This window comes from Microbacterium sp., from assembly GCF_031178525.1.
Classification (GTDB): Bacteria; Actinomycetota; Actinomycetes; order Actinomycetales; family Microbacteriaceae; genus Microbacterium.
Genome location: NZ_JAPSJA010000002.1, coordinates 1 through 43048, shown reverse-complemented (window position 1 = coordinate 43048; position 43048 = coordinate 1). Strand labels below are relative to the sequence as shown.

Below are 43048 nucleotides of genomic sequence, written 5' to 3'. Positions count from 1 at the left end.
GCGACCGTGACGAGGTACGCGAGCGCGTCCTTGATCTCCTGCCGCTCGTAGAACTTCGTGCCGCCCATGATCTTGTAGGGCACCGCGGCGCGGATGAAGATCTCCTCCAGCGCTCGTGACTGCGAGTTCGTGCGGTAGAACACCGCCATCTGCCCGTAGTCGACGCCCGTGCGGCGCAGCTGCTCGATCTCGTCGGCGACGAACTGGGCCTCGTCGTGCTGCGAGTAGCCGGTGAAGCCGATGACCTTCTCGCCGTCGCCCTGGTCGCTCCAGAGCCGCTTGTCCTTGCGGTCGAAGTTGTTGCGGATGACCGAGTTCGCGGCCGTCAGGATGTTCTGCGTCGACCGGTAGTTCTGCTCGAGCAGCACGACCCTGGCTCCGGGGTAGTCCCGCTCGAACTCCGTGATGTTGCGGATGTCGGCGCCCCGGAACGCGTAGATCGACTGGTCCGAGTCGCCCACGACCGTGAGCGAGGCGCCCTCGGCCTCGTCCATCAGCGCGAGCATGCCGCCGCCCACGTCGGTCGACGACGAGACGGGGCGCGTCAGCTCGTGGATCAGCGCATACTGCGCGTGATTCGTGTCCTGGTACTCGTCGACGAGGATGTGCCGGAACCGCTTGCGATAGACGTCGGCGACCTGCGGGAACGCGCGGAACAGGTACACGGTCTGAGCGATCAGATCGTCGAAGTCGAACGCGTTGGCCCGCTGCAGCCGGCGCTGGTAGTCGCGGAACAGCTCGGTGAACACCCGCTCGACGGGGTCGTTCATGTTGGCGTCGCGCGCGTACGAGTCGGCGTCCTGCAGCTCGTTCTTGAGCTTGGAGATCTTCGACTGCACCGCCGCGGGCGTGAGACCGAGGGCGTCGGCCTCGTGCTCCTTGACCAGGCGCTTGATGAGCGCGCGCGAGTCGCCGGAGTCGTAGATCGTGAAGGCCTTCGTGAACCCGAACTGATCGGCCTCGCGACGCAGGATGCGCACGCACGCCGAGTGGAAGGTCGAGATCCACATGCCACGCGCGCTGTCGCCGACGAGCTGCTCGACGCGCTCGCGCATCTCGCCCGCGGCCTTGTTCGTGAACGTGATCGCGAGGATCTGGCTGGGCCACGCCTCGCGCGTGCGCAGCAGCGACGCGATCCGATGCGTCAGCACGCGCGTCTTGCCCGATCCGGCGCCCGCGACGATCAGCAGCGCCGGGCCGCGGTACTCCACCGCCTCGCGCTGCTGCGGGTTGAGCCCCTCGAGGAGGTCGTCGAACGCGCCCGGCACGGGGCCGCGCGGCCCGGATCCGGCGGGGACGATGACAGGCGTGGAGGAGTCGCTCATTGCGCCTCCGAGTCTACGGCGGCCCTCTGACACCGGGCTGAGCCGCAGGGCTCGAGCCGGGTCACTGCGGTCGCAGCGCCGCCGAGCGCGCGACCGCCCGCACGAGGGCTTCTGGCTGCGCGAGCAGCTCGCGGTGCGCGGGCGTCTCGACGAGCCGCGCAAGCAGGGCCTCGCATCGCGCCACGGCGCCGCGCCAATACCTGCCGATGTGGTGCTGGCTGAGGGGAACGCGCCGCTCTCCCGATGCGGTCGTGAGCGTCGCAGCCCGGTCGTCGACGCGCACGCCGGGATCGTCCTGCATCAGCAGCACGAGCGCGCTCGTCGCCAGCGCGGCGGCGGCGCCGGGCCACCGGAATCGTGTCGTGGGGAGGTCGAGCCTCACGCGCTCGATGGAAGCCCAGTCGAAGGTCTCGAGCACGCGCTCGTCGTCGCAGTGCCGCAACGCGTCGGGGCTCAGGCGCAGATGCCGCCGGGAGGGGTCGCCGATCACGAGACCGGAGGACACCGCGTGCAGGGGACCGAACCGCGTGACCACTCGTCAAGAGTAGTGATCGCCGCGACGACGGCCCCGCCTGCTCACTCGCGGAAGAACGCGACTCCGAGATCCGGATGATCCACGAACACGCCGTCCACGCCCGAGCGCCGGACGACGTCCCACTCGGCCTCGTAGTCCCCGAACGCGGGCTTGCCGCCGGCCCCGCGGAACTCCTTCACGAGGAACGCGTTCTCGGGTCGACACGTCCACGTGTACACCTGCAGGCCGCGCGCGTGCGCGTCGGCCACGACGGGCGAGGGACCCGTCGCTCGCCCGCGGCGATCCGGCGCCAGGATCATCCGCTTGTCCACGCTGATGCCGTCCACCACGCCGACGAGCCCGTCGAGGCCGCGCGGCTTGGCGGTCACGGGGTACGAGGGCGCGGCGTCACCGTGCGCGGCGACGAGATCGAACGGCTTCCCCTTCGCCTCCAGCAGGTAGATGTAGGTGGCGGGCAGGCCGCGCTCGCGCAGGCGATGCAGGATCGTCGATTCGAACGACTCGACGACGAGCGGCAGATCGCCGGTGTCCCATCCCGTCGCCTTCAGATCGCGCAGGATCATCGGCGCGAGATCGAGCCCGACCGAGGCGAAGTAGGTGGCGTGCTTGATCTCGAGCACGACGCCGATCTCGCGCCCCTGCGCGAGCGACCCCGCGCGCACGAGGTCGAGCACGTCGGTCAGGCGCAGCATGGGCTGCGCATCGTCGAACGTCGCGCTGCGGGGCCGGAGGTCCGGGATCCGCTCGCGCGTCGTGAGCGTGGACAGCTCGTCCCAGGTGAAGTCCTCCGTGAACCAGCCGGCGAGCTTCACGCCGTCGACGATCTTCGTCGTGCGGCGGTCGGCGAACTCGGGGCGGTCGGCCACGTTCGTCGTACCGGAGATCTCGTTCTCGTGACGCACGACGAGCACGCCGTCTCGCGACGCCACGATGTCGGGTTCGACCGCGTCGACGCCGAGCTCGAGCGCCAGGTCGTAGGACGAGCGCGAGTGCTCTGGGCGGTATCCGGGCGCACCGCGGTGCCCGATCACGAGCGGCAGGCGGCGAGGCACGGGCTCCAGCCTAGGGAGTTCGCCCGCGGCGTACGGAGCGGCGCGGAAATCCCAGCACAGGCATAAGAAACCGTGGGTAGTGTGGATCAACAGCCCTGACAGTGCTGTCCCGCAACCCTTTGGAGTTGACCGAACATGGCCAAGCTGGGATTCAACGATCCTGCGTTCCAGACCTCGACGCGCCCGCCGCAGGCCCCGCAGTCGTACGCGGCGCAGACCTACCCGGGCGGTCCCGCCGCCGGACAGCGGTCGCCGGGCCTCGTCCCGCCGCCCGCCGCGAACCTCGAGAACCTCTACTCCGCGCCCTCGGCCGACGCCGTCGACACGGGCCGGATGACGATCGAGGACACGATCCACAAGACGCTCGCGACGTTCGCGGTGCTGCTGGTCGCCGCCGCGGCCGGCTGGTTCGTCACGACCATGAACCCCGGCATGGGCCTGGGCATCGCGGTCGTCGGCGCGATCGCGGGCTTCGTGCTCGGCCTCGTGAACTCCTTCAAGCGCATGCCGGGTGCGGGCCTCGTGCTCGCCTACTCGGCCGCACAGGGCCTGTTCGTCGGCGCGTTCTCGCTGTGGATGGAGATGGTCTTCCCCGGCATCGTGCTGCAGGCGACCCTCGCGACGCTCGCGGTCGTGGGCGTCACGCTCGCGCTGTTCGCCAGCGGCAAGGTGCGCACGTCGCCCCGCATGACCAAGATCGTCCTGATCGCCTCGCTCGGCTACCTCGTCTTCAGCCTGCTGAACGTCGGCTTCATGGTCTTCGGCGGCCCCTTCAGCGAGCTCGCCTGGGGCATGCGCTCCGTCGAGATCATGGGCATGCCCCTCGGTGTGATCATCGGCATCCTGGCCGTTCTGATGGCCGCGTACATGCTCGTCATGGACTTCGAGTTCGTGCAGAACGGCGCCCGCAACGGCGCGCCGCGCAAGCTCGGCTGGAAGGCCTCGTTCGGCATCGTCGCGACCGTCATCTGGATCTACGTCGAGATCCTGCGCATCATCGCGATCCTGCGCGGCAACGACTGACCTCTCGCGTCACGCTTACGAAGGGCTCGTCCTCCGGGACGGGCCCTTCGTCGTTCCCGCCGCGTCGCCCCTATCGCCGCGCGCTCGATCCCGCTACCGTCCTGATCGGGTCGGCACGGCGAAGGAGCACGGATGCCTCGGGTCAGAGCACACAACTTCTCGGTCTCGCTCGACGGGTTCGGCACGGGACAGGGGCTGTCGCTCGATGCGCCTTTCGGGCACGCGGGCATGCGGCTGCACGAATGGTTCTTCCCGACTGAGACCTTCCAGGCGCGAGCGGTCGGGCGCGAGCGGATGGATGTCGACCCGTCGACCGCGCCGGATGACGCATTCGCCTCCCAGCAGGGCCGCGGCATCGGCGTCGAGATCATGGGCGCCGGCAAGTACGGCCCGCCCGGCTGGCAGGACGACCCCGACTGGCGGGGCTGGTGGGGTGAGGAGCCGCCGTTCCATACGCCCGTGATCGTGCTGACGCACCGTCCGCGCGATCCGCTGCCCGTGGGCGAGACCACCTTCCACTTCCTGGACGCTCCGCCGATCGAGGCGCTCGCTGCCGCGCGTGACCTCGCGGGCGGGCGCGACATCCACATCGGCGGCGGACCCACGATGCTTCGCGATTTCCTCGCCGAGGGGCTGGTGGACCATGCGCACATCGCGGTGGTTCCGATCCTGCTCGGTCGCGGCGTGCGACTCTGGGACGGCCTCGAGGCACTCGAGGCGCGGTACGACATCGCCTCGGTCACGACCCCGAGCGGCACCACGCATCTCACCCTCGATCGGAAGGTGGCGTGATGGACGAGTGGACGCCGCCCGTCGCGGCCGGCAAGGTCATCTGGCACTTCTCGATGACGCTCGACGGGTTCGTTGCGGGGCCGGATCATGACCTGTCGTGGATGGAGGGCATCACGGGCCGTGACGGCCTCGTCGAGGCGTACATCGAGACGCTGGGCGCCGTGATCGGCGGGCGGCGGGGCTGGGACGCATTCCCCGGCGCGCGCCCGTACGGCACGTGGGACGGGCCGGTGTTCGTCCTCACCCACCATCCGCAGGACGCCCCGCCCGCCGACGGCGTGACCTTCCTCGATGTCGACGTCGCCGAGGCCGTGGAGATCGCGCGCGAGGCGGCCGGCGGCAGGAACATCGAGGTGCACTCGCCGACGATCGGTGCCGAGCTGCTCGCGCGCGGCCTGCTCGACCAGCTCGACCTCCACATCGCGCCCGTGCTGCTGGGCGACGGCATCCGCCTGTACGACGCGGTCGGCCGCGATCCCATCCGGCTGCGCAATCTTCTCGGCGACGATCCGCACCGCGAGGTCGACCTGCGGTACGAGGTCGTGCGCTAGCCGCCACGGCGGCCGCCGGTCAGTCCAGCGGCCCGCCCTCCGCGACGACGCGGTCGATCAGGGTGCGCACGACGCGGGTGTCCTGGCGCAGTCCGTCGTGCTCGTACTCGTTCGTCACCCACAGGTGCGTGTTCGGCACCTCTCGGGCCGTCTGCTGCGCGTGGCCGAAGTCGACGTACATGTCGTCGAAGTACATCGCCGCCGCGATCGGCACCTCGTTGCGGCGCAGCTGAGCCGCGTCGTAGAGGGCCGGATGGTCCTCGCGCTCGGCGAGTGCGTGCGCGGCGTCCCGGAAGGGTCTCAGCGAGGCGATCTCGTCATACATCCACGGGAAGAACATCTCGCCCGTGAACGGGACGGGCACGGTGTCCGGCTCGAAGCCGCCGAGCCCGGCCCGCACGCGCTCGGCCGCCCACGCGGTCGCGCCGGGACCGGCCGCGTAGATCTCCTCCTGCAGCAGCGCATACAGCGGGCCGCCCCAGTACTGCGTGTGCGCGTCCACCTCGGCGAGGAAGTGGTCGCTGAGGCGACCGGGAGCGGAGAACGCCTCGTCGAACAGCCAATGGAGCTGCTCGAACCCCGGCTGCATGCCGAACGCGATGCCGAGGGTCTGCAGGCGACGGGCGCTCAGCCGGTCGCCGCTGGGCAGGCGCACGTCCGTGCTCTGCACCACGTCGACGACCCGGGCGATCACCTCGGCGTCCTGCGGATACCGGCGGTAGAACTCCGCGGTCTTGTCGGCGACGCGCGGAAGCGTGCGGCGGTAGACGTCGAGCGCTTCCGGCTCGAACGTGGTCAGCCCACCCGTGACGTAGGCGGCGGACACGGCTTCGGGGTGGAACGACAGGTAGGTCAGCGTCAGGAAGCCCCCGTAGCTCTGCCCGAGTGTCTGCCAGCGCACGCCGTCGAAGACCGTCCGGCGCAGGTGCTCGAGATCGGCGATGATCTGCTCGGCGCGGAACTTCCGGATGTACTCCGCTGCCTCCGCGGCCGACATGCCCGCGATCGATGCCGCCTCGACGCGGGTCGACCGTCCCGTGCCGCGCTGGTCCAGCAGCAGCACGCGGTGTGTGCGCAGCACCTCGTCGATCCAGTCGGGCCCGGGCACCGGCCGCGGCCCCTTGCCTCCCGGACCGCCCTGCAGGAACACCAGGATGGGCGCGTCCTGCCGCTGCACGTGCGCCACCTCGCGCGCGAAGACCTCGATCGTCCGGCCGTCCTCGGGCTCTGTCCAGTCGAGCGGCACGGTCACGGTGTGATCCCGGATGACGCGGTCACGCACCCGATACGAGAAGACGGTCATGGAACCATCCTCCCCGTTCGTGAGCGAGCCGGACTTCGGCTTTCGGTTTCCCCTGTCTAGAAGCACCGAAGCTGCGGAATCCCTTGTCAGACCATTGCACCACTGTCAATATGGTCATATGCCCCCTCGTGATACCAAGGCCCCCCTGGACGACACCTCGAAGGCGATCATCGAGCAGCTGCAGGTCGACGGACGCCGCTCCTACGCCGAGGTGGGCAAAGCGGTGGGGCTGTCGGAGGCGGCCGTGCGGCAACGCGTGCAGCGCCTGATGGATTCCGGCGTGATGCAGATCGTCGCGGTGACGGATCCGCTCCAGATGGGGTTCCTGCGGCAGGCGATGATCGGGGTGCGCGTCTCCGGCGACACCCGCACGATCGCGGATCAGATCGCCGAGATCCCCGACGTCATCTACGTGGTGCTCACGGCCGGCAGCTTCGACCTGCTCGTCGAGGTCGTGGCCGAGGACGACGAGAAGCTGCTCGACGTGCTCAACGACCGCATCCGCTCGCTCGACGGCGTCGCGTCGACCGAGACGTTCGTCTACCTGAAGCTGCGCAAGCAGCTGTACGACTGGGGAACCCGCTGACGCATCCGAGGAGGACGCCATGACCGACACGCAGCAGCAGCAGACCTTCGAGACGGCCCGCCACGACACGGCCCGGTACGACACGGCGCGGTACGACACGGAGGCGCTCAATGCCAAGGCCGCCGACCACCTGTGGATGCATTTCGGCCGTCAGTCAGCGCTCGCTGCCGGCGAGGTTCCGATGATCGTGAAGGGCGACGGCCACTACATCTGGGACAGCCGCGGCAAGCGCTACTTCGACGGCCTGTCGGGCCTGTTCGTGGTCGGTGCGGGCCATGGCCGTCGCGAGCTCGCCGAGGTGGCCGCGAAGCAGGCCGCCGAGCTGGCCTACTTCCCGATCTGGGGCTACACGCATCCCGGCGCGATCGAGCTGGCCGACCGCCTCGCGGACTACGCGCCGGGCGACCTGAACCGCGTCTTCTTCTCCACGGGGGGCGGCGAGGCGGTCGAGACCGCGTTCAAGCTCGCCAAGCACTACTGGAAGCTGCAGGGCCGTCCCACCAAGCACAAGGTCATCTCGCGCGCGGTGGCGTACCACGGCACCCCGCAGGGCGCGCTCGCCATCACCGGCATCCCGGCCATGAAGGAGATGTACGAGCCGCTCACGCCGGGTGCGTTCCGCGTGCCGAACACGAACTTCTACCGCGCCGAGGAGATGGGCTTCACGGGCACCGAGGAGGAGTTCGGGCTCTGGGCCGCGAACCGGATCGAGGAGATGATCCTGTTCGAGGGCCCCGAGACCGTCGCGGCGGTGTTCCTGGAGCCCGTGCAGAACGCGGGGGGCTGCTTCCCGCCGCCGAAGGGGTACTTCGAGCGCGTGCGCCAGATCTGCGACACCTACGACGTGCTGCTCGTGAGCGACGAGGTGATCTGCGCGTTCGGCCGGATCGGCCACATGTTCGCATGCGACGCGTACGGCTACGTGCCCGACATGATCACGTGCGCCAAGGCCATCACGAGCGGCTACTCACCCCTCGGCGCGACGATCGTGAGCGATCGCATCTACGAGCCGTTCGCGACCGGCACCACGACGTTCCTGCACGGTTACACCTTCGGCGGGCACCCGGTCTCGACGGCGGTCGCCATGGCCAACCTCGACATCTTCGAGCGCGAGGGGCTGAACGACAATGTCCGGGCGAACTCGGCGGCCTTCCGAGCCTCGCTCGAGACCCTGCGGGATCTGCCCATCGTCGGCGACGTCCGCGGCGACGGCTACTTCTTCGGCATCGAGCTGGTGAAGGACAAGGGCACCAAGGCGACGTTCGACGCCGACGAGTGCGAGCGACTCCTGCGCGGGTTCCTCTCGCGCGCCCTGTTCGACGCCGGTCTCTACTGCCGCGCGGACGACCGCGGCGACCCCGTCATCCAGCTCGCACCGCCGCTCACGTGCGGCCCCGCCGAGTTCGCGGAGATCACCGACATCCTGCGGGGCGTGCTGTCGGAGGCTTCGGCGAAGCTCTGAGCCCAACGACGCGAGGAGATCCGGCGTTCGGCGGCGAATCCCATGGGATTCATCCTCGAAAAGCCGGATCTCCTCGTAAGTCGGCAGGATCGGGCGAGCCGATCGGGCGCCGGGACCGCGATCAGCGCGCGGAGCGCAGGCTCACGTGCCCCGCGGCGATGTCCACCAGAACCTGGTGATCGGACGAGCTCGCCGACTCGAGGCGGTTGTCGATCGCGCCGGCGGAGATGTCCTCCTGCACGTCGTACTCCCCCTCCGGCAGGGTGAGGTCGAGCGAACCCGCGCTCACGCCGATGTCCACGAGTTCCGGTTGCGTCCCCGTCAGCTCGGCCTCGAGCCGGCCCGCCGCGAGCATGAGCTGCGCCTCGCCGACCTCGGCCAGCTCGATGCGCGCCGCGCCGGCGTTGATGTCGGCGGCGAGCGAGTCGGCCGAGCCGCGGACGTCGAGACTGCCGGCGCCGAGCTCCAGGTCGAGCGCGCCGAATGAACCGTCGCTCTCGAGCGCCCCGGCGGAGACGGCGAGCCGGGCGTCGACGCCTTCGAGCGACGTCGGCAGCGTCAGCACGACGCGCTCCTCCTCGCGGCCCCAGCCCCAGCCCGGGCCGTCCCAGCGGCCCCAGCCGTCAAGCAGCCCGTCGCGGCTCGACACGCGCAGCTCGTCGCCGTCCTGGCGGAGGGTCCACTCGCTGTGCGCATCGGTGATCTCGAGCGTCGCCTCCTCGACGTCGGCGAACTCGATCCGGAACTGCGCGGCGTCGGCCTGCACGTCGAGCGACGAGACGCCGGCCACATCGGCGGTGAGGGTGTCGGTCACGCGCGTGGCCGCCACGACGGTCGACCGGATCGCGCCGGCGATCGTGCCCAGGAGGATGAGGGCGCCGATAACGATCAGGATGATCGCGACGGGCTTGCCGGGCCCGCCGCTGCGGGGCGCCGTGGCCGGCGTGGGGGCCGGCGGCGGCGGGGGCGTGACGGTGGTGTTCATCGTGCCGTTCCTGTCTGCGGCGATCCGCCGCTGCTCTCGATGTGGGCGAGCGCCGCGAGCACGCGGCGGTTGCCGGATTCGTCGGGCTCGAGGCCCAGCTTCTGGAAGATCGCGGTGATGTGCTTCTCGACGCTCGCCTCGGAGAGGAAGAGCATCGCGGCGATCGCCTGGTTCGACTTGCCCTCGGCGATCAGCGCGAGCACGGTGCGCTCGCGCTCGGTCAGGCGGGACATGCGGTCGTCCTCGCGGCGGCGGCTGAGCAGCTGCGCGACGACCTCGGGGTCGAGCACCGTCGCGCCCTGCCCGATCCGCGTGACGGACGCGAGGAACTCCGCGACGTCCGCGACGCGGTCCTTGAGCAGGTACCCGAGGGCGCCGCCCTGGCCTCCCGGAGCGCCGCTCCGCGGCGCTCCCTGACTGGCTATGAGCTCGCTCGCGTAGCGCTCCTCGACGTACTGCGACAGCACCAGCACGGGAAGCTCCGGTCGCCGTGCCCGCAGCTCCACCGCGGCCCGGATGCCCTCGTCCGTGAACGTGGGCGGCAGGCGGACGTCGAGGATGCAGAGCTCCGGATCCGTCTCGTCCACCGCGGCCTGGAGGCCCGAGGCGTCGGGCAGGGCCGCGACGACCGTGTGGCCGCTGCCGTCGAGCAGGCGCACGAGACCCTCGCGCAGCAGGACGGAGTCCTCGCAGATCAGGACGCGCATGGCACGCTCACCTCCAGAGCGGTGGGGCCGCCGAGCGGGCTGTCGAGCCGCACGGCGCCCCGAGCGGCGAGCACGCGGTTCGAGATGCCGTCCAGGCCGCCGCCCGGCAGCACGCGGGCGCCACCCAGGCCGTTGTCCTCGACGCGGGCCCACAGGGTGCCGTCGTCACGCACGCGCACCGTGACGCGGCACTCGCTGGCCCGTGAGTGCTTCGCGGCGTTCGTCAGCGACTCCGCGATCGCGAAGTAGACGGCGGCCTCGGCGTCGCGGCTGCAGCGGCCGTTCAGGCGCACGTCGAGCCGCACGGGGATGTGGGATCGCCCGGCGAGCGCAGACAGCGCGGCGTCGAGCCCGCGGTCGTCCAGCACCGAGGCGTGGATCCCGCGCGCCAGCTGACGCAGCTCGGTGATCGCCGCCTTCGTGGAGGTGTGGGCCTCCTCGATCAGCGCGCGCGCGCCATCCGGATCCTCCTCGAGCTTCTGCTGGGCGAGCCCGAGTGTCATGCCGACCGACACGAGCCGGGGCTGTACGCCGTCGTGGAGGTCGCGCTCGATGCGCGTGCGCTCCACCTCGGACGCCCGGATCGCTCCGGCACGCTGCACGTCGGACACGCGGGCCTGCTCGACCAGCTGCGCCTCGCGCGTCGGGATGACGATCACGCGGGCGAGCACGCCGTGCAGCAGCGCGATGCCGACCAGCGCCGCCGCGGAGGCCAGGAAGGTCAGGATGCCGACGAGCGGCGCCCAGCCCGTGATGACGTCGAAGCCGAGGAAGCCGGCGACGCCATCCGGCGCGTACAGGGGCGCGAACGCGAGGGCGACCGAGGACACGAGCGTCTGGAACAGCCAGAGCGTGATCCAGCCGAGGATCGTCGCGATCGCCAGGTTCGCGATCGCCCGCCACATGGGGGCGTCGATGAACTGATGCCACACCATCGCGAGGAAGCCGCCGAACGTGCGACGGGACATCCGGCGCGGGCGCAGAGCCGGCAGGCCGGCGTCGTACAGGCCGTCGATGCGCGCGGTCTCGAGCCAGCCGATCGCGAACAGCAGGTACACGAGGCCGAGCAGGAAGACGACGCCGATGGCCAGCACGGGCAGCAGGCCGACGCCCAGGCCGAGCAGCAGCCCGATGGCACCCGCCAGGATGGGGCCGACGACGCCGAGGGCCGCGAGCTGCGCGAGGGCGCCCGCGAGCCGCAGCGGCGATGAGTGGGCCGGCAGCCGGCGTCGGGCGGGAGCGCCCGGGGCCGGCACGGCCGGTGAGGGGGGAACCTGAGTGGTCATGTCCTAAAGCTAGGACGGCGCCGCCGCCCGCCCCACCGAGGGATCCGGACATCCCGTTTCGGGTTATCCGGAATCCCCGCCGGGGGATGTCAGTCGCGCGCCTGCTCGAGCAGGTGGTCGGGCACGCGCGTGGGGGACGCCGCGAAGCTCTTCCCGTTCGGCCGCGTGACGACGACGCGCTTCGGGGCGGTGCGGCCGTGCGTCGCGAAGATCATCAGGCCGACGAACGTCAGGCCGCCCACGAGGTTGCCGACGACGGTCGGGATCTCGTTCCAGATCAGGTAGTCCATGATCGTGAAGTCGGCCCCGAGCAGCAGGCCCACGGGGAACAGGAACATGTTCACGACCGAGTGCTCGAAGCCCATGTAGAAGAACAGCATGATCGGCAGCCACATCGCGAGCACCTTGCCCGTGACGGAGGTCGAGATCATCGCCGCGACGACGCCCATCGACACCATCCAGTTGCAGAGCATGCCGCGGATGAACAGCGTCAGCATGCCGCCGAAGCCGTGCTCGGCGTACCCGAGCGTGCGGCCGTGGCCGATCTCGCCGATCGCCTGCCCCACGGCGCTCGGCTCGGTCGTGAAGCCGTATGTGAAGTAGATCGCCATGAGCACGGCGACCGTGAACGCGCCGGCGAAGTTGCCGAGGAACACCAGCCCCCAGTTGCGGCCGATGCCGCCGAGCGTGATGCCGGGGCGACGGTCGAACAGCGCGAGGGGCGCGAGCGTGAAGACGCCCGTCAGCAGGTCGTAGCCGAGCAGGTACAGCAGCACGAAGCCCACCGGGAACAGCAGAGCGCCGATCAGCGGCTCGCCCGTGTTGGTCGACACCGTCACGGCGAACGCGGCGGCGATCGTCAGCGTGGCGCCGCCCATGAACCCGCGGATGAGCGTGTCGCGGGTGGACATCAGGACCTTCGACTCGCCGGCCTCGATCATGGCGGTGATCAGTTCGGCGGGCTTCACGTATGACATGCGGGCTCCTCGGGGTCGGATTGCTCCCAGAGTCGCGTGCGGTCGTTTCGCCCACGGGCCCTTGCGCGTTACGGCTGGTGACGCTTCCCTCACCCGGCCGCGCGGTGCGATGTGAGATCAGCCCGCAGGGCCGACGCGCCGGTAGCCCGTGAAGGCGATGGCCCGCGCCGCGCCGGAGTGGCATCATGCCGCCATGGACAAGCCCCCGGTGTCGGCCGTGGATCACGCCGCGCACACCCCGTACTCCGCTCCCGGCGCGCACGCGTCCCTGCTCGACGCACTGCCGACGGATCCCGCGGCCCTGTCGGCCGTCGCGCGGAACGTGATCGTGCACTACCGCGCGTCGGGCGAGGAGCTGCCGGCCGTGACGCGCGGCGACATCTGTCTGCGGTGGATCGAGGACATCCTGTCGACGGACCAGGCGCGCCATCCCGAGCCGCTCGACCGTCCGCGCGAGGCGTCGGCGCGCGTGCAGGGCTGCTGCCGCGACCACACGCTCCTGTGCGTCGCGGCCCTGCGGCAGCACGGGATCCCGGCACGCAGCCGCGTGGGCTTCGCGGGCTACTTCACGCCCGGCTGGCACCACGACCACGTGATCGTGGAGGCGTGGCTGGACGGGCGCTGGCGGCGCTTCGATCCGGAGGTCGCGGGTCCGCTGGAGGGCCTGCCGGATCCGATGGACATCGCGCTCGGCCGCCCCCGCGGGTTCCTCACGGCCGCGCAGGCGTGGGTGCGCTTCCGGGAGGGGGAGCTGGATGCCGACACGTTCGGCGTCGCACCGGAGGTGCCGATGCTGCGCGGCGACCGCTTCCTGCTCGAGGAGGTCATCTACGAGGTCGCGCACCGCTTCGGCGATGAGCTGCTGCTGTGGGACGGATGGGGCCGCATCGAGCCGCCAGGGGCGGGCGTGAGCGAGGCCGAGGCGGCGTGGGCGGACGACGTCGCCGCCCTGCTCCTCGCCGCGGACGCGGGCGACGCCGACGCGGAGACCCGGCTGCTCGAGCGCTACCGCGCGGACGACGGCCTGAACCCGCGCGACGCGGTCATCCAGGCCTCCCCGTTCGGCGACGAGCCGATCCTCGTACGGCTCGCCCGCTCGGCGTGAGCGGCCGTCACGGCAGGGGGCGGATGCGGAAGACGGGGAAGTCCGGTGCGGCCGCGCGCAGCTGCGCGTCGGTCGCATCCTTGTCGAGGTCCTCGAAGAAGCGCCCGACCTCCCACGCCCACGCGACGAGGTAGGCACGCAGGATGGGCGGCTTGTCGGCGTCGAGGACCTCCTCCGCGACGAAGCGCTCGACGCGGCGCGCGGAGCGCAGCTCACCCGCCCCCGCCACGCGGAGGTTGCGCACCCACTGCGTGTGCCCGCGCGGCGCCACCAGGTAGCGGTCGCCCGCGACGCGCAGAGGATTGACCGGCGTCGTGCGCCATTCACCGCTCGAACGGCCGCGAACCGCGAGCACACGGCTTCCCGCGAGGGGCAGCCCGATCCGCGTCAGGAAGCCCACGAGCCCGTTGAACACCGCGTCGGCCGCCGTGGGCCTCACGTACCTCGCCACGCGATCAACCTAGCGGTCGTTCTGCTCTCGGCGGAACCGGATGCGCCCGCCGGGGGCGGGTGCCTACCGTGAGGGGCATGGCCGAGCTGCTTCCTCTCCCCGACAGGCGCGAAGCCGCGAGCCGCGGCCCGTCCCCCGATCCGGATCCGCTGTGGCGCCACCTCGTGGGCGAGCGGCTGCGGCGGCTGCGCCGCGAGCGGGGCGAGACGCTGTCGGAGGTCGCACGCCGCGCCGGGATCTCGGTGCAGTACCTGTCGGAGATGGAGCGTGGGCGCAAGGAGGCCTCCAGCGAGATGATCGCCGCGGTGCTCGGAGCGCTCGGCGAGAGCCTTCTCGACCTGACTGCCGGCATCGCGGACGATCTGCGTACGAAAACGGCTCCCGCGCCCGCCATGCCCGGCGGTGCGCAGGTCCTCGCGCTCGCCGCCTGACCGCTCTGCCGTGGGCGGATCCGCCCTGGGTGGAACCTGCCCCACGGGTCGCCCGAGCCGCGCACGCTGAGGTCATGGCAGACGAACCGAAGCTTCCGCAGTTCACCCCCGAGGCGCGACGTGAGCTGTACCACCGCCGCGTGCTGATGCTCGACGGCGCGCTCGATGACGACAACGGCACGCTGCTCGCCACCCAGCTGCTGTCGCTCGCGGCGGAGGATCCCGTGGCCGACATCGCGCTGTGGATCCACTCCCCCGGTGGGTCCGTTCCCGCGATGCTGGCGATCCGCGACATCATGCGCCTGGTGCCGTGCGACGTGTCCACGGTCGCGATCGGGATGGCGGCGAGCGCGGGACAGTTCCTGCTGTCGGCGGGCACGCCGGGCAAGCGGCGTGCGCTCCCCCACGCGCGCATCCTGCTGCACCAGGGCTCGGCGGGCATCGGCGGCACCGCCGTCGACGTCGAGCTGCAGGCCGACGACCTGCGGCACATGCGCGACACGGTGCTGGGACTCATCGCCGAGGACACGGGCCAGCCCGTGGAGCGCGTGTTCGAGGACTCTCTGCACGATCACTGGTACACGACGCAGGAGGCGCTCGATTACGGATTCATAGACGGCGTCGTGCGCGGCTTCGACGAGCTGATGCCGCGTCAGCGCACGCGGATCGGCCTGAGCGCGGACCAGACGGAGGCGGCGGCGTGACCTCCTACACGATCCCCAACGTGGTCAAGCGCGATGCGCGCGGCGACCGGATCATGGACGTCTACTCCGAGCTGCTCACGGAGCGGGTCGTCTACCTCGGCACGGGCATCGACGCGGGTGTCGCGAACGCGCTGATCGCGCAGCTGCTGCACCTCGAGGCTGATGCGCCGGAGCGCGAGATCCAGCTCTACATCAACTCCGAGGGCGGGGATCCGCAGGCCGCACTCGCCGTGCACGACACGATGCGGTACATCCGCCCGCCCGTCGCCACGACCTGCATCGGGCAGGCCGTGGGCGCGAGCGCGGTGCTGCTGGCGGCGGGCGCCCCTGGGCGGCGCGCCATCCTGCCGCATGCGCGGGTCGTGCTGCATCAGCCGGGAGCGCAGAGCCGGGGGGCGATCCCCGACCTGATCCTGCACGCCGACGAGCTCGTGCGCGTGCGCGGCGATCTCGAGACCATCCTCTCGGCGCACACCGGGCGCTCCCGTGAGCAGCTGCGCCACGACACCGACCGCGACCGCGTGTTCACCGCGGAGGCCGCGGTCGAGTACGGCCTCGTCGACAGAGTCATCGCCGAGCGCGGCTGAGCGGGCGCGGCCGCCGGGTTCGGCCTCGACCGGCCCGCTGTGCCGAGCATGCCCCACGCCTATGCCGGCCTGCTGCCCCGAGCATGTCCCACTTCGTGCCGGACTGAGGCTCGGAGTACGACAGCGAGTGGGCACGCTCACGCCGCAAGCGACGGCAGCGGGGACGCAGCGAGCGGCAGGCCCGACGCCGGAGGCCGCCCCGTGGGGCGGCCTCCGGCGTCGTTTCACTCCCACTCGATGGTGCCCGGGGGCTTCGAGGTGACATCGAGCACGACGCGGTTGATCTCCCGGACCTCGTTCGTGATCCGGTTCGAGATCTTCGACAGCACGTCGTAGGGAAGGCGCGTCCAGTCGGCCGTCATGGCGTCCTCGCTCGAGACGGGGCGCAGCACGACGGGGTGGCCGTAGGTGCGGCCGTCGCCCTGCACACCCACCGAGCGCACGTCGGCGAGCAGCACGACGGGGCACTGCCAGATCTCGTTGTCGAGACCCGCCTTGGTGAGCTCCTCGCGCGCGATCGCGTCCGCCTCGCGCAGGATGTCGAGTCGCTCACGCGTGACCTCGCCGATGATGCGGATGCCGAGGCCCGGTCCGGGGAACGGCTGGCGGCCGACGATCGCCTCGGGGATCCCGAGCTCGCGGCCGATCGCGCGCACCTCGTCCTTGAACAGCGTGCGCAGCGGCTCGACGAGCTCGAAGTCGAGGTCCTCGGGGAGGCCGCCGACGTTGTGGTGGCTCTTGATGTTCGCGGTGCCCGCACCGCCACCCGACTCGACGACGTCGGGATAGAGCGTGCCCTGCACGAGGAACTTGACCTTCCCGCCCGACTCCTTGGCCTCGGCGACGAGGTCGAGCTGCACCTTCTCGAACGCGCGGATGAACTCGCGGCCGATGATCTTGCGCTTCTCCTCGGGGTCGGTGACGCCGGCGAGGTGACCCAGGAACACGTCCTCGGCGTCGACCGTGATCAGGCGCACGCCCGTCGAGGCGACGTAGTCCTTCTCGACCTGCTCCCGCTCGCCCTTGCGCAGCAGCCCGTGGTCGACGAACACCGCCGTGAGCTGGTCCCCGACGGCCTTGTGGACGAGCGCGGTCGAGACGGCCGAGTCCACGCCGCCGGACAGCGCCGAGATCACGCGCGCGTCGCCGATCTGCGCCTTGATGCGCTCGACCTGCTCGGCGATCACGTTGCCCGCGTTCCAGTCGGCGGGAAGCCCCACGGCCTTGTGCAGGAAGTTCTCGATGACCGCCTGGCCGTGGTCGCTGTGCTTGACCTCGGGGTGCCACTGCACGCCGTAGAAGTTCTTCTCGGCGTTGCCGAAAGCGGCGACCGGGGTGGCGGCGGTGGACGCCAGCACCTCGAAGCCCTCGGGCGCCTGCGACACCTGGTCGCCGTGGCTCATCCAGACGTTCTGCGCGGCCGGCAGCCCCCCGAGCAGGACGCCGCCGTCGCCGACGAGCGCCGCGTCGGTGGCACCGTACTCGCGCAGGCCCGTGTTGGCGACCTCGCCGCCGAGCGACTGCGCCATGACCTGGAAGCCGTAGCAGATGCCCAGCGTGGGCACGCCGAGCTCGAACACCTTCTCATCGAGCCTGGGCGCACCCGGCTCGTACACCGACGACGGACCGCCCGACAGGATGATCGCGACCGGGTCGTGCGCCGCGATCTCCTCGGCGCTCGCGGTGTGCGGGATCAGCTCGCTGAAGACCCCGGCTTCCCGGACGCGGCGCGCGATCAGCTGCGCGTACTGGGCGCCGAAGTCGACGACGAGGACGGGACGCTGGACGGTGTCCTGCGAGACGTCTGCGGCTTCCGTCACGGGGTGACCTCCTGGGCCTGCGCGGCCTTCTTCTCGGCGGCCGCTGTCTCGCGCTCGGCCAGGTAGCGCTTCACGTCGCGCGCGACGACGAACTCCATGAAGAAGGAGAGGAACGGGATCACGCCACCGCCGGCGAGCAGGATGAACCGCCAGAACGGCCAGCGCATCAGGCTCCACACCCGGAAGCACGCGAACAGGTACACGACGTAGAACCAGCCGTGCACGATCAGGATGCCGAGCGACAGGTTGACGCCGTCCCCGGTCGACACGAGCTCGTCACCCTGCGGCACGACCTCGCGGAAGGCGAACAGTCCCTGCGAGTCGAGGAAGAACAGCTCGACGGCGAGGGGCGTGTACTTCAGCACCATCTCGGCGCACAGCAGCAGCAGGCCGACACCGGTGATGACGGAGCAGATCTGGTAGAACCGCAGCGCCCCACGGATCTGCGGGAACGTGGCGAGCTTGGGCTGCGGCATGGATCCCAGTTTACGGGTGGTCGCTGGGCGTCCGATCCGCCGCGGGGTGCTCCCGCGCGACCGCGCCTTCAGTACCATTCGAGACAGGGGGAAGAGGAGGTTTGCTCGTGGCACCCGACACCGAGCACAAGGGCCCCGGCGCCGATCCCGCGCGTATCCCGCCCCGCTGGTTCATCACGACCGCATGGCGCGTGCACCGCGGGCTGTACCGGATGACCGGAGGTCGTTTCGGGCTGCGTCGGCCCACGCCGCGGGTGTTCGGCATGATGCGCCTGCACACGATCGGCCGGCGCTCCGGCGCGCAGCGGATGGCGATCCTCGCGTACTTCGAGGACGGCCCGAACCTCGTCACGATGGCGATGAACGGCTGGGGCGATCCGCCGCCCGCGTGGTGGCTGAATCTGCAGGCGAACCCCGTCGCCTCCGTCGACCTGCCCGGCGGCGAGCATCGCAGCGTGATCGCCCGCGAGGCGAGGGGCGCCGAACGCGACCGGCTGTGGGAGGCGTTCCGCGCGATGGACAGCTACGACGGCGACCTGAACGACCTCGCGGCGCTGCGCTCACGCGAGACGCCGGTGATCGTCCTCGAGCCGCTGGTCTAAGGCGCCGGCGCGAGGGGCTGCGGCTAGTCCTCGTCGGGATCGACGGGACCATCGCGCTCTTCGAGCTCCCGCTCCCAGGCGTCCTTCGCGAGGCGGTACCAGAGGTAGAACGCGAAGCCCGCGAAGACCGCCCACTCGACCGCGTAGAAGATGTTGAGCCAGTTGATGGGGCTCGCGAGCTCGGGGGCAGGCGACGAGATCGCATCCAGCCCCGCGTCGCCGAGCGCACCGGTCGGGTCCGCCGATGTCAGGTACGGGCGGTAGACGTCGATCGCCGCGATCGGCGATCCGTCGCGCTCGTGCCAGCGGCTCAGCAGGGCGGCCGGCGACATCCGCGTCAACTCGAGCGGATCCGCACCCGGCGGGAGCGCGGGGCCCTCATCCGAGATGATGCGGCCCGTCAGCACGAGGGGATCCGCTTGGGCCCCCTCTCGCAGGACGGTGGAGGCCAGGCGGTTCAGCGTCTCGACGGCGGCGTCGGCGCGCTCCCGCGTGGGCGCCCAGCCGACCGCCACGGCGAGGGCCGTGGGGCGCTCCGCATCGACGCGGAACTGACCCGTGACCCAGAACCCCTGCGCACCGTCGTTGTAGCGGGAGGACACGACGATGAAATCGCCGGGAATCCAGCCGCCGGCGACCTCGACGCGCTGTCCGACGAGCGGCTCCTCGAGGTACTGCCCCGGTTCGACGACGTCCTCGATGGGCCGGATCTCCTCCGTCGCACCCTCGGGCACGGGATCCGTGTCGATCGCGCTCGAGAGCTGCCACTGCCCCAGCCACGCGAACACGCCCGCGACCAGGAGGGCGAACGCGAGCATGAGCAGCCAGCGCGGCCGCAGCATGACCTCCCGCAGGGTGGGCGGGAAGTCGAGCCCCTCGGGTGCCGGCTCAGTGGTCATACGGGGCGACGACGACCTCGACCCGCTGGAACTCCTTGAGGTCGGAGTAGCCGGTCGTTGCCATCGACTTGCGCAGCGCGCCGATCAGGTTCGCCGTGCCGTCGGCCAGCTGCGCCGGGCCGTACAGCACCTGCTCGAGCGTTCCGACCTGCGGCACGCGCACGCGGCGCCCGCGCGGCAGCTTGGCGTGGTGAGCCTCGGGACCCCAGTGGTAGCCGGCGCCGGGGGCGTCCGTCGCGCGTGCGAGCGCGACGCCCAGCATGACGGCGTCGGCGCCCATCGCGAGCGCCTTGACGATGTCACCGGATGTGCCGACGCCGCCGTCTGCGATCACGTGCACGTAGCGGCCGCCCGACTCGTCGAGGTAGTCGCGGCGCGCGCCGGCGACATCCGCCACGGCGCTCGCCATCGGCGCGTGGATGCCGAGCGTCGCGCGGGTGGTCGACGCGGCGCCGCCGCCGAAGCCGACGAGCACGCCCGCCGCTCCCGTGCGCATCAGATGCAGTGCGGCGGTGTACGTCGATGCGCCGCCCACGATGACCGGCACGTCCAGGTCGTAGATGAACTTCTTCAGGTTGAGCGGCTCGGCCTCGCTCGAGACGTGCTCGGCGGACACCGTGGTGCCGCGGATGACGAACAGGTCCACACCGGCCGCGACGACCGTCTGGTAGAGCTCCTGCGTGCGCTGCGGCGTGAGCGAGCCGGCGACCGTGACGCCCGCCGCGCGGATCTCGTTGATGCGCGCCGTGACGAGCTCGGGCTTGATGGGCTCGGAGTACAGCTGCTGCATGCGGCTCGTCGCGACCTCGTCGGGGAGCGACGCGATCTCCGCGAACAGCGGCGCGGGGTCCTCGTACCGCGTCCACAGGCCCTCGAGGTCGAGCACGCCCAGGCCGCCCAGCTGACCGAGCATGATGGCGGTCTGCGGGCTGACCACGGAGTCCATCGGCGCCCCGAGCACCGGGATGTCGAAGTGGAAGGCGTCGATCGACCAGTCGGTCGTGACGTCCTCCGGGTTGCGGGTTCGGCGGGAGGGCACCACCGCGATGTCGTCGAACGAATACGCCCGTCGTGCCCGCTTGCCGCGGCCCAGCTCGATCTCCGTCGTCACCGTCACAGCCTACCGGGCGCCCCGCAACGCGTTGCGGGGCGACGCCCGGACGGGCTCAGGCGGCGTAGCGCGCGGCCGAGCGGGCCTTCGCCTTCGCGGCCTCGACGTCGCGGTCTTTGGGCGGCGCGTTCGTCACAAGTGAGTCCAGCAGGTGCTGCGTGATGTGCGCGATCTCGTGCACGGCGTGATCGAAGGCCTCCTGGTTGACCTTCGACGGCTTCGTCGTTCCCGCGATCTTGCGCACGTACTGCAGCGCCGCAGCGTTCACCTCCTCGGAGGTCGCCGCGGGCTCGAAGTTGTGGAGAGTGTGGATGTTCCGGCACATGCCGGTCACGCTAGCCCTGTCGCCCGGCCCTCGGAAGACCTGCGGGTCAGCGCCGGTAGTTGGGCGCCTCGACCACGATCTGCACGTCGTGCGGGTGCGACTCCTTGAGCCCCGCCGAGGTGATGCGCACGAACTTGCCGCGGGCCTTGAGCTCGTCGATCGAGCGCGCGCCGACATAGAACATCGACTGGCGCAGGCCGCCCGTGAGCTGGTGGATGACCGCCGACAGCGGGCCGCGGTAGGGCACCTGCCCCTCGATGCCCTCGGGGATCAGCTTGTCGTCACCCTGCACATCCGCCTGGAAATAGCGGTCCTTGGAGTAGGACGTCTGCTTGCCGCGCGTCTGCATCGCACCCAGCGACCCCATGCCGCGGTAGAGCTTGAACTGCTTGCCGCCCTGGAACACGATGTCGCCCGGCGCCTCCTCGGTGCCGGCGAGCAGCGAACCGAGCATCACGGTGTCGGCACCCGCGACCAGCGCCTTGGCGATGTCGCCCGAGTACTGCAGACCGCCGTCCGCGATGACCGGCACGCCGGCCGGACGCGCGGCGAGCGACGCCTCGTAGATCGCGGTGACCTGCGGCACGCCCACACCCGCGACGACGCGCGTGGTGCAGATGGATCCGGGGCCGACGCCGACCTTGACCGCGTCGACGCCCGCGTCGATCAGCGCCTGGGCGCCCTCGCGGGTCGCGACGTTGCCGCCGATCACGTCGATGTGCGCGAACGTCGGATCGGCCTTCAGGCGCTTCACGATGTCGATCACGCCCTGCGACTGGCCGTTGGCGGTGTCGACGACGATCACGTCGACACCCTTGTCGCGCAGCGCCTCCGCGCGCTCCCACGCGTCGCCGAAGAAGCCGATGGCGGCGCCCACGCGCAGGCGGCCGAGCGCGTCCTTCGTCGCGTTGGGGTACTTCTCGCTCTTGTCGAAGTCCTTGATGGTGATGAGGCCGGTGAGCTTGCCCTCGTCGTCCACGAGCGGCAGCTTCTCGACGCGGTGCTTCGCGAACAGCGCGACGACCTCCTCGGGCGAGATGCCCACGTGGCCGGTCACGAGCCCCTCGGCGGTCATGACGTCCTTCGCGAGCGTGGTCGTGCGCTCGAACTCCGAGACGAAGCGCATGTCGCGGTTCGTGACGATGCCGACCAGGCGGCCGGACTCGTCGACGACGGGAAGGCCGGAGATCCGGTACTTCCGGCAGAGCGTGTCCACCTCCTCGATCGTCGCGTCGGGGTGCGTGGTGATCGGGTCGGTGATCATTCCCGACTCGCTGCGCTTGACGCGGTCGACCGCGCTCGCCTGATCCTGGATCGAGAGGTTGCGATGCAGGATGCCGATGCCGCCCTGACGGGCCATGGCGATCGCCATCCTCGACTCGGTCACGGTGTCCATCGCGCTCGAGAGCAGCGGGGCCGCGACGCGGATGTTGCGCGTGAGGCGCGACGACGTGTCGGCCTCGCTGGGGATGACGTCCGTGTGGCCGGGAAGAAGCAGCACGTCGTCGTAGGTGAGTCCGACGAAGCCGAACGGATCGTGGTCAGTCAAGACGATTCTCCCGCCTGAGCGATGTGGATGAGCTCGTATCGCGGAAGGGGCCTGGTATGCCATCCTCCCCCGTATAGGAATACTAAGGCTCGCGGGGCTGGAGATATTCCGGATGCAGATCGCTCGAAGAAGAGGGATCCGCTATGTGCAGAGTGCTCATGACCACGGGATGGGACACGCCCGAAACGATCCCGTCATATTAGGGTCTTACGTTTGAACGACCCGTTCACGCACCCCGGTGCGGCGCTACCCCACCCGCCGCCCGCGGACCGGAGGATCAATGAACCCCAGAACCGCCTCCCTGAGGCGTACCCGATCCGGCGCGCTCGTCGCTCTCGCGACGTTCCTCGCCGCCTTCATCGCCGCGCTGCTGCTGCCCGCGGCCGCGCATGCGGCGGAGGATGACCCCTACTCCATCAACGGCAACGTCCGGCTCGAAGGCGAGCCCCTCGAGGGCGTCGAGCTCACGATCGACGGCGCCGGCGGCGTCCAGGAGGTCGTGACCGACGAGGACGGCCGCTGGGGCGTGAAGGTACCCGAGAACGACTCCGTCTACGTCGTCACGCTCGACGAGTCGTCCCTGCCGGACGGCATCGCGGTCGTCGACGAGACCGGCGAGGACGACACTCCGAACGTCAAGGAGGTGACGGTCGGCCCCGGCGGCATCACGGCCGCGAACTTCTTCATCGGCGAGGCGGAGCGCAACGTCACGGGCTTCTTCGACCAGCTGCTGCAGCGCATCTTCCAGGGCATCAACTTCGGCCTCATGCTCGGGCTGGCGGCGGTGGGACTGTCGCTCGTGTTCGGCACGACCGGCATCTCCAACTTCGCGCACGCCGAGATGGTGACGTTCGGCGCCGTCGCGGCGCTGTTCCTCGTCGGCCCCGCGAGCCTCGCCCTGCCGGTGTGGCTCGGCATCCCTGTGGCGATCGTGCTGAGCGCGCTGCTGGGATTGCTGCTCGACATGATCATCTGGCGCCCCCTGCGTCGCAGGGGCACGGGCGTCGTGCAGCTGATGATCCTGTCGATCGGCCTCTCGCTCGCGATGCGGTACATCTTCCAGTACTTCATCGGCGGTGACACGGCGCAGCTGCCGGCGATGGTGCCCTCGGTCACCATCCCGCTGTTCGGCGCCGTGAGCACCACGCTCAACGACCTGATCTCGATGGGCATCTCGATCGTCGTGATCGTCGCCTTCGCGCTCTGGCTCACGCGCAGCCGACTCGGCAAGGCGACCCGCGCGATCAGCGACAACCCGTCGCTCGCGGCGGCGTCGGGCATCGACGTCGACCACGTCGTGCGGATCGTGTGGATCATCTCGGGCGCGCTGGCGGGCCTCGCGGGCATCCTGTACGCGTACTACCGCCCCGGCATCCGCTGGGACATGGGCGCGCAGATCCTGCTGCTCGTGTTCGCCGCGGTCACGCTCGGCGGACTGGGCACCGCGTTCGGCGCGCTCGTCGGAGCGATCATCATCGGCATCCTCACCGAGGCGTCGAGCCTGTGGATCCCGGCCGACCTGCGATACGCGGGCGCGCTCGTGGTCCTCATCATCATCCTTCTGGTCCGGCCGCAGGGCATCCTCGGCCGCCGCGAGCGAATCGGTTAGGCGGCGCTCATGAACTGGTTGCAGATCTTCGAGAACACCCTGTCCTCGATCCTCAGCCCCGCGACACTGGGCTATGCGATCGCGGCGCTCGGCCTCGCGATGCACTTCGGCTACGGCGGCCTGATCAACATGGGCGTCGCGGGCTTCATGGCGCTCGGCGCCTACGGCTACGCCATCTCGGTCCTGACGTTCGGCCTCCCCTGGTGGCTCGCCGCGCTCATCGGCCTCGCGGCCGCCGCCGTGTTCGCGCTCATCCTCGGCATCCCGACGCTGCGTCTGCGCGGCGACTACCTCGCCATCGCGACGATCGCGGCCGCCGAGGTGCTGCGTCTGCTGTTCCTCACGACGCAGTTCGCGGACGTGACCGGATCCGCCGACGGCCTGTCGGGCTATCACGGCAGCTTCCGCGAGATGAACCCGATCCCGCCGGGCACCTACGGCTTCGGCCCGTGGACCTACAACGAGACCGGCTGGTGGGTGCGCATCATGGGCCTGCTGACCCTCGCGTTCGCCGTGCTGGTGATGTGGATGCTGACGCGCAGCCCGTGGGGTCGCGTGATGAAGGGCATCCGCGAGGACGAGGACGCGATCCGCTCGCTCGGCAAGAACGTCTTCTCCTACAAGATGCAGTCGCTCGTGCTCGGCGGCGTGATCATGGCCGCGGGCGGCGTCGTGTACGCCCTCCCCTCGGCCGTGAGCCCCGGCGTGTACGTCACGTCGCTGACGTTCTTCGTGTGGACGGCGCTGCTGCTCGGCGGTGCGGCCACCGTGTTCGGTCCGCTGCTCGGATCGCTCGTGTTCTGGGCGATCCAGACGTTCCTGTCGAACGTCCTTCCCGCGCTGGTCGATGCAGGCGTCCTGCCCTTCATGTCGACCGTGCAGGCGGGTACGCTGCGCTTCATCCTCGTCGGTGTCGCGCTCATGCTGCTCGTCGTCTTCATGCCGCAGGGCCTCCTGGGCGACAAGAAGGAGCTGACCTTTGTCCGCTGACAGCACGTCCCAGAACCCGAACCCGATGACGGCGCCCGTGCAGCGCCCCAAGACCACGGGGCTGCACGTCGGCGACGCCCGGCCCGGCGTGTCGAAGGTCGATCCGATCATCGTCGCCGACAACGTGACCCGCACGTTCGGCGGCCTCACGGCCGTCGACGTCGAGCACCTCGAGATCCCGCGCAACGCGATCACGGCCCTGATCGGACCGAACGGCGCCGGCAAGACCACGCTGTTCAACCTGCTGACGGGCTTCGACAAGCCCAACACGGGCACGTGGTCGTACGACGGCAAGGACCTTGCGCGGGTGCCGGCGCACAAGGTCGCCCGCATGGGCCTGGTGCGCACGTTCCAGCTCACCAAGGCCCTCGGCCGCCTGAGCGTCATGGACAACATGAAGCTCGGCCAGACGGGTCAGCGCGGTGAGCGGTTCTGGCACAGCCTGATCCCCGCCCTGTGGCGCTCGCAGGATCGCGAGATCGAGGACCGCGCGGACGAGCTGCTCGTGAAGTTCAAGCTCGACGCGAAGCGGGACGACCTCGCGGCGGGCCTCTCGGGCGGCCAGAAGAAGCTGCTCGAGATGGCGCGGGCCCTCATGACCAGCCCGAACCTGGTCATGCTGGACGAGCCGATGGCGGGTGTGAACCCGGCCCTGACGCAGTCGCTGCTCGACCACATCCTGGACCTGAAGGACGAGGGCATGACCGTGCTGTTCGTCGAGCACGACATGCACATGGTGCGCCACATTGCCGACTGGGTCGTCGTGATGGCGGAGGGCAAGGTCGTCGCCGAAGGCGCACCCGACGAGGTCATGAAGAACCCCGCGGTGATCGACGCCTACCTCGGTGCGCACCAGGAGCTCGACCTCGGCGTCGTGACCGGGCGCATCCCGGTCATCCACGCCGACCCCACGACCGACGCGGCGGCCTCGGCCGCGGTCGACGTCACGGCGCTCGAGTCGGAGGCCTCCGCCGAGCTCGACAAGGAGGACACCAAGTGAGCGAGCAGACCGCCGCCGCACCGCGGGGCGCCACGACCGCCGACACCCCCGTCGTGTTCGTCGACGACGTGCACGCCGGCTACCTGCCCGGCATCAACATCCTGAACGGCTGCTCGCTGACGGCCCACCAGGGCGAGCTGATCGGCATCATCGGCCCGAACGGCGCCGGCAAGTCGACGCTGCTGAAGGCGATCTTCGGGCAGGTGAAGGTCCGCGGCGGGAGCATCACGCTCGGCGGCGAGGACATCACGGGCCTCAAGGCGGACAAGCTCGTCGCCAAGGGCGTCGGGTTCATCCCGCAGACGAACAACGTGTTCCCCTCGCTCACGATCGAGGAGAACCTGCAGATGGGCACGTACCAGAAGCCGCGCCTGTTCGCCGAGCGGGTCGACTTCGTGATGGGCATCTTCCCCGACCTCGCCAAGGGCGGCGGCCTGAAGAAGCGCGCCGGCGGCCTGTCGGGCGGTGAGCGGCAGATGGTGGCCATGGGCCGCGCGCTCATGATGGATCCGAAGGTGCTGCTGCTCGACGAGCCCTCGGCCGGTCTGTCCCCCGTGCGACAGGACGAGGCCTTCCTGCGCGTCTCGGAAATCAACAAGGCGGGCGTGACGTGCATCATGGTGGAGCAAAACGCCCGCCGCTGCCTGCAGATCTGCGACCGCGGCTATGTGCTCGACCAGGGCCGCGACGCCTACACGGGCACGGGTCGCGAGCTGCTGAACGACCCCAAGGTCACCGAGCTCTACCTCGGCACGCTCGGCGCGTAACCCCTCCGGAAGCCCCGGTCCGCGGACCGGGGCTTCCGCGTGTCCGGGCACCACTGCTCGCGCCGGGTTCTCAGGAGATGTCGCGTTCTCCGGGCGAGAAGCGGATCCGCCCCCGAGAAGCCGGCAACGGCGAGCGCCTGGTCATCCGGATCGATGGGAACTATCACGTCGACCGGCAGCGCCTCGCGGACAACCGGCGCCCCGGGCCGTGGACATGAAAGCGCCCCGCCTCCCGAGGGAGACGGGGCGCTTCGGTGCACCGGGAGGGATCAGCCCTCGTACGGCGCGTAGGTGTTGTCGGGGCCGTACTCGTAGACGTTGATCATGCCCTCCGTCGGGTCGCCGACCTCATCGAACGTGATCGGGCTCGAGACGCCGTCGTAGTCGGCCTGGCCGCCCTCGAGGATGATGTCGGCGCACTCCGCGAACGTCGTGCACTTCGTGCCGCCCTCGATGCCGCCGGAGACCTCCTGCAGCTTGCCCGAGATCGCCTCGGGGTCGGTCGAGCCGCTGGCCAACGCGGCGAGCGCGAGCAGGTTCACGGCGTCGAACGACTCGGGCGCGTACGTGTAGTCCTTCAGCGCGTCGACGCCGGCCTCGGCGACGTAGGCGTCCAGGCCGTCCACGAACTCCTGCACATCCTCCGGCGTGGGGCCGGGGTACGTGCCGCGGGCGCCCTCGAGCAGGCCCTCCGGGAAGTCCGTGTAGGCGGACATGTTGCCGTCGACCAGGAACAGGTCCTCAGCGGCGAAGCCCTGCTCGATCAGCGACGGCAGCAGCGTCTCCGCCTCGTCGAAGCTGATCACCGTGATGGCCTCGGGGTCCTGAGCCAGCACCTCGGAGATCTGCGCGTCGAACGACGTGTCACCGGTGTTGAACGTCGGGTCGGCGACGACCTCGCCGCCGGCACCCTCGAACGCCTCGGTGATGTACTTCGCCAGGCCCGTGCCGTACGCGTCGTTCAGCACGATGAGGCCGAGGGTCTGGTAGCCCTCCGAGGCGAGGAAGTTGCCGTGCACGGCACCCTGCAGCACATCCGACGGAGCCGTGCGGAAGTAGAGGCAGTTGTCGTCGTACGTCGTGAACGCGTCGGACGTGTTGGCGGGCGAGAACTGGATCACGCCGGCGCCGACCACCTGGTCGATGAACTGCAGCGACGTGCCCGACGAGGCCGCACCGACGATCGCCGACACGTCCTCGCTCAGCAGACGCGGGATCTCGGTCTCGTACGCCTTGTTGTCGGTGTCACCCGAGTCGCCGTGCACGACCTCGACCGTGAGGCCCGAGGTCTCGGTGTACTCGTTGATGAGCGACATGGCGTAGTTGACGCCCTGGATCTCGGGCGGGCCGAGGAAGGCGAGCGTGCCGGTCACGGGCAGCGCCGTGCCGATCTTCAGCGAGAGCTCGCCGCCGACCTCGCCGACGGGCTCGGTGGCGGGCTCACAGGTGGGGCCGGCGGCCGCCTGCGACTCTTCAGGCTCCTCGCTCGGAGCGGCGGAGTTCGCGCCACCGCCGCCGGCCGCACAGCCGGCAAGGGTCAGAGCTGCGACGCCTGTGAGGGCCAGGGCGCCGATCAGCTTCCGGGATCGAACCATCGTGGTTCCGTCCTTTCATCAGGACCCGCGTTGGGGGACTGGTTGCCGACGCCCCCAGGGAGAGCGACGACGGCCGCGGGTAATGGACGGAAATCTACTCGGGATTTGTTTCGGCCGTGTTTTCCTATGCCCTTCTGAGCAGACTGCGCGGCGATTCGCGATCGAATCGTTACCGGTCTGGGCATCCTGCATCGCAACCTGACTTCCCAGGCACGATCCGGCGAGGGTTCTTCGCGCCGGCGCGCCTCCGAGGCCGCGCGATCCGCACGACGCGTTCTGCGCCTGCGCGATCCGGTTCCCGTGAGTCAGACCCCGACGCTCACCGGCACGGGCGCGACGCGCGATCGGCGCGTGTGGCGCACCTGATCGACGGTGAACAGGATGCACGCGATCCACACGATGCCGAACCCGATCCACCGGGAGGCCGGCATCGGCTCGTGCAGGATCGCGACGCCCACGATGAACTGCAGGATGGGGCCGGCGAACTGCAGCATGCCCATGGTCGCGAGCGGCACGCGGCTCGATCCGGCGGCGAACAGCAGCAGCGGCACCGCGGTCACCGCGCCCGCCGAGAGCAGCAGGATCGTGTGCAACGGGCCGGCGGTGCCGAGCGTGATGCCGGTCGTCGCGCCGACGATCGCCAGCTGCACGATCGCAAGCGGCGTGAGCCACAGCGTCTCGAGCGCGAGGCCGCTCGTCGCGTCGACCGTGCCGCCGACCTGCTTCTTCACGAGGCCGTAGACGCCGAAGGTCGCCGTCAGCATGAGCGCATACCAGGGCACGGCGCCGTACGCGACGATGATCACGATCACGGCCACGGCGGCGACGCCGATCGCCACCCACTGCAGGACGCGCAGCCGCTCGTGCAGCACGAGCACGGCGAGCAGCACGGTCGTGATCGGGTTGATGAAGTAGCCGAGGCTCGCCTCCAGCACCTGGTCGCTCTGCGCCGCGATGACGAAGACCTGCCAGTTTCCGTAGATGAGCACGCCCGCCAGACCCATCAGGAGGGCGAGACGCGGGCGACGCAGGATGGCGATCATCCGGCCCCAGCCGCGTGTCACGGTGAGCAGGATCGCGCAGAACACGAGCGACAGCACGACGCGCCACGCGACGACCTCCCACGACCCGGTCGGGGCGAGCGCGACGAAGTACAGCGGAAGGATGCCCCACAGGACGAACGCGCCGAGCGCGTAGAGGGTTCCTGCGCCCTCTCCCTGGGCGGGGCGGATGGGGGGAGCCTGGGTCACCGAGTCAGCCTACGCCCGCGCCGAGCGCCCGCAGCCCCGGTGACCTGCCATCCATCGCGGGTTTCCTGCCATGCATGCGGAAAGGCCCGGATCCGAGGATCCGGGCCTTTCGAGAAGTGCAGCGCGTCAGCGCACCACGACGGCGAGCACGTCGCGCGCCGAGAGCACGAGGAACTCGTCGGCGCCGAACTTCACCTCGGTGCCGCCGTACTTGCTGTAGAGCACGCGGTCGCCGACGGCCACGTCGAGCGGAACGCGGTTGCCGTTGTCGTCGATGCGACCCGGGCCCACCGCGACGACCTCGCCCTCCTGGGGCTTCTCCTTCGCGGTGTCGGGGATGACGAGACCACTCGCGGTGGTCTGCTCGGCCTCGACCTGCTTGATGACGATGCGGTCCTCGAGCGGCTTGATGGAAACCGACACGGTGTACCTCTTCTTTCGTGTGCTTCGTACGGGAAGACTCTTCGCACTCTCACCCGGAGAGTGCTAACAGCAGTGTAGGAGGCTCTCTGGCACTCATGCAACGCGAGTGCCAATAGTTCGACACGTACGCTTGTCGGATGGATTCGGCCGAGCTCGACGCGCTGCTCACCCGCGAGGGGCTCGAGCTGCTCGAGTCGCTGGGCGCCGTCGCGTCGACGGCCGATGTGGCGCGCACCGTTTCGCGCCTGCGTGCGGCGGGGCACTCCCCCGAGCTCGTGTCGGCCGCCGTCGGACAGGCGAGCCTCCGCGCGCGCGCCGTGCCGAAGTTCGGCGAGTTCGCCTCGCGCATGCTGTTCACGCGCGCGGGCCTCGAGCAGGCGACGCGGATGAGCGTCTCCGCCCACCACGCGCACCGGATGCGGACGGCCGGGATCGGCCGGGTCGCGGATCTCGGGTGCGGCATCGGCGGCGACTCTCTCGCCTTCGCGGCGGTCGGCCTCGGCGTGCTCGCGGTCGATGCGGACCCGGTGACCGCCACGCTCGCGGCTTACAACCTCGCCCCTTTCCGCTCGCCGGACGGCCCGGCCGTGGAGGTGCGCGCGGGGCAGGCGCAGGAGGTCGCTCTCGACGACGTCGACGCCGTCTGGCTCGACCCCGCCCGCCGCACGGCCGGACATCGCGAGACCGCGCGTGTGGCGGCATCCGATTACTCTCCGCCGCTCGACTGGGTGTTCGACCTGGCCGCCCGCATGCCCGCGGGCATCAAGCTCGGCCCCGGTCACGACCGCGAGGCTCTGCCCATCGGCGACGCCGGAAGCAGTCGGCAGGTCGAGACCCAGTGGATCAGCGTGGACGGCTCGACCCTGGAGCTCGTGGTCTGGACGGGATCGCTCGCGCGGCCGGACGTGGGGCGCTCCGCCCTCGTGCTGCGTGGCGACGCGGCCCACGAGCTCACGGCGCCCGCCGACACCGCCGACGAACCGGAGCGCGCGCTGGGGGCGTTCGTACACGAGCCGGAGGGTGCGGTCATCCGCGCCCGGTTGATCGGCGACGTGGCGCGCGCGCTCGACGCGGGCCCGATCGCCCGGGGAATCGCCTACCTGACCGGCGACGCCGCGACGACGAGCCCGTTCGTGTCGTCGTTCCGCGTGCGCGAGGTGCTCCCCGCCGACCCGAAGCCGCTGGCGAAGGCGCTGCGCGCCCGCGGCATCGGCACGCTCGAGATCAAGAAGCGCGGCGTCGACGTCGATCCGGCTGCGCTCCGCAGACGGCTCGCGCTCAAGGGGCCCGAGTCCGCGACCCTGCTGCTCACCCGCGCGAACGGCAAGCGCCTGGCGGTCCTCGCCGACCGCGTCCCGCGGGCGTGAAGCCGCCGGCGCGGTGCGCTGTCAGCGCGCCGCGACCTCCGCGGCCGCACGCAGCCCCATCGCGACCCAGAACAGGCTGCAGGCCACCGCGCCGGCACCGAGGCCCAGAGCCCACCATGCGAGGTCGCGTCGCGCCCGCCGGGAGATCAGCGCGACGAGTGCGAGGAGGATCGCCAGCGCCGCGAGCGGCAGCGCCCATGCGCTGAACCAGGAGGCACTCAGCGCGATCATCGCGACGCCGAGCGCCGCGGTCGCGAGCCGGCCCCGCGAGCGGCGCGCCCGTGGCGTGGGCACGGACACCGCTCCCGCGTCGCGGGCGATCACGCGCGCGGGCCGCGCCGCCCGCGCCGGGGCGTGGGCCTCCGCCGGGGGCAGCACCGCGGGATCGGTCATCTCGACCCGCCTCGCACGCTCAGCGCATCCTCCGACGCGGCGGCGACCTGGATCTGCGTCACGGGCAGGGTGGAGTCGGCTCCGAACTCGAGCGTCGACGGCGTGCGGCCCTCGGCGATCAGCTCCGCGGCGAGCGCGGCGATCATGGCGCCGTTGTCGGTGCACAGACTCAGCGGCGGGATCCGCACGGTGACACCGGCGGCCTCCGCGCGGGCGAGCGTCACGTCGCGCAGGCGCCGGTTCGCGATCACTCCGCCGCCGAGCAGCAGGCGCGGCACACCGTGCTGCGCGCAGGCGTCGAGCGCCTTGGTGACGAGCACGTCCACCACGGCCTCGCGGAACGACGCCGCGACATCCGCGACGGGCACGGGCTCGCCCGCCGGCTCGCGCTGCTCGATCCACCTCGCCACGGCGGTCTTCAGCCCCGAGAACGAGAAGTCGTAGCGGTGCTTGGCCATGTCGCTCGCGCGCGACAGTCCGCGCGGGAAGCGGATCGCATCCGGGTCGCCGTCGGCCGCCGCGCGGTCGATCTCGGGTCCGCCCGGATAGGGCAGTCCCAGGATGCGCGCGACCTTGTCGAAGGCCTCGCCTGCGGCGTCGTCCATGGTCTCGCCGAGCAGCTCGACATCGCCCGTCAGGTCGCGCACGAGCAGCAGCGACGTGTGCCCGCCCGAGACGAGCAGCGCGACGGTGGGGTACTCGAGGGGCGGCGCGTCGGCATCCAGGATGTCCGCCGCGATATGGCCGACGAGGTGGTTGACGGCGTACAGCGGCTTGCCGAGCGAGACCGCGAGCGCCTTCGCCGCCCCGATGCCGACCATCAGGGCGCCGGCGAGCCCCGGGCCGCTGGTGACGGCGACGGCGTCGACCTCCTGCAGCGTGATCCCGGCCTCGGCGACCGCGCGCTCGATCGCGGGCTGCAGCGCCTCGAGGTGGGCGCGTGCGGCGACCTCCGGCACGACACCGCCGTAGCGGGCGTGCTCGTCCATGCTGCTGGCGATGGTGTTGCTGAGCAGCACGTTGCGCTCGCCCGCGGCCGTGCGGCCGCGCACGATCCCGATGCCGGTCTCGTCGCAGCTGGTCTCGATCCCGAGGACGATCATGTGCAGGCTCCTGCGTCGGCGGGGTCTGGTGTGCGGGCGCCGGCCCACGCGTCGAGGTCGAGGCGCATCACGACGGCGTCGACATCGTCGGGCTGGTAGTAGCGCGGGCGCCGGCCCAGCTCGGAGAAGCCCTCGGACGCGTACAGCGCCTGAGCGACGGGGTTGTCCGCGCGCACGTCGAGGAACACCTCGCGCACGCGGCGGGAGGCCGCCTCCTCGAGCAGCGCGTGGAGCAGCGCGCGGCCGCGGCCGCGGCCGCGGGACGACGCGGCGACCGCGATCGTCTGCACGTCGGCATCGCGCGATCCTGGCAGCGCACGCAGGCCCGCATAGCCGACGATGCGGCCGGCGAGCTCGTCGACGACGTAGCGGTTGTGCGCGGCCGCGAGCTCCTCGCGCATCATGGGCTCCGACCATGCGTCGGTCGGGAACGAGGCGCGCTCGAGCGCCATGATCTCAGCGAGGTCGTCGAGGGTCGCGTGGCGGATCATGTGCTCACCCGCTTCGGGGCGTGCCCGACCGTGACATCCGGCGAGCGCAGGTACAGCGGCTCGGTCTCGGCGAGCTCCCCCGTCGGCCGCCATCCTGACGCCAGCATCAGGGCGGCGACACGTCCGACGTCGCCCGCGTGGATGCGCTCGGCCCGCACGATCTCGGCACCGGATGTCAGCGGGTCCCCCGCCAGGTCGGCCGTCTGGGGGCGCAGCTCGGGCCCGGCGAGGCGCCGCGGGAGGCCGTTCCCGTCCGCGCCGTCGTACACCGTCACGGCGTTCTCGCGGCGGCGCGCGTCGGTCACGACGGCGAAGGGTCCGGACGCGCCCGCGTCGAGGTGCGCGAGCGCTGCCGCATCGTGGCTGGGGACGGGGATGACCGCGAGCCCCCGGCCGAGTGCGAACGCCCGCGCGGCGGCGATGCCGATGCGCAGGCCGGTGAACGCGCCGGGACCCATACCCGCCGCGACGTGCGTGATGTGGTCGCCGGCCTCGCCGAGCACGCGCTCGAGCAGCGTGCCGATGATCTCGGCGTGCCCGAGCGTGTGCGCACTCTCCGCCACCGCGCGCACGTCGCCGTGCGGCTCGACGACGGCAACGGTCGACCCGATCGAGGTGTCGATGGCGAGGATCACCGGATCAGGGTATCCGCGCCTCCTGGGGGACAGCCCCGACGCCGCCCTTCCCGTCGAGTCGTCGCGCTCGCTCGGGGAGCAAGGCGCTCAGGGCGCGGTGACCTTGGCGATCGTCACCACGCGGGGGGCGTCGAGGTCGAGGTCCTCCGGCGAGGCAGCGGCGCCGTCCTCGCTCATCCCGGAGGGGCGCTCGATCTCGATGTCCCACCACGCGTCGCGCAGACCGTCGACCTTGCCGCGGCCCCATTCCACGATCGTGGCGGAGCCGTCCACGTCGACGTCGAGGTCGTCGAGCTCGAGCGCGGAGTCCAGGCGGTACGCGTCCGCGTGCACCAGCGGCGCTCCGCCGACCAGCGACGGGTGCGTGCGCGCGATCACGAACGTGGGGCTCTGCACCGGGCCGCGCACGCCGAGCCCCGACGCGATGCCTCGCGTGAGCGTGGTCTTCCCCGCCCCGAGCGGCCCCGTGAGCACGATCAGGTCGCCGGCCACCAGACCCGATCCGATCCGCTCGCCCAGCGCCTCCATGTCGGCCGCCGTCGCGACCTCGAACCGGCCGAGCAGCTCGTCCGCGATCACTCGGACACCCGGGTCACGCGTGCGCCGATGCCCGTCACGATCTGGTAGTTGATCGTGCCGGCCGCCTCCGCCCACTCGTCGACGGAGGGAGCACCGGATGCGGGATCGCCGAACAGGATGACCTCGTCGCCGACCGACACCGGATGGTCTCCGACGTCGACGACGAACTGGTCCATCGCGATCCGGCCCGCCGCGCGGAAGCGCCGCCCGCCGATCACGACGGGCCCCGTCCCGGATGCCTGACGAGGCACGCCGTCGCCGTAGCCGAGGGGCACGAGCGCGAGCGTCGTCTCGCCGTGTGCGCGATGCGCGTAGCCGTAAGACACGCCCTGCCCGTCTGGCACCCGGCGCACCGCCGCGACCCGGGCACGCAGGGTCATGGCGGGGCGCAGGCCCAGCTCGGCCGACGTCCTGCCCTCGAACGGCGACAGCCCGTACAGGCCGATGCCGATGCGGACGGCGTCCAACCGGGTCTGAGGCAGGGCGATCGCGGCGGCGGTCGCCGCGAGGTGACGCAGCGAGGGGCGCAGACCCGCGGCCTCGGCCGCGGCGACGCCGACCTCGAAGCGGCGCAGCTGCACGAGGTCTTCCTCTTCGGACGTGTTCGACAGATGGCTGAAGACGCCGTCCACGCGCACGAGCCCGTCGCGCTCGAGACGTGCGGCCTCGGCGAACACGGTCGTCCAGTCCTGGGGCGACAGGCCGTTGCGGCTGAGCCCCGTCTCCAGTTTGAGATGCACGACGGCACCGCCGGCCGTGGCGGCCGCGTTCAGCTGATCCAGGCTCGAGACGCCGAGCTGGATGTCGCGCGCGACGGCCTCGGCGAACGTCTCGTCGGGCGCGTGCAGCCACGCCATCACCGGTGCGTCGATGCCCGCGTCGCGCAGGGCGAGCGCCTCGCGGATGTCGGCGACCCCGAGGCGGGTCGCTCCCCCGGCGAGCGCCGCGCGCGCAACGGCGACAGCGCCGTGACCGTAGCCGTCGGCCTTGATGACGGCGATGAACTCGCGCGTGCCGGTCAGCTCCCGCAGCGTGCGGACGTTGTGCTCGATCGCGGCGAGGTCGATGCGGGCCTCGCGCATGCCCGTCACCGCGGTTCCTCCGGGTCCTCGGGCTCCGGCACCTCGAGCTGCTCGATGTCGGGCAGTGCGGCGCGGGAGGAGTCGAGGTCCTCGGGTCCGCCGGCGGATTCCGCCGTGACGTACGCGATGGCCAGGCCCGCATCGTGCGACAGCGACAGATGCAGCGCCGTGATGCCGCGCGCGGCGACGACCTCGGCCGTCGATCCGGACAGCGTGAACCGCGGCGGCACGCTCTCGCCCACGCGGGCGATCTCGATCTCGTCCCAGTGCAGGCCGTCCGAGCCGCCCAGCGCCTTGATGAGCGCCTCCTTCGCGGCGTAGCGCGCCGCGAGCGAGCGCAGCGGAAGCTCGCGCTCGTGAGGGGTGAACAGCCGCTCGAGCAGCCGGGGCGTGCGCTCGATGCTGCGCTCGAAGCGCGGGATGTCGACCAGGTCGACCCCGATGCCGACGATCACGAGCCGGCCTACTCGACCGTGACCGACTTGGCGAGGTTGCGCGGCTGATCGACGTCGAGGCCCTTGGCGTTGGCAAGGCCCATCGCGAAGATGTGCAGCGGAACGACGGCGAGGATCGGCTCGAACAGCGGGCCCGCGAGCGGGATGCGCAGCACCTCGTCGGCGTAGGGCAGGACGGCCGCATCGCCGGCCTCGGCGATCGCGATCACGCGGGCACCGCGCGCGCGGATCTCCTGGATGTTCGAGACGACCTTCGCGTGCAGCGTGGGCGCGCCGCTGGGGGACGGCACCACGACGAAGACCGGAAGGCCGGGCTCGACCAGCGCGATCGGCCCGTGCTTGAGCTCGCCCGCGGCGAAGCCCTCGGCGTGGATGTACGAGATCTCCTTGAGCTTGAGCGCGCCCTCGAGCGCGATCGGGTAGCCCACGTGACGACCGAGGAACAGCACCGAACGCGTGTCGGCCATCCAGTGCGCGAGCTGCTCGATCCGCTCCTGCTCGTTCTCGAGGATCCACCGGATCTTGTCGGGCAGGTCCGCGAACTCCTGGATCGCGTCGGACTGGACCTCGGCGGGCACCGTGCCGCGGATGCGGCCGACGTGCAGCGCGAACAGGTACAGGCCGGTGATCTGCGCGACGAACGCCTTGGTCGACGCGACGGCGACCTCCGGGCCGGCGTGCAGGTACACGACCGCGTCCGACTCGCGGGGGATGGTCGCGCCCTGCGTGTTGCAGATCGACAGCGTCTTGGCGCCGAGGCGGTTCGCCTCCTTGACGGCCATGAGCGTGTCCATGGTCTCGCCCGACTGGCTGATCGAGATCACGAGCACGTCGGGGCCGACAAGCGGATCCCGGTAGCGGAACTCGTGCGCGAGCTCGACGTCGACCGGGATGCGCGCCCACTGCTCGATCGCGTACTTGCCGACGAGCGCCGAGTAAGCGGCCGTGCCGGCACCGACGATGACGATGCGCGAGATGCCCGCGAACAGCTCGTCCATGCCGTCGAGCTCGGGGATCACGACCTGACCGTCGTGCACGCGCCCGAGGATCGTGTTGGCGACCGCCTCGGGCTCCTCCGAGATCTCCTTCGCCATGAAGCTCGGCCAGCCGCCCTTCTCCGCGGCCGTCGCGTCCCACTTCACCTCGAAGGGCTCGGCGTCGACGGTGTTGCCCGCGAAGTCGGTCACCTCGACGCCCTCCGGCGTGATGGCGGCGATCTGGTCCTGACCGATCGCGAGCGCGTTGCGGGTGTGCTCGACGAACGCGGCGACATCCGAGCCGAGGAAGTTCTCGCCCTCTCCGAGGCCGATCACCAGCGGCGAGTTGCGGCGGGCGCCGAGCACGAGGCCCGGGTGGTCCTGATGCATCACGAGCAGCGTGAACGCGCCCTCGAGGCGGTTCACGACGGCGCGGAACGCCGCGGCGAGGTCGCCGTCGTGCCTGCTGTACTCGCGGCCCAGCAGCACGGCCGAGACCTCGGTATCGGTCTCGCTGCGGAAGCTGTAGCCCTCCGCGATGAGCTCGGCCTTCAGCTCGGAGAAGTTCTCGATGATGCCGTTGTGGATGACGGCGAGCTTGTCGTCGTCGGCGAGGTGCGGGTGCGCGTTGACGTCGGTGGGGCCGCCGTGCGTCGCCCAGCGGGTGTGGCCGATGCCCGTCGTGCCCGCTGCGATCGGGCTCGCCGCGAGCTCGTCGCGCAGCATCGCGAGCTTGCCGGCCTTCTTCGCCGCATGCAGCGAACCGTCGCGGTCGATGACCGCGATGCCGGCGGAGTCATAGCCGCGATACTCCAGCCGCGCGAGCCCTGCGATCAGGATGTCCTGGCTGTCCCGAGGGCCGACGTAACCAACGATTCCGCACATAGCGTCGATCCTAGAGTCGCCAGCCGTGAGAACGCGGCGCACGCCACGTGGCGTGCGCCGCGACGCGGCGGGGCGGCGAGGGCATGCGCGCGTCAACCCCCTTTGCGCGGGCCCGAGACGGGGGTTGGATCGAGGGCATGACGGATGCGAACGAGAACCCGGAGATCCTTGGTGCGACGGAGCCCGGCGCGGACCCCGCGGCGAAGGACCCGTCGACGTGGGTCACGGGCGACGAGCCCATGACGGCGCCTCAGCGCAGCTACATCGACACGCTGGCGCGCGAGGCGGGCGAGGAGATCCCCGCAGATCTCACGAAGGCGGAGGCCTCGGAGCACATCGAGCGCCTGCAGGACAAGACGGGACGCTCCACGGACTGACCGTCCCGGCGGCTCGCGGGGTCGCTACAGCTTGCGCAGCAGGACCGAGTCGACGGAGTGATCCGCGCCCTTGCCGAGGATGAGCGACGCGCGGTGCTTGGTCGGCAGCACGTTCTCGACGAGGTTCGGCAGGTTGATGTCGTTCCAGTATCCGCGGGCGGTCTCGATCGCCTCCGCGTCGGTGAGGTGCGCGAAGACGTTGAAGTGCGAGGCCGGGTTGGAGAACGCCGCGGCGCGCAGGGCCTTGAACCGGTCGATGAACCACTGCTCGATGTGCCCGGCGTCGGCATCGACGTAGATCGTGAAGTCGAACAGATCGCTCACCGCGACGTCGTTCGGCGCGGGCGGCGGCTGCAGCACGTTGAGCCCTTCGACGATCACCACGTCGGGACGCCGCACAACCACGTGCGCGTCGGGCATGATGTCGTACTTCATGTGCGAGTAGAAGGGCGCGCGCACCTCCTCGGCGCCGCTCTTCACCTTGGTGACGAACTCGACGAGCGCCCGCCGGTCGTACGACTCTGGGAAGCCCTTGCGCCCCATCAGGCCGCGCCGCTCGAGCTCGGCGTTGGGGTAGAGGAAGCCGTCCGTCGTCACCAGCTCGACGCGCGGCGTGTCCGACCAGCGGCTCATCAGCTCGCGCAGCAGGCGCGCGATCGTCGACTTGCCGACCGCGACGGACCCGGCGACGCCGACGACGAAGGGCGTCGTCGAGTCCTCGCGCCCCAGGAACCCGCTGACCTCGCTGCCGAGGCGCCGCGTGGTCTTGGCGTAGATCGACAGCAGCCGGCTGAGCGGGAGGTAGACCTCGCGCACCTCTCTCAGGTCGAGACGGTCGCCGATGCCGCGCAGCTGCACGACCTCGGCCTCGGTGAGCGGCTGATCCATGCCCGCCGCGAGGCGCGACCAGTCGTCACGCGCGATCTCGCCGTACAGCGAGAGCGGGGCCGGGACGAAGGATGCAGCGCTCATCCGCATCATCGTATCGGCCGCCGAATCCGGCCCTTGTCCGTCGATGCTCGCTGAGCGGGCGAACCAGCGGCCGAACGCGCCGTCCGAGACGGGTCTGCCGCCCGGATACCCTGAACCGCATGCGCCTCGGAGTCCTCGACATCGGCTCGAACACCGTGCACCTGCTGGTGGCCGACGCTCATCCGGGCGGCCGGCCTCTCGCCTCGTCGAGCCACCGCAACGTGCTGCGGCTGATGCGCTACCTCACGCCCGCCGGCGCCATCACCGAGGAGGGCATCGCGGCCCTCGTCGACGCCGTCGCGCTCGCCCGCGATCTCGCCGCGAGCGAGAACGTCGCCGAACTGCTGCCGACCGCCACGTCGGCCGTGCGCGAGGCCGCGAACGGCGCCGAGGTCATCGCACGGCTGGAGGAGGCGCTCGGACAGCCGCTGCAGGTGCTGGGCGGCGAGACCGAGGCGCGCTTCACGTTCCTCGCGGTGCGGCGCTGGTTCGGATGGTCGGCCGGCCGCATCCTGCTGTTCGACATCGGCGGCGGCTCGCTCGAGATCGCCGCGGGCGACGAGGATCTGCCAGACTTCGCCGAGTCGGTGGCGCTCGGAGCGGGCCGGATGACGCTCGCCTACCTGATGGACGACCCGCCGGGCGAGAAGGCGGTCGCCAGGCTGCGCGCGCACGCGGCGGAGACGCTGGCTCCGGTCGCGAAGGGCCTGAAGGGCATGGCGAAGCCGGATCACGTCGTCGGCTCATCCAAGACCATCCGGTCACTCGCGAAGCTGGCGGGATATCCGCGCCCCGGCTGGTCGGGCATCCAACGGATGGTGCTGCCGCGACAGGCGCTCGGTCAGTGGATCCCGCGCCTGGCGCGGATCCCGGCCGCCGTCCGCAAGGAGCTGCCCGGCATCACTCCCGAGCGCACCGTGCAGATCACCGCGGGAGCCGTCGTCCTGCACGAGGCCATGAAAGCCTTCGGCGTGAACGAGCTCGAGCTCTCGCCGTGGGCTCTGCGCGAAGGCGTCATGCTGCGCTACATCGAAGAGCTCGGCTGGGCCTGACGCCCCGTATCCCTGCTGGCTGCGCGACGACCGCGGCGAGCTTCGCTCGTCCGACCCACAGCGGGGAGACCGCCGGCGCTACAGCCCGAGGCGCTCCCGCACCACGTCCGCGAGCCGTTCCGCGTAGCGATGAGCCGAGGCGTCGTCGGCGGCCTCGACCATGACGCGGACGAGCTGCTCGGTGCCGGAAGCGCGCAGCAGCACGCGCCCCGTGTCGCCCAGCTCGGCCTCGACGTCGCGCACCGCGCTCTGCACGACCTCGTCGGACACGCGCGTGCGGTCCACGTCCTTCACGTTGATCATGACCTGCGGGTAGACCGTCATGATCGACGCGAGCTCCGCGAGGGTCTTGCCGGTGCGGGCCATCTCGGCGACCAGGTGCAGTCCCGTGAGCAGGCCGTCGCCGGTCGTGGCGAACTCGCTCATGATGACGTGGCCGGACTGCTCGCCGCCGAGCGAGTAGCCGCCCTGGTTCATCGCCTCCAGCACGTAGCGGTCGCCGACCGCGGTCTGCAGCACGGTGATCCCGCGCTCGCGCATGGCGACGTGAAGCCCGAGGTTGCTCATGACCGTCGCGACGAGCGTGTCGTCCTTCAGCACGCCGCGCTCGTGCATCGACGCAGCCAGGATCGCCATGATCTGGTCGCCGTCGACGACGCGACCCTGCGCATCCACCGCGAGGCAGCGATCCGCGTCCCCGTCGTGCGCGATGCCGACGTCGGCCCCCGCGGCGACGACGGCCTCGGCCAGCTTGTCGAGGTGCGTCGAACCCACGCCGTCGTTGATGTTGATGCCGTCCGGGTCGGCGCCGATGACGGTGACCTCGGCGCCCGCGTCGCGGAACGTCTCGGGCGAGACGCCCGCAGCGGCGCCGTGCGCGCAGTCGAGCACGACGTGGAGGCCCTCGAGCCGGTTCGGCAGCGACTGCAGCAGGTGCAGGACGTAGCGGTCCTCGGCGTCGGCGAAGACGCGGATGCGCCCCACGGCGCCGCCCGTGGGAAGGAGCTTGGGTCCGTCGATGGCCGCCTCGATGCGTCGCTCGACCTCATCGGGGAGCTTGACGCCGCCGGCGGCGAAGATCTTGATGCCGTTGTCGGGAGCAGGATTGTGCGAGGCCGACACCATGACGCCGAAGTCGGCGTCGCGGTCGGCGACGAGGAACGCCAGGCCCGGGGTCGGGACCACACCGGCGTCGTAGACGTCGATGCCCGATGCGGCCAGCCCCGCCGACACCGCAGCGGACAGGAACTGACCGGAGATGCGCGGGTCGCGGCCGATCACGACCTCCGCGCGGCGACCGGCGGCCCGGCGGGCCTCGGCCGAACGGCCCTGGCCCAGGACGACCGCGGTCGCCTGGGCCAGGGACAGTGCCAGGTCGGCGGTGAGGACGCCATTGGCGAGTCCTCGCACACCGTCTGTGCCGAAGAGCGGCATAGAAGCCTCGTGCGCCTTAGCGCTTCGAGAACTGCGAGGCCTTGCGGGCCTTCTTCAGACCGGCCTTCTTGCGCTCGATGACGCGCGCGTCGCGCGTGAGGAAGCCGGCCTTCTTGAGGGTCGGGCGGTTGTTCTCACGGTCGATCTCGTTCAGCGCACGGGCGATGGCGAGGCGCAGCGCGCCGGCCTGGCCCGAGGGGCCGCCGCCCGAGATGCGGGCGATCACGTCGTAGGCGCCGCCGAGGCTGAGCACCGTGAACGGGTCGTTGATCAGCTGCTGGTGCAGCTTGTTCGGGAAGTAGTCCTCGAGCGTGCGGCCGTTGACCGTGATGGTGCCCGAGCCGGGGACGACGCGCACGCGGGCGATGGCCTGCTTGCGACGACCGACGGCGGCGCCGGAGACGTTGAGGACGGGACGGGGAGCGTCGACGGCCTCGGTGGCCGGCGTCTCCGTGGAGTAGTTCTGGGTGTCGATGTCAGTCACGTTGAATCCTTGGATGCCGGCGCTTACTGGGCGACCTGGTCGAGGGTGAAGGTCTTGGGCTGCTGCGCGGCGTGCGGGTGCTCGGCGCCCGTGTACACCTTCAGCTTCGCCAGCTGCTGGCGACCCAGCGAGTTCTTGGGGAGCATGCCGCGGATGGCCTTCTCGACGGCGCGGACGGGGTTCTTCTCGAGCAGCTCGGAGTACGAGACGGCCTTGAGGCCGCCCGGGTAGCCCGAGTGACGGTAGGCCTTCTTCTGCTCGAGCTTCTGGCCCGTGAGCGCCACCTTGTCGGCGTTCACGATGATGACGAAGTCGCCCATGTCCATGTGGGGGGCGAAGGTCGCCTTGTGCTTGCCGCGCAGGAGCGCGGCGGCGTGCGAGGCGAGGCGGCCGAGGACGACGTCGGTGGCGTCGATCACGAGCCACTCGCGCTGAGCCTCACCGGCCTTCGGGGTGTAAGTGCGCGTCACAGTAGTGCTGCTTT

At 70.8% G+C, this 43048-nt stretch carries 47 protein-coding genes; 17 read left to right on the top strand and 30 right to left on the bottom strand.

Annotated features, from left to right (window positions below):
• The 3 genes from RIF89_RS00535 to RIF89_RS00525 form a co-directional block, all read right to left on the bottom strand.
• The coding region (locus tag RIF89_RS00535) for a UvrD-helicase domain-containing protein (protein WP_309067232.1) at positions 1 to 1325 on the bottom strand (1325 nt) is incomplete at its 3' end.
• Positions 1326 to 1386: 61 nt separating this feature from the next.
• Complete coding sequence (locus tag RIF89_RS00530) at positions 1387 to 1860, bottom strand: hypothetical protein (RefSeq protein ID WP_309067231.1); 474 nt, start codon at positions 1858 to 1860, stop codon at positions 1387 to 1389.
• 41 nt (positions 1861 to 1901) lie between these two features.
• A complete protein-coding gene (locus RIF89_RS00525; protein ID WP_309067230.1) occupies positions 1902 to 2912 on the bottom strand; it encodes a glycerophosphodiester phosphodiesterase family protein in 1011 nt (336 codons plus the stop codon).
• Positions 2913 to 3047: 135 nt separating this feature from the next.
• Between RIF89_RS00525 and RIF89_RS00520 the strand changes: the two genes are divergently transcribed.
• From RIF89_RS00520 to RIF89_RS00510, 3 genes are all read left to right on the top strand, one after another.
• On the top strand, positions 3048 to 3935 hold the full coding sequence (locus RIF89_RS00520) for a Bax inhibitor-1/YccA family protein (protein WP_309067229.1): 888 nt from the start codon (positions 3048 to 3050) through the stop codon (positions 3933 to 3935).
• 132 nt (positions 3936 to 4067) lie between these two features.
• Entirely contained in the window at positions 4068 to 4727 is a 660-nt protein-coding gene (locus RIF89_RS00515; RefSeq protein ID WP_309067228.1) for a dihydrofolate reductase family protein, read from the top strand.
• On the top strand, positions 4727 to 5278 hold the full coding sequence (locus RIF89_RS00510) for a dihydrofolate reductase family protein (protein ID WP_309067227.1): 552 nt from the start codon (positions 4727 to 4729) through the stop codon (positions 5276 to 5278). Before RIF89_RS00515 ends, RIF89_RS00510 begins: the two co-directional genes overlap by 1 nt.
• Before the next feature lie 19 nt (positions 5279 to 5297).
• On the opposite strand, the gene RIF89_RS00505 is transcribed toward RIF89_RS00510, so the two are convergent.
• Positions 5298 to 6581: an alpha/beta fold hydrolase gene (locus tag RIF89_RS00505; RefSeq protein WP_309067226.1), complete on the bottom strand. Its 1284-nt coding sequence runs from the start codon at positions 6579 to 6581 to the stop codon at positions 5298 to 5300.
• Positions 6582 to 6699: 118 nt separating this feature from the next.
• Between RIF89_RS00505 and RIF89_RS00500 the strand changes: the two genes are divergently transcribed.
• Positions 6700 to 7167, top strand: a complete 468-nt coding sequence (locus RIF89_RS00500; protein ID WP_309067225.1) for an Lrp/AsnC family transcriptional regulator — start codon at positions 6700 to 6702, stop codon at positions 7165 to 7167.
• A 19-nt stretch (positions 7168 to 7186) separates the two neighbouring features.
• Positions 7187 to 8629 carry an aspartate aminotransferase family protein gene (locus tag RIF89_RS00495; protein WP_309067224.1) on the top strand — a complete coding sequence of 481 codons (1443 nt, stop codon included), beginning with the start codon at positions 7187 to 7189 and terminating at the stop codon, positions 8627 to 8629.
• Positions 8630 to 8750: 121 nt separating this feature from the next.
• Here the strand turns inward: RIF89_RS00495 and RIF89_RS00490 are convergent, their stop codons facing one another.
• From RIF89_RS00490 to RIF89_RS00475, 4 genes are all read right to left on the bottom strand, one after another.
• On the bottom strand, positions 8751 to 9614 hold the full coding sequence (locus RIF89_RS00490; protein ID WP_309067223.1) for a hypothetical protein: 864 nt from the start codon (positions 9612 to 9614) through the stop codon (positions 8751 to 8753).
• Positions 9611 to 10321, bottom strand: coding sequence for a response regulator transcription factor (locus RIF89_RS00485; RefSeq protein ID WP_309067222.1), 711 nt, complete (start codon positions 10319 to 10321; stop codon positions 9611 to 9613). The genes RIF89_RS00490 and RIF89_RS00485 overlap by 4 nt, the downstream gene beginning before the upstream one ends.
• Positions 10309 to 11607: a histidine kinase gene (locus RIF89_RS00480; protein WP_309067221.1), complete on the bottom strand. Its 1299-nt coding sequence runs from the start codon at positions 11605 to 11607 to the stop codon at positions 10309 to 10311. Before RIF89_RS00480 ends, RIF89_RS00485 begins: the two co-directional genes overlap by 13 nt.
• A gap of 89 nt (positions 11608 to 11696) precedes the next feature.
• On the bottom strand, positions 11697 to 12584 hold the full coding sequence (locus tag RIF89_RS00475) for a formate/nitrite transporter family protein (RefSeq protein ID WP_309067220.1): 888 nt from the start codon (positions 12582 to 12584) through the stop codon (positions 11697 to 11699).
• A gap of 193 nt (positions 12585 to 12777) precedes the next feature.
• Between RIF89_RS00475 and RIF89_RS00470 the strand changes: the two genes are divergently transcribed.
• Positions 12778 to 13689, top strand: a complete 912-nt coding sequence (locus RIF89_RS00470; protein WP_309067219.1) for a transglutaminase domain-containing protein — start codon at positions 12778 to 12780, stop codon at positions 13687 to 13689.
• Positions 13690 to 13696: 7 nt separating this feature from the next.
• On the opposite strand, the gene RIF89_RS00465 is transcribed toward RIF89_RS00470, so the two are convergent.
• Complete coding sequence (locus RIF89_RS00465) at positions 13697 to 14140, bottom strand: nitroreductase/quinone reductase family protein (RefSeq protein WP_309067218.1); 444 nt, start codon at positions 14138 to 14140, stop codon at positions 13697 to 13699.
• A gap of 77 nt (positions 14141 to 14217) precedes the next feature.
• On the opposite strand from RIF89_RS00465, the gene RIF89_RS00460 reads away from it, so the two are divergent.
• The 3 genes from RIF89_RS00460 (at position 14218) to RIF89_RS00450 (ending at position 15862) form a co-directional block, all read left to right on the top strand.
• Complete coding sequence (locus tag RIF89_RS00460) at positions 14218 to 14571, top strand: helix-turn-helix transcriptional regulator (protein WP_309067217.1); 354 nt, start codon at positions 14218 to 14220, stop codon at positions 14569 to 14571.
• Positions 14572 to 14645: 74 nt separating this feature from the next.
• Positions 14646 to 15275 carry an ATP-dependent Clp protease proteolytic subunit gene (locus RIF89_RS00455; protein WP_309067216.1) on the top strand — a complete coding sequence of 210 codons (630 nt, stop codon included), beginning with the start codon at positions 14646 to 14648 and terminating at the stop codon, positions 15273 to 15275.
• Entirely contained in the window at positions 15272 to 15862 is a 591-nt protein-coding gene (locus RIF89_RS00450) for an ATP-dependent Clp protease proteolytic subunit (protein ID WP_309067215.1), read from the top strand. The genes RIF89_RS00455 and RIF89_RS00450 overlap by 4 nt, the downstream gene beginning before the upstream one ends.
• 224 nt (positions 15863 to 16086) lie before the next feature.
• Here the strand turns inward: RIF89_RS00450 and guaA are convergent, their stop codons facing one another.
• Together guaA and RIF89_RS00440 are read right to left on the bottom strand one after the other, a co-directional pair.
• Positions 16087 to 17682: a glutamine-hydrolyzing GMP synthase gene (gene guaA, locus RIF89_RS00445; RefSeq protein WP_309067214.1), complete on the bottom strand. Its 1596-nt coding sequence runs from the start codon at positions 17680 to 17682 to the stop codon at positions 16087 to 16089.
• Positions 17679 to 18158 (bottom strand): DUF3817 domain-containing protein, encoded by a 480-nt coding sequence (locus RIF89_RS00440; RefSeq protein WP_309067213.1) that lies wholly within the window; start codon positions 18156 to 18158, stop codon positions 17679 to 17681. The genes guaA and RIF89_RS00440 overlap by 4 nt, the downstream gene beginning before the upstream one ends.
• 107 nt (positions 18159 to 18265) lie before the next feature.
• Here RIF89_RS00440 and RIF89_RS00435 point away from each other — a divergent pair, with 107 nt between their 5' ends.
• A complete protein-coding gene (locus RIF89_RS00435; protein WP_309067212.1) occupies positions 18266 to 18760 on the top strand; it encodes a nitroreductase/quinone reductase family protein in 495 nt (164 codons plus the stop codon).
• Between the two features lie 23 nt (positions 18761 to 18783).
• Here RIF89_RS00435 and RIF89_RS00430 read toward each other — a convergent pair whose 3' ends face one another.
• From RIF89_RS00430 to guaB, 4 genes are read right to left on the bottom strand one after another with little or no spacing between them, the layout of a single operon-like run.
• Positions 18784 to 19659, bottom strand: a complete 876-nt coding sequence (locus RIF89_RS00430) for an SURF1 family cytochrome oxidase biogenesis protein (RefSeq protein WP_309067211.1) — start codon at positions 19657 to 19659, stop codon at positions 18784 to 18786.
• Entirely contained in the window at positions 19649 to 20770 is a 1122-nt protein-coding gene (locus RIF89_RS00425; protein ID WP_309067210.1) for a GuaB3 family IMP dehydrogenase-related protein, read from the bottom strand. The genes RIF89_RS00430 and RIF89_RS00425 overlap by 11 nt, the downstream gene beginning before the upstream one ends.
• Positions 20771 to 20825: 55 nt before the next feature.
• Positions 20826 to 21095, bottom strand: coding sequence for a DUF2277 domain-containing protein (locus RIF89_RS00420; protein WP_309067209.1), 270 nt, complete (start codon positions 21093 to 21095; stop codon positions 20826 to 20828).
• A 46-nt stretch (positions 21096 to 21141) separates the two neighbouring features.
• Positions 21142 to 22644 carry an IMP dehydrogenase gene (guaB, locus tag RIF89_RS00415; protein WP_309067208.1) on the bottom strand — a complete coding sequence of 501 codons (1503 nt, stop codon included), beginning with the start codon at positions 22642 to 22644 and terminating at the stop codon, positions 21142 to 21144.
• A 280-nt stretch (positions 22645 to 22924) separates the two neighbouring features.
• Between guaB and RIF89_RS00410 the strand changes: the two genes are divergently transcribed.
• The 4 genes from RIF89_RS00410 to RIF89_RS00395 are packed head-to-tail and all read left to right on the top strand — an operon-like array spanning position 22925 to position 27010.
• Positions 22925 to 24253, top strand: a complete 1329-nt coding sequence (locus RIF89_RS00410) for a branched-chain amino acid ABC transporter permease (protein WP_309067207.1) — start codon at positions 22925 to 22927, stop codon at positions 24251 to 24253.
• A 9-nt stretch (positions 24254 to 24262) separates the two neighbouring features.
• Positions 24263 to 25243: a branched-chain amino acid ABC transporter permease gene (locus tag RIF89_RS00405; protein ID WP_309067206.1), complete on the top strand. Its 981-nt coding sequence runs from the start codon at positions 24263 to 24265 to the stop codon at positions 25241 to 25243.
• Between the two features lie 25 nt (positions 25244 to 25268).
• A complete protein-coding gene (locus tag RIF89_RS00400; protein ID WP_309067235.1) occupies positions 25269 to 26243 on the top strand; it encodes an ABC transporter ATP-binding protein in 975 nt (324 codons plus the stop codon).
• On the top strand, positions 26240 to 27010 hold the full coding sequence (locus tag RIF89_RS00395; protein ID WP_309067205.1) for an ABC transporter ATP-binding protein: 771 nt from the start codon (positions 26240 to 26242) through the stop codon (positions 27008 to 27010). Before RIF89_RS00400 ends, RIF89_RS00395 begins: the two co-directional genes overlap by 4 nt.
• Before the next feature lie 269 nt (positions 27011 to 27279).
• Here the strand turns inward: RIF89_RS00395 and RIF89_RS00390 are convergent, their stop codons facing one another.
• From RIF89_RS00390 to groES, 3 genes are all read right to left on the bottom strand, one after another.
• Positions 27280 to 28605 carry an ABC transporter substrate-binding protein gene (locus RIF89_RS00390; RefSeq protein ID WP_309067204.1) on the bottom strand — a complete coding sequence of 442 codons (1326 nt, stop codon included), beginning with the start codon at positions 28603 to 28605 and terminating at the stop codon, positions 27280 to 27282.
• A gap of 305 nt (positions 28606 to 28910) precedes the next feature.
• Positions 28911 to 29855: an EamA family transporter RarD gene (gene rarD, locus RIF89_RS00385; protein ID WP_309067203.1), complete on the bottom strand. Its 945-nt coding sequence runs from the start codon at positions 29853 to 29855 to the stop codon at positions 28911 to 28913.
• Positions 29856 to 29981: 126 nt separating this feature from the next.
• Entirely contained in the window at positions 29982 to 30278 is a 297-nt protein-coding gene (gene groES, locus RIF89_RS00380; RefSeq protein ID WP_017203655.1) for a co-chaperone GroES, read from the bottom strand.
• Positions 30279 to 30415: 137 nt separating this feature from the next.
• Here groES and RIF89_RS00375 point away from each other — a divergent pair, with 137 nt between their 5' ends.
• Positions 30416 to 31645, top strand: coding sequence for a class I SAM-dependent methyltransferase (locus RIF89_RS00375; protein ID WP_309067202.1), 1230 nt, complete (start codon positions 30416 to 30418; stop codon positions 31643 to 31645).
• A gap of 21 nt (positions 31646 to 31666) precedes the next feature.
• On the opposite strand, the gene RIF89_RS00370 is transcribed toward RIF89_RS00375, so the two are convergent.
• From RIF89_RS00370 to glmS, 8 genes are all read right to left on the bottom strand, one after another.
• Entirely contained in the window at positions 31667 to 32038 is a 372-nt protein-coding gene (locus tag RIF89_RS00370) for a hypothetical protein (protein ID WP_309067201.1), read from the bottom strand.
• Positions 32035 to 33141, bottom strand: a complete 1107-nt coding sequence (gene tsaD, locus RIF89_RS00365) for a tRNA (adenosine(37)-N6)-threonylcarbamoyltransferase complex transferase subunit TsaD (protein WP_309067200.1) — start codon at positions 33139 to 33141, stop codon at positions 32035 to 32037. Before tsaD ends, RIF89_RS00370 begins: the two co-directional genes overlap by 4 nt.
• Entirely contained in the window at positions 33138 to 33632 is a 495-nt protein-coding gene (gene rimI / locus RIF89_RS00360) for a ribosomal protein S18-alanine N-acetyltransferase (RefSeq protein ID WP_309067199.1), read from the bottom strand. Before rimI ends, tsaD begins: the two co-directional genes overlap by 4 nt.
• Positions 33629 to 34267 carry a tRNA (adenosine(37)-N6)-threonylcarbamoyltransferase complex dimerization subunit type 1 TsaB gene (gene tsaB / locus RIF89_RS00355; protein WP_309067198.1) on the bottom strand — a complete coding sequence of 213 codons (639 nt, stop codon included), beginning with the start codon at positions 34265 to 34267 and terminating at the stop codon, positions 33629 to 33631. Before tsaB ends, rimI begins: the two co-directional genes overlap by 4 nt.
• An 87-nt stretch (positions 34268 to 34354) precedes the next feature.
• Positions 34355 to 34795 (bottom strand): tRNA (adenosine(37)-N6)-threonylcarbamoyltransferase complex ATPase subunit type 1 TsaE, encoded by a 441-nt coding sequence (tsaE, locus tag RIF89_RS00350; protein ID WP_309067234.1) that lies wholly within the window; start codon positions 34793 to 34795, stop codon positions 34355 to 34357.
• Positions 34796 to 34842: 47 nt separating this feature from the next.
• Positions 34843 to 35928: an alanine racemase gene (gene alr / locus RIF89_RS00345; RefSeq protein ID WP_309067233.1), complete on the bottom strand. Its 1086-nt coding sequence runs from the start codon at positions 35926 to 35928 to the stop codon at positions 34843 to 34845.
• A gap of 5 nt (positions 35929 to 35933) precedes the next feature.
• The gene (locus tag RIF89_RS00340) at positions 35934 to 36383 is read right to left on the bottom strand and encodes a holo-ACP synthase (protein ID WP_309067197.1); all 450 of its coding nucleotides are present in this window, start codon (positions 36381 to 36383) and stop codon (positions 35934 to 35936) included.
• A gap of 8 nt (positions 36384 to 36391) precedes the next feature.
• The gene (gene glmS, locus RIF89_RS00335) at positions 36392 to 38245 is read right to left on the bottom strand and encodes a glutamine--fructose-6-phosphate transaminase (isomerizing) (protein ID WP_309067196.1); all 1854 of its coding nucleotides are present in this window, start codon (positions 38243 to 38245) and stop codon (positions 36392 to 36394) included.
• A gap of 137 nt (positions 38246 to 38382) precedes the next feature.
• Between glmS and RIF89_RS00330 the strand changes: the two genes are divergently transcribed.
• Complete coding sequence (locus RIF89_RS00330) at positions 38383 to 38622, top strand: DUF3072 domain-containing protein (RefSeq protein WP_309067195.1); 240 nt, start codon at positions 38383 to 38385, stop codon at positions 38620 to 38622.
• A 24-nt stretch (positions 38623 to 38646) separates the two neighbouring features.
• Here the strand turns inward: RIF89_RS00330 and coaA are convergent, their stop codons facing one another.
• Positions 38647 to 39594: a type I pantothenate kinase gene (coaA, locus tag RIF89_RS00325; protein ID WP_309067194.1), complete on the bottom strand. Its 948-nt coding sequence runs from the start codon at positions 39592 to 39594 to the stop codon at positions 38647 to 38649.
• Between the two features lie 119 nt (positions 39595 to 39713).
• Between coaA and RIF89_RS00320 the strand changes: the two genes are divergently transcribed.
• Positions 39714 to 40646 carry a Ppx/GppA family phosphatase gene (locus RIF89_RS00320; protein WP_309067193.1) on the top strand — a complete coding sequence of 311 codons (933 nt, stop codon included), beginning with the start codon at positions 39714 to 39716 and terminating at the stop codon, positions 40644 to 40646.
• A gap of 78 nt (positions 40647 to 40724) precedes the next feature.
• On the opposite strand, the gene glmM is transcribed toward RIF89_RS00320, so the two are convergent.
• The 3 genes from glmM to rplM are packed head-to-tail and all read right to left on the bottom strand — an operon-like array spanning position 40725 to position 43034.
• Positions 40725 to 42080, bottom strand: coding sequence for a phosphoglucosamine mutase (gene glmM / locus RIF89_RS00315; RefSeq protein ID WP_309067192.1), 1356 nt, complete (start codon positions 42078 to 42080; stop codon positions 40725 to 40727).
• Positions 42081 to 42096: 16 nt separating this feature from the next.
• Positions 42097 to 42564, bottom strand: coding sequence for a 30S ribosomal protein S9 (gene rpsI, locus RIF89_RS00310; RefSeq protein WP_203136292.1), 468 nt, complete (start codon positions 42562 to 42564; stop codon positions 42097 to 42099).
• A gap of 23 nt (positions 42565 to 42587) precedes the next feature.
• Positions 42588 to 43034 carry a 50S ribosomal protein L13 gene (gene rplM, locus RIF89_RS00305; RefSeq protein ID WP_309067191.1) on the bottom strand — a complete coding sequence of 149 codons (447 nt, stop codon included), beginning with the start codon at positions 43032 to 43034 and terminating at the stop codon, positions 42588 to 42590.
• Positions 43035 to 43048: the final 14 nt, after the last annotated feature.

What these genes read in the sequence shown, in the direction of transcription:
- RIF89_RS00520 (WP_309067229.1), top strand. Translation starts at nt 3,048, where the DNA reads ATGGCCAAGCTGGGATTCAACGATCCTGCGTTCCAGACCTCGACGCGC.
- RIF89_RS00515 (WP_309067228.1), top strand. Translation starts at nt 4,068, where the DNA reads ATGCCTCGGGTCAGAGCACACAACTTCTCGGTCTCGCTCGACGGGTTC.
- RIF89_RS00510 (WP_309067227.1), top strand. Translation starts at nt 4,727, where the DNA reads ATGGACGAGTGGACGCCGCCCGTCGCGGCCGGCAAGGTCATCTGGCAC.
- RIF89_RS00505 (WP_309067226.1), bottom strand. Translation starts at nt 6,581, where the DNA reads ATGACCGTCTTCTCGTATCGGGTGCGTGACCGCGTCATCCGGGATCAC.
- RIF89_RS00500 (WP_309067225.1), top strand. Translation starts at nt 6,700, where the DNA reads ATGCCCCCTCGTGATACCAAGGCCCCCCTGGACGACACCTCGAAGGCG.
- RIF89_RS00495 (WP_309067224.1), top strand. Translation starts at nt 7,187, where the DNA reads ATGACCGACACGCAGCAGCAGCAGACCTTCGAGACGGCCCGCCACGAC.
- RIF89_RS00490 (WP_309067223.1), bottom strand. Translation starts at nt 9,614, where the DNA reads ATGAACACCACCGTCACGCCCCCGCCGCCGCCGGCCCCCACGCCGGCC.
- RIF89_RS00485 (WP_309067222.1), bottom strand. Translation starts at nt 10,321, where the DNA reads ATGCGCGTCCTGATCTGCGAGGACTCCGTCCTGCTGCGCGAGGGTCTC.
- RIF89_RS00480 (WP_309067221.1), bottom strand. Translation starts at nt 11,607, where the DNA reads ATGACCACTCAGGTTCCCCCCTCACCGGCCGTGCCGGCCCCGGGCGCT.
- RIF89_RS00475 (WP_309067220.1), bottom strand. Translation starts at nt 12,584, where the DNA reads ATGTCATACGTGAAGCCCGCCGAACTGATCACCGCCATGATCGAGGCC.
- RIF89_RS00470 (WP_309067219.1), top strand. Translation starts at nt 12,778, where the DNA reads ATGGACAAGCCCCCGGTGTCGGCCGTGGATCACGCCGCGCACACCCCG.
- RIF89_RS00460 (WP_309067217.1), top strand. Translation starts at nt 14,218, where the DNA reads ATGGCCGAGCTGCTTCCTCTCCCCGACAGGCGCGAAGCCGCGAGCCGC.
- RIF89_RS00455 (WP_309067216.1), top strand. Translation starts at nt 14,646, where the DNA reads ATGGCAGACGAACCGAAGCTTCCGCAGTTCACCCCCGAGGCGCGACGT.
- RIF89_RS00440 (WP_309067213.1), bottom strand. Translation starts at nt 18,158, where the DNA reads ATGCCGCAGCCCAAGCTCGCCACGTTCCCGCAGATCCGTGGGGCGCTG.
- RIF89_RS00430 (WP_309067211.1), bottom strand. Translation starts at nt 19,659, where the DNA reads ATGACCACTGAGCCGGCACCCGAGGGGCTCGACTTCCCGCCCACCCTG.
- RIF89_RS00420 (WP_309067209.1), bottom strand. Translation starts at nt 21,095, where the DNA reads ATGTGCCGGAACATCCACACTCTCCACAACTTCGAGCCCGCGGCGACC.
- RIF89_RS00410 (WP_309067207.1), top strand. Translation starts at nt 22,925, where the DNA reads ATGAACCCCAGAACCGCCTCCCTGAGGCGTACCCGATCCGGCGCGCTC.
- RIF89_RS00405 (WP_309067206.1), top strand. Translation starts at nt 24,263, where the DNA reads ATGAACTGGTTGCAGATCTTCGAGAACACCCTGTCCTCGATCCTCAGC.
- RIF89_RS00400 (WP_309067235.1), top strand. Translation starts at nt 25,269, where the DNA reads ATGACGGCGCCCGTGCAGCGCCCCAAGACCACGGGGCTGCACGTCGGC.
- RIF89_RS00390 (WP_309067204.1), bottom strand. Translation starts at nt 28,605, where the DNA reads ATGGTTCGATCCCGGAAGCTGATCGGCGCCCTGGCCCTCACAGGCGTC.
- RIF89_RS00375 (WP_309067202.1), top strand. Translation starts at nt 30,416, where the DNA reads ATGGATTCGGCCGAGCTCGACGCGCTGCTCACCCGCGAGGGGCTCGAG.
- RIF89_RS00370 (WP_309067201.1), bottom strand. Translation starts at nt 32,038, where the DNA reads ATGACCGATCCCGCGGTGCTGCCCCCGGCGGAGGCCCACGCCCCGGCG.
- tsaD (WP_309067200.1), bottom strand. Translation starts at nt 33,141, where the DNA reads ATGATCGTCCTCGGGATCGAGACCAGCTGCGACGAGACCGGCATCGGG.
- rimI (WP_309067199.1), bottom strand. Translation starts at nt 33,632, where the DNA reads ATGATCCGCCACGCGACCCTCGACGACCTCGCTGAGATCATGGCGCTC.
- tsaE (WP_309067234.1), bottom strand. Translation starts at nt 34,795, where the DNA reads ATGGAGGCGCTGGGCGAGCGGATCGGATCGGGTCTGGTGGCCGGCGAC.
- alr (WP_309067233.1), bottom strand. Translation starts at nt 35,928, where the DNA reads ATGCGCGAGGCCCGCATCGACCTCGCCGCGATCGAGCACAACGTCCGC.
- glmS (WP_309067196.1), bottom strand. Translation starts at nt 38,245, where the DNA reads ATGTGCGGAATCGTTGGTTACGTCGGCCCTCGGGACAGCCAGGACATC.
- RIF89_RS00330 (WP_309067195.1), top strand. Translation starts at nt 38,383, where the DNA reads ATGACGGATGCGAACGAGAACCCGGAGATCCTTGGTGCGACGGAGCCC.
- coaA (WP_309067194.1), bottom strand. Translation starts at nt 39,594, where the DNA reads ATGAGCGCTGCATCCTTCGTCCCGGCCCCGCTCTCGCTGTACGGCGAG.
- RIF89_RS00320 (WP_309067193.1), top strand. Translation starts at nt 39,714, where the DNA reads ATGCGCCTCGGAGTCCTCGACATCGGCTCGAACACCGTGCACCTGCTG.
- glmM (WP_309067192.1), bottom strand. Translation starts at nt 42,080, where the DNA reads ATGCCGCTCTTCGGCACAGACGGTGTGCGAGGACTCGCCAATGGCGTC.